This is a genomic window from Mycobacterium sp. pR1184, assembly GCF_041287235.1.
Lineage (GTDB): Bacteria > Actinomycetota > Actinomycetes > Mycobacteriales > Mycobacteriaceae > Mycobacterium.
In genome coordinates, this window is the sequence record NZ_JBGGKR010000011.1 from 171,429 (window position 1) to 228,334 (window position 56,906).

Here is a 56,906-nt window from a genome sequence, read left to right on the forward strand (position 1 = left end):
TCTCGGCCTTCTTGGCCAAGTCGTCGAGACCACCGATCAGGAAGAATGCCTGCTCGGGCACGTGGTCGAACTCACCCTTGGTCAGACGGTCGAACGACTCGATGGTCTCCTTCAGCGGGACGGTCGAACCCGGCTGACCGGTGAACTGCTCGGCCGCCATCATGTTCTGGGACAGGAACCGCTCGATGCGTCGCGCCCGCTGCACCAGCTGCTTGTCCTCCTCCGACAGCTCGTCGATACCGAGGATCGCGATGATGTCCTGAAGGTCCTTGTAGCGCTGCAGGATTCGGATGACTTCCTGCGCCACCCGGTAGTGCTCGTCACCGACGACACTGGGGTCGAGGATGGTCGAGCTCGACGCCAGCGGGTCCACCGCCGGGAAGATGCCCTTGGAGAACACCGAACGCGACAGCTCGGTGGTGGCGTCCAGGTGGGCGAACGTGGTGGCCGGCGCAGGGTCGGTGTAGTCGTCGGCGGGCACGTACACGGCCTGCATGGAGGTAATCGACTTACCACGCGTCGAGGTAATGCGCTCCTGCAGCTCACCCATCTCATCGGCCAGCGTGGGCTGGTAACCCACCGCGGACGGCATACGACCGAGCAGCGTCGAGACCTCGGAGCCCGCCTGGGTGAACCGGAAGATGTTGTCGATGAACAGCAGCACGTCCTGGCCTGCCTCGTCGCGGAACCACTCCGCCATCGTCAGCGCCGACAGCGCCACCCGCATACGGGTGCCGGGCGGCTCGTCCATCTGACCGAACACCAGCGCGGTGTCCTTGAGCACGTTGGCTTCCTGGAGCTCGACCCACAGGTCGTTGCCCTCACGGGTGCGCTCCCCCACGCCGGCGAACACCGAAGTACCACCGAAGTTGCGGGCAATACGGTTGATCATCTCCTGGATGAGCACCGTCTTGCCCACGCCGGCACCACCGAACAGTGCGATCTTGCCACCACGCACGTACGGGGTCAGCAGGTCGACGACCTTGAGGCCGGTCTCGAGCATCTCGGTACGGGGCTCGAGCTCTTCGAAGGGCGGCGGCTTGCGGTGAATCGACCAGTGCTCGAAGTCTTCTCCGTAGCCCGGCTCGTCCATGCAGCGCCCGAGTGCGTCGAACACATGGCCCTTGACCTCCTGGCCCACCGGCACCGAGATCGGGGATCCGGTGTCGGTGACCGCGACCCCGCGGACCAGTCCGTCGGTGGGCTGCAGCGAGATGGTGCGGACCAGGTTGTCACCGAGGTGCTGTGCGACCTCGAGGGTGAGCGTCTTCTTGAGCTCCTCGAAGGTGATCTCGGCGTGCAGCGCGTTGAACAACTCCGGGACGGAACCGCGCGGGAACTCGACGTCGACGACCGGCCCGGTGATCCGTACCACGCGGCCGTTGGTGTCGGAGCCAGTCGACTTCTTCTTTTCGGCAGTAGCGGTCATGTTTTCTTCGCTTCCTCGTGGTGCTATCGGGCTCGGGCGTCGGCCAGCGCGTTTGCGCCACCGACGATTTCACTGATTTCTTGGGTGATCTGGGCCTGCCGCTCGCGGTTCGCCATCAGCGTCAGGGCCTTGATCAGGTCGTCGGCGTTGTCAGTGGCCGACTTCATAGCCCGTTGGCGCGACGCCAGTTCCGACGCCGCGGATTCCAGGAGCGCGGTGTACACGCGGGTGGTTACATACCGCGGCAACAACGCGTCGAACAGTGTCGTCGCATCCGGCTCGAACGAATACAGGGTGTGCAGTGGCTCCGGTTCTTCGCTGTACTCGACGACCATCGGCGCCATCCGGTGGGCCACCGTCGACTGCGACAACATCGACTTGAATTCCGTGTAGACGATGTGCAACTCGTCGACACCCTCCACGTCGGAGTTCTCTTCACTGCCTTCGCTGCCGGGAATGAACGCATCAACCAGCGTCGAGGCAACCTCGGAGGCCTTTTCCACCGTGGGTTGTTCCGAGAAGCCGGTCCACGATTCGGTGATGTCCCAGTTGCGGAAACTGTAGTAGCCCAACGCTTTACGGCCGACCACGTACAGCACGGGAGTCTTGCCTTCCTCCCGCAGGAGCGAAAACAGCTCCTCTGCACGGCGGAAGACACCGGAGTTGTAGGCGCCACACAGACCGCGGTCCGAGGACACCACCAGCACGGCGGCCCGCTTGGGCTCGGGCCGTTCGACCAACAGCGGATGATCGAGCGCCGCCTCGCTGGACAGCGTGGTCAGCATCCTGGTGATCTCTTCGGTGTAGGGGCGAGCAGCTTGAAGCCGAGCCTGGGCCTTGCCGATACGCGATGTCGCGATCAGCTCCTGGGCTTTGGTGATCTTCTTGATCGCACCGGCGGAACGGATCCGTCCGCGCAACTCGCGAAGTGTGGCAGCCATCGAGTACTACTTCTTCTTCTCTTGCTTCTTCTTGTCTTCCGGCGCCGGCTTGTTGACCTTGACCGACTCCTTGGCCAAATCCTCTTCGTCAAGAGCCTCGACGTGCTCGTCCGGCACCACCGACCCGCCGCCCGTGGCGGCGAAGCCCTTCTTGAACTTCTTGATGATCTCCTCGAGCTGGCTCTCGGCCTCTTCGGAAAGCTTTCCGCTATCCCGGATTCCGGTCAGGAACTTCTCCTCGGAGGCCCGCATGTGGTCCAGCAGCTCGGTTTCGAAGCGGCCGACATCCTCGACCGGCACCGAGTCCAGGTGGCCGCCGGTGCCCAGGAAGATCGAAACCACTTGCTCCTCAACGGGCAACGGCTGGTACTGCGGCTGCTTGAGCAATTCCACCAGCCGGGCGCCGCGGTCCAGCTGCGCCTTGGAGGTGGCGTCCAGGTCGGAAGCGAACGCGGCGAACGCTTCCAGCTCGCGGTACTGCGACAGATCCAGACGCAGCGACCCGGCCACTTCCTTCATGGCCTTGATCTGCGCCGCGCCACCGACGCGAGACACCGACACACCGACGTTGATGGCCGGACGCACACCCTGGTTGAACAGGTCGGATTCCAGGAAGCACTGGCCGTCGGTGATCGAAATGACGTTGGTGGGAATGTAAGCCGAGATGTCGTTGGCCTTGGTCTCGATGATCGGCAGGCCGGTCAGCGAACCACCACCAAGCTCATCGGAGAGCTTGGCGCAGCGCTCCAGCAACCGCGAATGCAGGTAGAACACGTCACCGGGGTACGCCTCGCGTCCGGGCGGGCGGCGCAGCAGCAGCGAGATCGCGCGGTACGCCTCGGCCTGCTTGCTCAAGTCGTCGAAGACGATCAGCACGTGCTTGCCGTCGTACATCCAATGCTGTGCGATCGCCGAACCGGTATACGGCGCAAGCCATTTGAACCCGGCGGAGTCGGAGGCCGGCGCCGCGACGATGGTGGTGTAGTCCATCGCGCCGCCCTCTTCCAGCGCGCGACGCACCGACGCGATCGTGGTGCCCTTCTGGCCGATAGCGACGTAGACGCAGCGGACCTGCTTCTTCTCGTCGCCGCTCTCCCAGTTCTGCCGCTGGTTGAGGATGGTGTCGACGCAGACCGCGGTCTTGCCGGTCTTGCGGTCACCGATGATCAGCTGGCGCTGGCCGCGGCCGATCGGGGTCATCGCGTCGATGGCCTTGATGCCGGTTTGCAGCGGCTCGCTGACGCTTTGGCGCTGCACCACCGAGGGCGCCTGGATTTCCAGCGCGCGCCGGGTGTCGGTCTCGATGTCGCCCTGACCGTCGATCGGCTCACCCAACGGGTTGACCACGCGGCCGAGGAAGGCGTCCCCGACGGGCACCGAGAGGACTTCGCCGGTGCGCTTGACCTGCTGGCCTTCTTCGATCTTCTCGAAGTCACCCAGGATCACCGCACCGACGCTGTGCTCGTCGAGGTTGAGCGCGACGCCGAGGACGCCGCCGGCGAACTCAAGCAGCTCCTGAGTCATGACCGAAGGCAAACCGTCGACGTGCGCGATGCCGTCACCGGCGTCGACCACGGTGCCGACCTCCTCGCGAGAGGTGTCGGAGGTGAAGGAGCCTACGTACTCTTCGATCGCGCTCTGAATGTCATCAGCGGAGATTGTCAACTCGGCCATGGCTTTTCGTCTTCCTACTTGATTTCCGGCGTTCGCGGGGGTGGTGGTGGCTGGTTCGGGCTAGTCGGGTAGCTGGGCCTCGGCCGCGGCCAGGCGCGACGACAGCGACCCGTCTATCACCTCGTCGGCGACAGCGATGAGCAGTCCACCCAACAAATCGGCATCGATCTCGAGCTGCACCGTGACCGGATGCCCGTAGATACGGCCGAGAATTTCGGTCAGGCGAGTGCGCTGGCCGTCGCTGAGTTCGGCAGCAGCGCGGACCGCTGCGACGATCTCGCCGCGGCGAGCCACCGCAACCTCGGCGAGGAATTGCGCGGCCTCTTCGGCCTGCTGACCCCTGAGCAGCTCGACGGTCTGAGACAGCAGCGAAACCACGATCGGATTAACCGAACCGCTACTCGAGTCGAGGACCTTGCGCAGCAACTCCTGACGCTTTTCGGCCGGGGTGGAGTAGTCGCCCAACAGAATTCCAAGGCGTGGCTGCGCGTCCAGAATCCGGGAGAACCGGAACAGCTGGTCTTCGACCTCGTCGACCTTGCCGTCGCGCTCGGCCAATTCCAGCAGCGCCTGGCGCGACACGTGCTCGATCGCGTCGACCAGATCGGAGTTGGCCGACCACCGTTCCGAGACGGCAGCACGCAATACGTCGAGGGTGGCATCGCCGACCTTGCCGGAGACCAGCCGCTCGATCAGCCGGACCCGAGGCGCAGCGTCTTCGGCCGGCACCGTGAGGTACCGCGTGACGACGAGCTCTTGGTCCAGCAGGTGACCCACCGCAACAAGTTCGCTGGACAGCGTCGAAAGTCCGGAGTCGTCCAGGTCTTTGGCAATCGTGGTGAATCGGTCCGAGAGGTTGCGCAGCGCCTCGCGGCTCGACGAGCGCATCTTGGTCATCAGCGGGTAGGAGACCTCCGCTGAGGCCGGCGCCATCGCATCGAGTTCGTCCAGGAACCGATCCACGGTCCCCGACTGCTGCGCCGAATCGGCGACGTAGTTCTGCACCAATTCCTTTGCCTGGCGTACGGATTCGTGGCCAAGCTCCAGGCGAAGCTGACGGGTCAGTTGGGCCCTCAGCAGCTCTACCTGGCGAGCACCCTGTCCCGTGATGCGTTCGGCCTCGACTTCGGCCTGCGCGCGCAACTGCTCGGTGATGCGCTGGGCGTCGGACTTGGCTTCTTCGACGACGTGCTCAGCTTCCGACTTCGCGGACTCCACTGCCTTGCTATGGGCGGTAGTGGATTCCGTCAACCGGTCGGCGGCCTTGGCCGCGTCTTCCAATTGCTGGCGCACCGTGTTCTGGCGAGCGGCCATCAAATTGCGTACTGGCGGCACGACATAACGCACCACCAGGAAAACGATGGCGGCGAATCCGATCAGCTGCCCGATAAACGTCGACATTGATAGTTACCTTGTCGCGGCAGTGGTTGTGACGTCGACGCCGAGGATGCGACTGGCCAACGTTGCCGACGTGGTTGCCACGTTGGCACGCAGATCCAATTCCACAGCGTCCCTTTCGCGCTTCAGTTGCTCGGCTGCCGTCTGCACGGTCGAAGCGACCTTTTGCTCGGCTGCAGCGCGCGCGTCCTCGACGACCTTACGACCTTCCGCCCGGGCGTTGTCGCGCAACGACGACGCCTCGACCCGGGCTTCCCTCATGGCGTTCTCGTAATCCGCTTGGGCGGCCTCGAACTGCTCGTTCGCCTTCTTGTTGTCGGTGGCGGTCTTGGCGACCATCGCGTCGCGCTCGCGCAACACCTTCATGACCGGCGGCACCACGAACGTGCCGATGACGGCCAGCACGATCAAGAAGATCGCCAGCACGAAAAAGAAAGTGCCGTTGGGGACGAGGAAGTTGTTGCCTCCCTCGGCTACTAACTGGCTGGACGCCAGAACGCTGCGGCTCGCGTCACCCATCACTGCGAACTAGCCGACGGGGGTGGCGAAGACGAACAGCGCCATGAAGGCCAGGTTGATGAAGTACGCCGCCTCAACCAGACCGACGGTGATGAAGAACGGTGTGAACAACCGGCCTTGCGCCTCCGGCTGACGGGCGATACCCGCAACCAGCGCGTTACCGGCAATACCGTCACCGATACCGGCGCCAATTGCACCGCCGCCCATGATGATTCCACCGCCGATGAGTGCAGCGGCAGCGACTTGGGGGTCCAGGGCCATTCTTATCCTCCTTATAACTGGTAGTTGTCTACCAGGCTTCTGTAATCGTGTGTGGCTCAGGCCGATTCAAAGATGGTCTCAGTCATGGTGATCCTCGATCTCCATGGCTTGGCTGAAGTACAGGATGGTCAGGATCGAGAAGATGAACGCCTGGATCGCGCCGACGAACAGGTCGAACGCCTTCCAGATCGCATTGGGCGCCCACATGATGTAGGGCGGGAACAGCGCGATCAGCGCGACCAGGATGCCGCCGGCGAAGATGTTGCCGAAAAGTCGCAGCGACAACGAGATCGGCTTGGCGAGTTCCTCGACAAGGTTGATCGGCGCCAGGAACGCCACGTGGCCCTTGAGCACCGCAAGCGGATGCCCGACGATGCCGCGGCGCCAGATACCGGCCACGTGGTAACAGACGAATACGAAAAGAGCCAGTGCGAGTACGTAATTGATGTCCGCGGCCGCCGAGCTGAGCAACTCGGTGGTGCGCCCGGATTTGTCGGTGTACTGCAGCGGCAGCACCGAGAGCCAGTTGGAGATCAGAATGAACACGAAGATGGTGACCGCCAGCGGCAGGACGAAGGGCGCGATCCGCATCCCGACGGCCGCCTCGATCTGGTCGCGCATCTGGACGGTGATGGCCTCCCAGAACAACTGAACTCCGCTGGGCACCCCGGTCGAGGTGATCTTCGCGCGCAGATAGAAGGCGAGAGCCAAGACGATCAGAGCAGCGATCCCGGTCGACAGGATCGTGTCGGTGTTGACGGTCAGCCCGAGCCAGGTGGCGTGGGTGTGCTCGCCGACCTCGATTGCGCCCTCGGCCAGGGACCTCGTCTCACTCATCGCTGGTGTTCCCTCTTTCGGTACCTTCGGATGCCGGCTCCGCCCAGTCGCCGGCGCGCAGCTTCTTCCAGACCGGCAGGGCGGTCGAGAGCACCAACACCACCTGGAACAGGGCCAAGCCGAACACCACGCCTAAGCCGGCGGGCCGGAAAATGTAAGCAATGATCAAGCCGATGACGGTGATGATCGCCAGCCGCGTCGCCGAATTCAGCGCCATCGAGCTTTTCATCGGATGTTCTTTCGCCGTTATCGACGCAACCGAGCGACGCACCAGCAGCGCGTTGAGCAAACCCAGCAGCAGTCCGACGCCGAAGAACACTCCGACCATCAGATGCCCCGAGTAAGCGGCGCCAGCTACCGCCACCGCGGTGATCGCAGCGCAAACCACCAGGAGCCGAGACGGATTGAATGCAACAGACGGAAACACCAACGGCGCGTCCTGCGCTGGTGTCGTCACTGCAGCACCTCAATCCGGATTGGTGGAGCGGAAAACTTCCGACCGACTGATCGGTAGCCCGCCGAGCGTATCGCACGTCACAGGGGATTCACTCAAGGGGTATCTCCCTTAGTCGGTCGTCGATCGACACGGTCGGAAAACGATCCGGCGGGCCGACTGGCCGGCAACCCTCAACATTCTTTTTGGGGTTCTACCAGCACCGTACCACAAGGTCAGCGGCACTACTACTGCCCGTCGTAGTCCTCGTCTCGGTAATCGTCGCGGCGGCGCAAGAGCGGGATCACCGTCGCGACGCCGGCAACCACGATGGCGCCCAGCATCACCGCGCCGGTATCGCGCGGGTTGAAGAAGATCGTGCTGGCGGCACCGAACGCGACGATGCCGACCCACAAATAGATGAGCAGTACCACCCGGCGATGCGAATGGCCGATCTGCAGCAACCGATGGTGTAGATGCATCTTGTCGGGGCTGAAGGCGCTGCGGCCCGCGCGGGTGCGCCGCACGATGGCCAGCAGCAGGTCGAGCATCGGCACGAACATCACCGCGACCACCAGTAGGAACGGTGATAGCAGAGCAAAGACGTCTCGGGCGCCGTAGGCATTTTGCGAGATCGGCCCGGCCGCCGTGGTGGACGCGGCAGCAAGCATCAAGCCGATCAGCATCGAGCCGGAGTCGCCCATGAAGATCTTGGCTTTGTGGAAGTTGTGGGGCAGAAAGCCCAGGCAGGCCCCCGCCAGCACGACCGAGATGACGGCCGGCGGATAGAACAGGACGTCGCCGCCGTGGTCACGCAGCAGACCGACCGAGAACACGCAGATCGCCAGCGCGGTGATCAGTCCCAGCCCGGCCGCCAACCCGTCGAGCCCGTCGACGAAGTTCATCGCGTTGACAATCGACACCGTCAGCGCCAGCGTCAGCAGGATCGACGACGCCTGGTCCAGCACGATGGTGCCGACACCCCCGAACGGGATGTACAACACGCTCCATGCGACACCCATCGTCACCAGCACGCTGGCCGCGGTGATCTGGCCTGCGAATTTCGTCAGGGCATCCAGGCCCCAGCGGTCGTCGATGAGTCCGATGCCCATGATCACCGCGCCGGCCACCAGCACCGCTGGCATGCCGGTGGAATAGACGAAACCGCGGGTGAGCGCCGGGAGCTGGGATGCCAGGAACACCGCGGAGAGAACACCGACGAACATCGCCAGCCCGCCCATGCGTGGGGTCGGCGTGACGTGCACATCGCGTTCGCGTGGGTAGGCGACCGCGCCTAACCGAGTGGCCAGCACCCGCACCGGTCCGGTCACGAAGTAGGTGATGATCGCGGCCGTCAACCCGACCAACGCCAGCTCGCGCAGCGGGACCCCGGCGCCACGGTCGGACAGGGCGTGCAGACCGGCGGCAAGGCTGACGAGATTGCTGGCTGGGTCGCTGGCCACCACGAGACCGTACGCCACCTTCCTGAGACCTGAGGTCTCGCTTCATCACCGCCGCGCCGCTAGGCGATCAACCGTCCCGGGTCCATTCCAAGCACTTGCGCGATGCGCTCGACGCTTACCGGGCCGGCGCGCAGCAGGCGCGGAGTCTCGCCGGTGAGGTCAACGATCGTCGAGGCCGCCTGCTGCTGCGAGGGTCCCGCGTCGAGATAGACATCGACGAGATCGCCGAGTTGGTCACGCGCCTCGACGGCGTTCACCGCCGGTGGGCGACCCGAGACGTTGGCGCTGGATACCGCCATCGGCCCGACCTCGCGCAGCAGCTCGATCGCCACCGGGTGCAACGGCATCCTCAGCATCACCGTGCCACGGGCATCCCCGAGGTCCCACTGCAGCGACGGCGCCTGCGCCACAACCAGACTCAGCGCACCGGGCCAGAAGGCGCGGATCAGTTCGCGGGCCCCGTCCGGCATCGTGTAGACCAGGCCCTCGATGGTGTGCCACGAACCCACCAGCACGCCGACCGGCATGTCGCGCCCGCGGCCCTTCGCCGCCAGCAGCGCGGCCACCGCAGTGTTGTCGAAGGCGTCGGCACCGATGCCGTACACGGTGTCGGTCGGCATCACGACGAGTCGGCCACCCTTGAGCGCTCCGACAGCCGAGCTGATTCCAGCCGAACGTTGTTCGGGCTCAGCACAATTGAACACCTCAGCCACGGGCGCTCCTACAGGCGGTCACGAATCTTGGCCGGCCGGTGAGATCTTGCCGTGCCCGGACGTCTTCGAAAAGCCCTGTGCACTCCATCAATTCGACTGTCCGTGACGAGGTGGTGTCGTCGTGCTCGACGGCGAATACGCCGCCGGGACGCAGCCAGCGTCCGGCGAGACCCACCACCGCATCGATCACCGCCATGCCGTCCGGGCCACCGAACACGGCGTGCGCCGGATCATGCTGGGCGACTTCGGGATCCAACGCAACACCATCCGGTACGTACGGCGGGTTGGCCACGACCAGGTCGGCTCGTCCGTCCAGCTCGGGCAACAGGCCGTGCGTGGTGACGTCGGCGCGGACCAACTCGACCGCGGTGCCCTCGACGTTACGGCGGGCATAGTCCAGGGCCGCATCGGAATCGTCGATGGCGATCACCCGCGCCGCCGGCCGATGCCGGGCCAGTGCCACCGCCAACGCACCTGATCCCGTGCACAAATCGACGATCATCGGCGCTGGGCTGAGGCGTTGCGCGAGGGCCCACTCCAAGATGGCCTCGGTCTCCGGGCGCGGGATGAACACGCCGGGGCCGACGTGCAGCATGACCGGCCCGAACGCCGCGGTCCCGGTGAGATGCTGCAACGGCACCCGCCGCGAGCGGGCGGCGACGATGTCGTGGTATTGCACCAGAAAGTCGTCGTCGATCGACTCGATCAAGGTCAGCCGACCGCGCTCGGCACCTGCCACATGAGCGGCCAATTCCTCGGCATCCCAACGCGCAGAATCGATTCCGGCTTCGGCGAGCACCGCCGCAGCAGAGTCGATTGCGCGCCGCAGGCCGGTCATGCCTGTTGCAACCGGGCCTGTTTGTCGGCGGCGCTCAATGCGTCGAACAACGCATCAAGGTCACCGTCGAGAACCTGGTCGAGATTGTGTGACTTGAACCCGATTCGGTGATCGGTGATCCGGTTCTCCGGGTAGTTGTAGGTGCGAATCCGTTCGCTGCGATCCACGGTGCGGATCTGGCTGGCCCGGTCCGCCGACGCGTCGGCTTGGGCCTGCTCCTCGGCGAGTGCCTGCAACCGGGCTGCCAGCACCTGCATCGCCCGGATCTTGTTCTGCAGCTGCGATCGCTCGTTCTGGCAGGTGACGACAATTCCGGTGGGCAGGTGGGTGATTCGCACCGCCGAGTCGGTGGTGTTGACGCCCTGCCCGCCCTTGCCGGAGGACCGGTAGACGTCGATGCGCAGATCCGACTCATCGATCTGCACCGCGCCGACTTCCTCGGGCTCGGGGTAGATCAGCACGCCGGCCGCCGAAGTGTGCACGCGACCTTGGGATTCCGTCACGGGGACGCGTTGCACGCGATGCACCCCGCCCTCGAACTTCAGCCGCGACCACACCCCTTCGGCCGAGTCGCCCTTGCTGGCGATCGTCAGCGTCGCGTCCTTGTAGCCGCCCAGGTCGGAGGTGGTTTCGTCCAGCATCGTCACCGTCCAGCCGTGCCGTTCGGCGTAGCGGATGTACATCCGGGCCAGGTCGGCAGCGAACAGCGCCGATTCCTCGCCGCCTTCACCGGATTTGACCTCGAGCACGACGTCGTCGGCATCATGCGGATCGCGCGGCGCCAGCATGTCGGTGAGCTGGGTGTCCAGTTCGGCCACCCGCGCTTCCAGTTCGACGACCTCGTCGGCGAACGAATCGTCGTCGGCGGCCAGTTCGCGGGCGGTCTCCAGATCGTCGCGCGCCGACTCCAGCTTGCGATGCGTGGCGACGATCGGGGCCAGCCGGGCGAATCGACGGCCGGCCTTGCGTGCCTCGTCGGGATTGCTGTGCAACTCGGGGTCTGCCAGTCGCCGCTCCAGTTCGGCGTGCTCGGCTAGCAGCACGTCAATCGTCTGTACGGGCTGCGTCATCTCACACCTCCTCCCCCGGTACCAGCGAGCTTATTTGCCGCAAACGCGAACCGACGCCCGGCCTGCGCAGTTTCGTGCACAGTTCGGGCGTCGGTAAGGCAGCTATTTGTCGGCCGATTCGGCCTTGTCGGCTCCACCCTTGCGCTTTCCGTAGCGCTTTTCGAAGCGCGCCACGCGGCCACCGCTGTCCAGGATCTTCTGCTTGCCGGTGTAAAACGGGTGGCACTGCGAGCAAACCTCGACGGTGATGTGACCACCGTCTTTGGTGCTACGCGTCTGGAACGTGTTACCGCAACCGCAGAGCACGGTGGTCTCAGCGTAGGCGGGATGAATGTCAGCTTTCATGATGTCCTCTTCGATCGTTGTCGCCCCGGCGCGAACTCCTGCGACCTGAACTGGTCCTCGGGGGTAGTCGACCGTCGATTATGCCAGGTCAACCTACATCAGCCCAAACAGCGAGATACGCCCGCGCATTCCCGCCGGCTGTTACGCCGACACGGTAACCGCTAGTCGTTGTCCATGTTTCCCGGTGTCGTCTTGGACACCTGGACCAGGAATTCGTAGTTGGTCTTGGTCTTGCGCAGCTGCGACATCAGCAGGTCGATGGCCTGGTGCGAGTCCAGACCGGACAGCACGCGGCGCAGTTTGTGCACAATGCCGAACTCGTCGGGCGAGAGCAACAGCTCGTCCTTGCGTGTACCGGACGGGTTGACGTCGACCGCCGGGAACACCCGGCGCTCGGAGATCTTGCGGTCCAGCTTGAGCTCGGCGTTACCGGTGCCCTTGAACTCCTCGAAGATGACCGTGTCACCGGTGGACCCGGTCTCGACCATCGCGGTGGCGATGATGGTCAGCGATCCGCCTTCTTCGATGTTGCGCGCCGCGCCGAGGAAGCGTTTCGGCGGGTACAGCGCCGTGGAGTCGACACCACCGGACAGGATCCGGCCCGACGCCGGTGACGCGTTGTTGTACGCGCGGCCCAGGCGGGTGATCGAGTCCAGCAGCACCACGACGTCCTTGCCCTGCTCGACGAGCCGCTTGGCGCGTTCGATGGCCAGCTCGGCGACCGACGTGTGGTCTGACGGCGGCCGGTCGAAGGTCGAGGCGATGACCTCGCCCTTCACCGAGCGTGTCATGTCGGTGACCTCTTCAGGTCGCTCGTCGACGAGCACGACCATCAGGTGGCATTCCGGGTTGTTCTGGGTGATCGCGTTGGCGATGTCCTGCAGGATCGTGGTCTTACCGGCCTTGGGGGGCGACACGATCAGGGCACGCTGACCCTTACCGATCGGCATGATCAGATCGATGACCCGCGTGGTCAGCCGGTCGGGAGTGGTTTCCAGCCGCAGCCGCTGGTTGGGGTAGAGCGGCGTCAACTTCTGGAAATCGGGCCGCTTCCTGACGTCTTCGACCGGTCCACCGTTGACGCTGTCCAAGCGAACCAGCGGATTGAATTTCTGCCGCTGGTTGGGCTGTTCGCCCTCTTTGGGCACCCGCACCGCGCCGGTCACGGCGTCACCGCGGCGCAGGCCGTTCTTGCGCACCATATTCATCGACACGTAGACGTCGTGCGGGCCGGCCAGATATCCGGAAGTGCGCACGAAGGCGTAATTGTCGAGGACGTCAAGAATGCCGGCTACCGGTTGAACGACGTCGTCCTCGCGCAGCTCGGCCTCGCCGCCGCCCTCGCCGGTGCGCTCACCGCGACGCCGGCGGTCACGGAACCGGCGGCCGCGCCGGCCCCCACGGCCCTCGCCATCGTCGTCCTGCTGATTCGAGGCACCGCGGCCTTGTTGGCCACCCGAGCCTTGATCGGTGTTCTGGTCGCCCGAATCCGATCCGCGGTCGTCGTTCTTGGATTCCTTGTGGCCTTGGCCTTGGCCGCCGTCGCGCTTGTCGCCTTGGCCGCCGTCGCGCTTGGCGGCTTGGCCGCCGTCGCGCTTGTCGGCCTCGCGAGGAGCGGTGCCGTTGCGGCTCTCCGAGCCCTCACCGTCCGCCTCGTCGGCGGCGCGGGGGGCCGATCCCGCTTCGCGGGAGGCGCCGCGCCGTTCCCGGCGCTGGCTGCCTTCGTTCGCCGAATCCTTCTGTTCCCCTTGGGCAGTCGGTTCTTCGGCGGCAGTTTTCTCTTGGTTCTTGTCCTGTTCGGACTTGCCGGTGTCCTCGGACGGGGTGGCGGCGGATTTGCCGTTGGTCTGTCCCCTGATTTCCTTGATCGCGGCAATGAGTTCGTTCTTACGCATACCCGACGTGCCCTTGACGCCGGCCTGATTAGCCAGCGCACGCAGCTCGGGCAGCACCATGGTGGACAGGGAGCCGGCCGAAACGTTGGTTTTCACGTCCGGAGTGTCGGTGGTCACGGCGTTCGGCAGCTGATTGCTGTCCGTACTTTCGTCAGCCGTGAACAGGTCCGTATCAGTCACGGATTTCCTTTCTTTCCCTCGCTGATCACGTCATACGAGGGGTTCGTCGCATTCAGCCAAATTGCCGAGTGCACCCAATCATCGACTCTGCAACGGTGATCGCCTGGGATGGCGGAGAAAACGGCGAACCTCGTCCACGAGAAGAATTGGTGTTATCCCAGCGGCAAGGCAGTATGTATGCAGATGCAGATGCTGCGATTGCTGGACGATGCCGAGGATAACCCGCATCTGTGCTCGAAGCAAGCAAACCCTCCGGTGAGCCTGTGGATTAACCAGCGACTGTGACGCCCGGGCTCCAGCGAGCCCCTTCGCCGACCGTCATCTCGGTGATGGTGAATCCGTTGGCAACGCCGCAGTCCAACGCCTCGGCAGGCAACTCCGACTCGGTGGTCAATGCGATAACCGATGGACCCGCCCCAGAAAGCGTCGCCGACACTTTAAGACGCCGCAGCAGCCGCAGATATTCCGCCGACGCCGGCATGGCCGGGGCCCGTTGCGGCTGATGAAGGACGTCTTCGGTGGCCGCCATCAGCAGATCGGGGCGTTGGGTCAGCGCCACCACCAGCAACGCGGCACGGCTGACGTTGAAGCGCGCGTCCTCGTGGCTGACCTGGTTAGGGAGCAGGACCCGCGTCTCGGCGGTCGACGACCGCTCCTCCGGGATCGCGCAGAACAGGCGGATATCGGGGTGCAGTACCAGCGGGACAGCCGCGTAAGCCGGCGCGTCGTCGGCCCGCTCGGTCCACGAAACCACCGCGCCGCCCAGCACCGCGGCTGCGGCGTTGTCGGGGTGACCCTCGAACTCCGAGGACAGCTGGATCAGCTGAGCCTCGCTGAATGGGGTGGAATCAGTTTGCGCGACAAGGCCATTGACCGCGGCAAGACCACTGACCACAGCCGCTGCGGACGAACCGAGGCCGCGAGAATGCGGGATGGCGTTGCGACAGCGCACCACCAGGCCGGGCGCACGGACGCCGGCGGCCTGTAGCCCGCGCTCGATGGCGCGCACCACCAGGTGCTCGGGCCCCAGCGGCACCTGGCCGGCGCCCTCTCCCTCGACCTCGACGACCAAGCCGGAATCGGTTGTCTCCAGCACGATCTCGTCGTACAGACTCAAGGCGAGACCGATGCTGTCGAAACCCGGGCCGAGATTGGCGCTGGACGCCGACACCACGGCGCTGGCCACCAGCCCGGCGGGCAGCAGCTGATTCACGACTAGGCCAGCCCGAGCTTCTCGACGACGAGTACAGGATCCACCGGCAGCGGAGAAACGCTCGGCATATCCTTCAGCGCCGTGTCGGGGTCCTTCAGACCGTTGCCGGTGACCGTGCACACCACGGTCGACCCGCGGGGCACCCAGCCGTCTTCGACAGACTTGAGCAGGCCCGCGATGCTGGCCGCCGAGGCGGGCTCGACGAACACGCCCTCGGATTCGGCCACCAGGTGGTAGGCCGCCAGGATCTCCTCGTCGGTCGCTGCCAGGAAGCGTCCATTCGATTGCTCCTGAGCCGCAACGGCGGCCGTCCACGATGCCGGCGAACCGATCCGGATCGCGGTGGCGATGGTCTCGGGGTTCTTGACGGGTTTGCCGTGCACCAGCGGCGCCGCTCCGGCGGCCTGGGTGCCCAGCATGCGGGGCAGCTTCTCGAACACGCCGTCCTGGTGGTACTCGGTGTAGCCCTTCCAGTACGCGGTGATGTTCCCGGCGTTGCCGACGGGCAGTGAGTGGATGTCCGGCGCGGTGCCCAGCGCGTCCACGATCTCGAACGCCGCCGTCTTCTGACCCTCGATACGCACCGGGTTGACCGAGTTGACCAACGAGATTGTCGGGAAGTCGGCGGCCATCTTGCGGGCCAGCTCCAGGCAATCGTCGAAGTTGCCGTCGATCTGAATGATCTTGGCGCCGTGCATAACCGCCTGCGCGAGCTTGCCCATCGCGATCTTGCCCTGGGGTATCAGGACCGCGCAGGTGATGCCGGCGCGCGCCGCATATGCCGCCGCCGAGGCCGAGGTGTTTCCGGTCGATGCACACAACACGGCCTGCTGTCCGCGCGCCACGGCGTCGGTGACCGCCATCGTCATGCCCCGGTCCTTGAACGAGCCGGTGGGGTTGAGCCCCTCCACCTTCAAGTGGACCGTGCAACCGGTCTGCTGCGACAGCCGGGTGGCCGGGATCAACGGGGTGCCGCCCTCGAGCAGGGTGATCGCCGTCCAGTCCGCGCCGACCGGCAACCGGTCGCGGTAAGCGGCGATCAGGCCCGGCCACGGTTTGTGCACGGCGGTTCGAGGCGTGCTCATATGCTGGTTCCTTCCAGTCTCAGCACGCTTGCCACACTCTGCACGACGTCCAAATCGGCTAGCGCATCAACGGTTTCCGATAGTGCGGCATCGGTGGCACTGTGCGTGACCACCACGATGCGGGCTCCCACCCGTCGCCCACCCTCGTCCGCGACGCCTTCCTGACGGACCTCGGCGATGCTGACCTCGCGCTTGGCGAATTCGGCTGCCACCGAGGACAACACACCGGGCTTGTCCGCGACGTTCATGCTGACGTAGTAGCGCGTGGAGATGAAACCCATAGGTGCAACGGGCAATTGGGCGTATTTCGATTCTTTCGGCCCGCGACTGCCCAGCACCCGGTTGCGCGCGGCCATCACCAGGTCACCGGTCACCGCGGATGCGGTCGGCGCACCGCCGGCCCCCTGGCCGTAGAACATCAGCCGACCCGCCGCCTCGGCTTCCACCACCACCGCATTGAACGCGCCGTTGACGGTGGCCAGCGGATGCTCGAGCGGCACCAGCGCGGGATAGACGCGCGCCGAGACCCGTTGCTGGCCATCGTCGGTCGTGATGCGCTCGCAGATCGACAGCAGCTTGATCGTGCAACCCAGCGCATGCGCGGACGCGAAGTCAGCCGGAGTGATCTTGGTGATGCCTTCGCGATAGACGTCGTCGGCGGTCACCCGGGTGTGGAAGGCGATGGACGCCAGGATCGCGGCCTTGGCCGCCGCGTCGTAGCCTTCGACGTCCGCGGTGGGATCGGCTTCCGCATAGCCCAGCGCACTGGCGTCGGCCAACGCGCTGTCGTAGTCGGTTCCGGTGCTGTCCATCGCGGAAAGGATGTAGTTGGTGGTGCCGTTGACGATGCCGGCCACCCGGACCACCGTGTCACCGGCCAACGACTGGGTGAGCGGACGGATCACCGGGATCGCGCCCGCGACCGCCGCCTCGAAATACAAGTCGACATGCGCGTTTTCGGCTGCCTGTGCCAGTTCACCGGTCGAGGTGGCCAACAGTGCCTTGTTGGCAGTCACGACCGACTTGCCGTGCTCGAGCGCGGCCAGGATTGCCTTGCGCGACGGCTCGACCGGCCCCATCAACTCCACGACGATGTCGACGTCTTCCCGCGAGACCAGCTCTTCGATGTTGTCGGTGAGCAGTTCGACGGGCACACCGCGGTCGTCCGCGACGCGCCGTACCCCGATGCCGCGCAGCGCAAGAGGGGCACCGACCCGGGCCGCGAGATCGTCCGCGCTCTCCTCGATGATGCGGACCACTTCGCTGCCGACGTTGCCCAACCCGAGTACCGCTACGCCGACCGGCTTTGCATTACCCGACACAGTCACCTCACTTCCAGACTCAACAGATCGTCGACCGTCTCGCGGCGCAGGATCAGGCGGGCCCGCCCATCGCGAACCGCGACCACGGCAGGCCGGCAGATCATGTTGTAGCGGCTCGACAGCGAATAGCAGTAGGCGCCGGTCGCAGCCACCCCGAGCAGGTCCCCCGGCCCCAGGTCGCCGGGAACCCAGGCATCGCGCACCACGATATCGCCGCTCTCGCAGTGCTTTCCGACGATGCGGGCCAGCGTCGCCGGTGCGTCGCTGACTCTGGACACCAGCCGGGCGTCATACTGCGCGTCGTAAAGCGCGGTGCGGATGTTGTCGCTCATGCCGCCGTCGACGCTGACATAGCGCCGGATAGCCGTCGTGCTGACCTCGACGTCCTTGACGGTGCCGACCTCGTAGAGCGTGATGGTCCCCGGTCCGGCGATGGCCCGTCCTGGCTCGACCACCAGCCGGGGCGTGGGCAGACCCACGGCCGCGGCCTCGTTGCTGATGATCGCGCTCAGCTTGGCCGCGAGTTCGGACATCGGCGGCGGGTCGTCGGAGGCCAGGTACGAAATGCCCAGGCCGCCACCGAGATCAACGGTGGATATCTGCGCGGTCTTCTCGACCCCGAACGCGGCGACGACCTGCTGCAGCAGGCCGAGGACGCGGCGTGCGGCCAGCTCGAATCCTGCTACGTCGAAGATCTGCGAACCGATGTGGCTGTGCAGGCCGACCAGCCGCAGGTGATCGGTCGCGAACACCCGCTCCACCGCAGCCATCGCCGCGCCGCCGGCGACCGACAGGCCGAACTTCTGGTCCTCGTGCGCGGTGGAGATGAACTCGTGGGTGTGTGCCTCGACGCCGACCGTGAGTCGCACGAAGACGTCCTGAACGACGCCGGCCTCCCCCGCGATGGTTTCGAGGCGCTCGATTTCGGTCATCGAGTCCACGACGATGTGGCCCACACCGGCTTTGACCGCGGTCGACAACTCGGCGACGGATTTGTTGTTGCCGTGCAGGGTAATTCGCTCCGGCGGGAAGTCGGCGTGCAGCGCGACGGCCAGTTCCCCGCCGGTACACACGTCGAGGCAGAGGCCCTCTTCGTCGATCCAGCGCGCAATCTCGGTGCACAGGAACGCCTTCGCGGCGTAGTGGACATTGGCGCCGCCGCCGAACGCCGACGCGATCTCTGCGCAGCGGGAGCGGAAGTCGTCCTCGTCGATGACGAACAGCGGAGTTCCGTACTCCTGGGCCAGCTCGGTCACCGGGACTCCGGCGATGACGGCCACTCCGGCGTCGTTGCGAACCATGTTGTGCGGCCAGACATTCGGAGCCAATGCCAGCAGCTCCTCCGGAGACTGCGGCCGGGGCGGGCTGTCCGCGTGACGGACTTCTTCGGCATGCCGGGGACCGGCGGGATGAACGTTCACATTCTCTCCGGGGCGCTGACGCCGAGTATCGCCAGTCCATTGGCGATGACCTGTCGGGTGGCCTGGCACAGCGCCAGCCGGGCGATGTGCAGGTCCGTGGGTTGTTCGTCGCCCTGGGGCAATACCCGGCACGAGTCGTAGAAGCGATGGTAGTCACCGGCAAGGTCTTCCAGGTAACGGCAGATCCGGTGTGGTTCGCGCAGCGACGCCGCGGTGTTGAGCACTCGGGGAAACTCGCCGATGGTGCGCAGCAGCGCACCCTCCTTGTCGTGGCTGAGCAATTCGAGATGCCCGGTATCGGGAATCAGGCCGAGCTCGGCGGCGTTGCGGGCCAGCGCCGAGAGCCGGGCATGCGCGTATTGCACGTAATAGACCGGGTTTTCATTCGACGCCGAGGACCACAGCGCGAGATCGATGTCGATCGCGGTGTCCACCGAGGAGCGGATCAGGCTGTAGCGAGCGGCGTCGACGCCAAGCGCGTCCACCAGGTCGTCGAGCGTGATCACGGTGCCGGCCCGCTTGCTCATCCGCACCGGCTGGCCGTCGCGCACCAGGTTGACCATCTGCCCGATCAGCACCTCGACGGTAGCGGGGTCGTCACCGAACGCAGCCGCCGCGGCCTTGAGCCGCGCGATGTAGCCGTGGTGGTCGGCACCGAGCATGTAGATACACAAGTCGAAGCCGCGTTGGCGCTTGTCCAGGTAGTACGCGATGTCCCCGGCGATATAGGCGGGTTTGCCGTCGCTCTTGATTACGACGCGGTCCTTGTCGTCACCAAAAGCGCTGCTGCGCAACCAACTTGCGCCATCCTTGTCATAGATGTTGCCGGCCTCGCGCAGCCGGGCGATGGCCTCGTCGACGCGTCCGCTGGTGTGCATCGAGTCTTCGTGGGTGTACACATCGAAGTCGGTGCCGAATTCGTGCAGCGTCTCCTTGATGTGGGCGAACATCAGGTCGACGCCGATCGCGCGGAAGGTCTCGTGCATCTCGGCGTCGGGCAGGCTCAGCGCGTCAGGCGCCTTCTGCAGTACCTGCGCGGCGATGTCGTTGATGTAGCTGCCGGCGTAGCCGTCCTGCGGCGTGGGTTCGCCCTTGGCCGCGGCGATCAGCGAGTTGGCGAAGCGGTCGATCTGCGCGCCGTGGTCGTTGAAGTAGTACTCGCGCGTGACGTCGGCGCCCTGCGTGGACAGGAGCCGGCCCAGCGCATCGCCGACGGCCGCCCAGCGGGTGCCGCCGATGTGGATCGGTCCGGTCGGGTTGGCCGAGACGAACTCCAGATTGATCTTGGTGCCGGCCAGCGTGTCGGAGTAGCCGTAGCGGTCGCCGGCGTCGATCACGTCGTTGACGACCTTGGCCTGGGCCGACGCCTCGAGGCGCAGGTTGATGAAGCCCGGTCCGGCCACTTCCGCCGAGGAGACGCCGTCGGCGGCGGCCAGCGCCTCGGCCAGCCATCCGGCCAGTTCACGCGGGTTCGCACCGACCTTCTTGCCCAGCTGCATCGCCAGGTTGCTCGCGTAATCGCCGTGTTCCGGATTGCGTGGCCGCTCGACCGTGACCGTTGCCGGCAGCGCCGACACGTCAAGGCCATGCTCGGCGAGCACCGCGGACGCGGTGACTTTGAGCAGCTCAGCCAGGTCAGCGGGGGTCACGAGCGTCCATCCTATTGGTTAGCGTGCCTACGCCCCGAATCCATTGCGATGTCAGCTCGGCCACCCGGATGCGTTAGTCTGTCTGGGCCCATTGGCGCAGTATGTATCTCGTGCGCCCCCGTAGCTCAGGGGATAGAGCGTCTGCCTCCGGAGCAGAAGGCCGCAGGTTCGAATCCTGCCGGGGGCACTGCTGGAGAATTGAGAACTTGCAGGTCAGACAGTGTGTCGGTTAGTCAGCTCGGCTAATCAAATCGTCTTGGCTATGGGTAGATCCGCGGTGTGGTGGCCGCGTCGTGCACCGCGGCATGGACTCAGATGGTGCATTTCAGCCCGACGTGGGCGGCGTGGTACCCGAGCCGGCGATAGAACGCCAACGCCCTTTCGCGAGCCTCGTCCGTGGTCACCTGCGCCAGCTGCGCCCCGTGTGCTCGGCCGTAGTTGTGCGCCCACTCGACGAGTGCACTACCAAGGCCCTGTGCACGCTCGGCCTTGGCGACCCGTAAACCCTCGATCTGCAGCCGGGTGGCACCGCCGCGGGAAAGGCCGGGAATGACGGTCAATTGCACCGTCGCGACGACCATGTCGGAACTGTTCAGGACGACTCCGAGATAGTTGGATCGGTTGCGAACGACCATGTCGTAGGCCGCCTCGTAGCGTTCGAGTTCGGCGCCTTCGCGATCCTGACCGAATTCGTCGTCGGAGAGCAGCTGGGCGATCACCCCCACGTGTTCGCGCGCCGCGCGCTGCACACGGAATGTGCGGCCCGACACCCGCAGCAGTCCTCGAACCGACGATTGCGCCAGAGCCTGGAGGCGCGCCACCAACAGGTCCAACCACGCCCCCACGTTGGTTCGTGCCTCCGCGGTATCTGGATAGCGACATCGCAGGTGTAGCCCGGACTCGTCCTGGATGAACCAGAGCATCACGCCGTCGGTGTCAACGCTCGCGCTTACATACTGGGCGTCGAGCCCGACCGAGTCGATGCGCACCGGAAGTCTGCGTTGGTCCAGCCAGGAAATCGCGAACATGCCGGGCGCAACGGGCATTCCACCCCACGGAGCCAGTACGTCGGCCAGTGGCCAGGAACCCAGCTGCACCGCTTCTTTGACGGCGGCGGCCGCGGCGGACGGCTCGGCCGTCGCCGACTCCAAGACCGAATTGGTGATGAACCAGCCCACCGAGTCGTGCCATTTTTCTTCAAAGCGGCTGTGCACGGGGAACACCGCGCGCAGTGGAACCCCGGCCAACTCGCGGGTCACCGCAGTCATGGCGACCACCGCAAGCGCCAGCGTCGAGACACCGTCCTCGCGTGCCTGCTCGGCAAACGCGGCGCCGTCATCGACGTCGAACACGTCACGCACTTCAACGCGTTCCGGATGCGGCCCGAATTCGTCCAACGGCAGCGGAAACCGTGGCATGACCCCACCGCTGTCGTTAATGATTTGTGCCCATCGGGCGCGCACATGGTCCGGTGCCGCGGGACGGTCCAACAGTGCTTGCGTGTGCACGACGAATGCCGGCGGCGGCTGCAGCGACGGCGTACGGCCGATGCGCGCGTCAGCGAGCACCGACAACAGGTCCCGGGCAATCACCAGCATCGACCACATGTCCACGTGGGCGTGGTCGGCGGCGATCACCACCGTCAATCCGGCGGCAGTCTCCAACACACACAACCGATGCGAGGGCCGCGCATAGGGTGAGCACGCCGCATTGAGAACTACTCGCAGTGCGTCGTTGACCGCCTGGCCCGCAGCGATCTCATGCTCGACCCACCTGTCCGGGTGAATATCGATCTCATGCAGCTGCGGGTCGCCGTCCGGCCCGGGTGTGAATGCCGTTCGTAGCGTGCCGTGACGGGCGATCACCGCCAGCCACGCATCGGCCAACGACTGGCGGCTGACCCCCGCAGACAACCGAATGGACAGAGCCATCCAGGAACCGGGCCGTGGGCCCGCACCAACGTGTATGCGTTGGTCAAAGGACACCGGGAGCTGCCGGCCGAGGTCAGACACCGACACGTCGTAGCCCCAGAGTCGTCCGAAGGGTAGCCGCAGGTGCGCCACATTGGTCAGCCGCATGGCGGTACCCTAACGCCCCAGATAGCCTGAATGCTCGGTCAGCGCGGGGCGAGCCGTCGGGTCGTGAAAAGAGTTGCGTGATGTCCACTTTCGTGGTTCCTGGAGCAGAGCTTGCGGTTGAACTGAGCGACGAGGGTGGTCATCCGGTTGTTCAGCTGCACGGACTTACCTCCAGCCGCGCGCGTGACCGGGTACTCAATCTCGACCTCGGCAGGGGCCTCAGCGGGACCCGACTGCTGCGGTACGACGCACGCGGCCATGGCAAGTCGACTGGGCGCAAGGTCGACGAGGATTACCGATGGGAAAGCCTTGCCGAGGATCTTCTGCAGCTGCTCGACAAATGGTTTCCCAGCGAACGGGTGCACGGAGTCGGCCCGTCCATGGGTACCGGCACGCTGCTGCACGCGGCTGCCCGCGAGCCGGACCGCTTCGCCGGCCTCACGCTCATGGTCCCGGCCACCGCGTGGGAAACCCGGCCCGCGCAGGCGGCGATCTACCGGGCTGCGGCCGAATTTATCGAAACCGAGGGAGTCGGGGCGTTCATCGCGTCGGCGCGTGGGGCGACTCCGCCGCCAGCCACGGTCGGCGCACCCGAAACAGTTCCGGATGTGGCCGATGCGCTGCTGCCGTCACTGTTTCGAGGCGCGGCTCTCAGCGACCTGCCCGCTCGCGAAGCGGTCGCACGAATCGATGTACCGACGACGATTCTTGCCTGGGTCGGCGACCCGGCGCATCCGATGTCGACGGCGGAATCGCTTGCGACACTGATGCCGCGGTCAACGCTCACCGTGGCGCACGTCCCGGCCGATGTCGAGACCTGGCCCCAGATCCTGAGCCAAGACGTCGCCCGCAGAGGCTGACTCGTTCGGCAGAGGAATACCGCTGCGATTGAGCGCACTGCCCAACCACGACGTCGGTCCAACGCGGCGACGACGTATTCAGGTGATCAGATTGGGACCGGTTGTCGCACAACACATTTCATTTCGACCGCTGAGGAATCCGACATCCGACACGCACGCCTGCATTGTCCTTCGGGAGTGCGAGTATGTAGCTCAATTCCGGCAAGGCATCTATCCGCACTGCGGATTTCACGCGTAGGGCTGCAGCGGTCCGACCTGGCCGCCCGGATGTGTGCCATCGCCCTGCCGTAAAACGGTGAGGCCGCCGGGAATCCACGGAGTCTTCAGTTGGGTGGTCGAGTCCGGCGGAGTCACCACGATCGTGGTCGGCGGCCAGGCCGGCTCCATGCCGTCGGGACCTATCTTCGGCAGGAAGGCCACCAGGCTGGCGGCGGATGCTCCGGGCGCGAGCACAACGGGCCGCACGTCGCCGCTCTCTCTGGGCAGGCTGTAGGTCGGGCCCAACGGCGGATCGTCGGGGCCGACGAGGTCCACGCCGGGATAGCCCTGCAGGGTGCAGGTCTGCTGGGAGACGTTCGTCAGGATCACGTAAAAGTGAAGATAGATCTGTTCGCCGGGCGAAATCGGCGGACTGGCAGCCAGTTTCAGCGAATCGGCCCCGCACCATGGCGTGGCCGCCGCGGTCGTAGTCGCCGTCGGCAGGGCGAGTACCGACGCAAGGGCCATGGCGGCCGCACCGAGTCTCATCTATTTCGCCGCGTCGACCTGGTCCCGGCCGTATTCGATGACGGGTGGCGAATCGCCGTACACGTTGAGGGTGTGGATGAAGCGATGCAACCCCATGACGCCCGCACAGGTGAACCCGAGTTCGATGATCTGTGCAGCGGTGAAGTGCTCACCCAGCCGCTGATAGAACTCGTCGTCGATCGCGTGATGGTCGGCCGAGAGCAGATCGAGGAACTCGACCGCCATCTGCTCCTGCGGGGTGAGCGCGTCGTGGCCGGGCGCGAGCAGGCAGACGACGTCCTCGTCGGTGATCGAATCATGTTTGCGGGACTGGCTGCACGGCTCACATTCACCGAGTTGGGCGCTGCGGATGCGCAATAGCTCGAGAATGCGTCCGCCGAGCAGAGTGCCGGCACCGAGGTGGGTCCGCGCCATGTTCACCTGCTCGAGCTGCGCGCTGCGATAGGCGAAGATCTGCAACGGCACCGGCGTCGCGTAGAGCCCGGCTGCCACCCCGGCATCGACGATTTCGCGGGAGTGCGCGCTGAGTTCTTCCATCGGGATTGGTGCAATACGCGGCATTAATTCAGGCTATCTTTTCCATGCGGCACTGAAAAGGAGAAATCGATGTCCAGACTCGCCGGAAAGGTCGCAATAGTTACCGGAGGGGCCGGCGGGATTGGTGCGGCGACCGCGGCCGAATTGGCCCGCGAAGGCGCGGCGATTGCCGTCGTCGATATCGACGAGACCAGGGCCGACGAGGTCGCGGACGGAATTCGCCGCACCGGCGCGCAGGCAACCGCCCTCTGCGGCGATCTCGCCGAGGAAGACGTGGCGAGGTCCGTGGTGCGGGCAACGGTGGCAGAGTTCGGCCGGCTCGATGTCCTGCACAACAATGCGGCGCTGACGTCTAGCAGCTTCCTGTCTCGCGACACCACGGTCTGCGAGATGCCCCTCGAGGTCTGGCAGCGGTCCATGGACGTCAATCTGGGAAGTCAGCTGTTGATGTGCAAATACGCCATTCCCGAAATGCGCAGCGGCGGTGGCGGTTCGATCGTCAACATGTCGTCGGGCGCGGCGCTGTCGGGTGACCGCACCCGCCTGGCTTACGGCGTCTCCAAGGCGGGGGTGCACGCCCTGACGATGTATGTGGCAACCAGCGAAGGCAAGGCCGGCATCCGGGCGAACACGATCGTGCCCGGATTGATCCTGACCGATGCCGTGCGCGCGCACCTGTCCCCCGACATCCTCGACGGCCTGGGCCGAGCCACGCTGACGCCGTACGTCGGACAGCCACAAGACGTCGCAGAACTTGTTCTTTTTCTGACTTCCGAGCAGTCCCGCTACATCACTGGACAAATGATTTCCATCGACGGCGGGATGTCGGCACATGTCGCAATGAATACCGGCGATTGATTAATCGCAGCGATTATCGACACAACCGCCATTGCGATCGGCGGACGTGAATGAACGAATCCCTATTGCGTTGTCGGCCCGAGCGCGTATGCCCCGGTTTCCGGGTGGTGGTACCAGCCGCTGGCGGCATGGGTGCCGCCGTCGACGTGGATCGTTTGGCCGGTGATGTAGCTGGACATGTCGGATGCGAGAAACACTGCCGCCCCGGCCAGTTCGTCGACGTGACCCACGCGGCCCATCGGAACCGTGAACCCCATCCGCTGCTGGGATCCCGGCGGCGCGATCTGCTCGAGACCTTCGGTCCAGGTGATGTCGGGGGCCAGGGCGTTGACCCGGATGCCGTGCGGCGCGAGTTCGAGCGCGGCGGTCTTGGTGTAGTTGATGACGCCGGCCTTGGCGGCGGCGTAGGTCGCATAGCCGGGCGCGGCACGCACGCCCTCGATCGAGGTGACGCTGATGATGCTGCCGGGCAGCTGCTGGTCGACGAGGACGCGGGCCACCCGCTGCGTGCACAGGTAGACGTGCCGCAGATTCGACTTGTAGAGGGCATCCCAGCCGTTCTCGCTGGTGTCGAGGATTCCCGACCAGAAGACACCACCGGCATTGTTGACCAGAATTGACACCGTCCCGAGCTCGCCCACGGTCTGGGCCAGCGCGGCGTCGACCGCGGCACTGTCTCGGACATCGACCGGAATGCCCAGAGCACCGATCTCGTCGGCGGCGGCCGCGCAGGTATCCGGGTTCCGCTCCCAGATCGCCACCCGCGCACCGAATGCCGTCAGCCCGGCCGCGATGCCGCGCCCGATGCCCGCACCGCCGCCGGTGACGACCGCGACGCGATCGGTCAGCAGCACGCTGGAGGGGTCGAGTGCCATGGCGTCGACTATAGAACAATCCCACTTCACGGTTTACAGTTCTGACTAACGATGTTCGATATGTAATGCCCCCTAATCCAAGGGAGGCCGCGATGGCCAGCACGATCTTTGTCACCGGCGCGACCGGCCAAACCGGCGGGAACGTCTGCGAGCAGCTGATCGAGCGCGGCGACCACGTCCGCGCCCTGGTGCGCAATCCCGACGACGCCGCGGCGCTGGCCGAAATCGGCGTCGAATTGGTCAAGGGCGATATCAGCGACGCCGACGACGTGCTCAATGCGGCCAAGGGCGCCGAGGCCGCGATCCACTGCGCAGCGCTGCTGGGCGGTGCGAGTCAGAACCTCGACGACTTCACGGCGGTCAATGTCGTCGGCACGACGAACGTCCTCGACGCGGGCAAGGCGCACGGCATGCGCCGAGTCGTCGCCCTGAGCACCGCCACCTTCCTCGATCTGAGCACGGGCGTCGACTTCGAAGAGGCGCCAGTGCTCAAGAACCCGCCCAGCGATCCCTACACCGTCACCAAGCTCGCCGCGTTCGAGGAGGCCCACCGGCGCGCGGCCGCCGGCGATGACGTGCTGACGTGTCACCCGGGCGCCATCTTCGGGCCCGGTCTGGTGGTGGAGCGCGCGTTGCACCGGACCAGTTTCAATCGGGTGCTGTTGGCGGGCATGCGCGGAAAGATCAAGCGCTACTTGGCTTTTCCGGTGACCTGGGTGGCCGGGGCGGATGTCGCGAAGGGTTCGATCGCCGCGCTGGACAACGGGGTGGCCGGCGAGCGCTACCTGTTGGTCGGCCGGCCCGAGGACACCTTCAGCACGGCGGGCGGCATCAACCGAGCCTGTAAGCTCGCCGGAATCGAGCACCGCGTCCAGGATCTCGACTATCGCACCGATCCCGAGGCGCTGACCGCCGAATTCGGGCCCACGTTGATGGCCATCGCCGAAGCCGCGGCGCGCAGCCAGCGCAAGCCCCGAACCAACAACAACCTGACCGCCCGGCGACTCGGGTATGCGCCGATGTCTTTTGACGATGGGCTGCGGCTGTTGATCTCGTGGCTACGCAAACTCGGCAAGCTGTAGGGCCGCCACGGTGTCGACCGCCGAATCACGCAGACCCCGTTCAGATCACGGAGATCTGTCCGACCGAATCCTGGACGCGGCCGAGCAGCTGATCTTCCGGATCGGTGCCCGCAAGCTGTCACTGTCGGACGTGGCAACGCTGGCCGGAGTATCGCGGCCCACCATCTACCGCTACTTCGTGTCCAAAGAAGACCTCATCGACGCGATGGGCAAGCGGGAACGCCGACGGTTCAGTGCGGCGATGGACGACGCGATCTCGGGGGTCGTCGGTGTCGCACGATTGGAGGCCGCGATCGACGTCGTCGCAGGGTTCCTCGAGGCTCAGCCACCCGGGAGGCTGCTCGACCTCGAGCCGGGCTTCGCGCACGACCAGATGACCGCGGCACTACCGATGATCACCGAAGCGCTGGTAGGCGTCTTGCAGCGCTGCGCCCGGGAGGGGGCACTGGCCGCCGCGGTGGATCCCCGCGACCTGGCCGGCGCCATCGCGCGGACTGCCTTGAGCCACTACATATTTCCCGAGACTGATCGCGGCGCGGCTCGTCGACAGATCCGGGCCGCCGCCGGCCTCGGCGATCCCCGCCCATGATCGCCGAGCTTGTCAGAGCTCAACGGCTATCCCGACTTTCTTTGTTCTTCACACATTTGGCGCACACTGACTTCATGTCCACATCTGCCTGGCTGGTCAGAATTACCGCCCCCGCAATGATTAGTGCCGCCCTGGTTTCGAGCGCACCGATCGCGACTGCCGATCCCGTCACTGACGGATACCTTGCTCAACTGCGCGCCGCCGGCTTGTCCTGGCCACCGGGACACGAACCCGCCCTGATCGGGATGGCCCAGCTCATTTGCGACGATCTCGGCTGGGGCTGGACGGCCGACCAGATAGCCCGAGACGTGCACGCCAACTTGGATCCGAGAGGCATCGCGGTCGGTGACGTGGCATCAATGGTCGGCATCGCGCACGCGACCTATTGCCCCACCCAACGGTGCTGGGCGCCGCACTGCTGAATGCCGCGACACGTCAGCGATCCGGCACGCATGTCGATTTCATAGGAGATTTCGGCACAGCCGACCAATTTGTCTTTCAATTCGATATGCGTTCCGGCGCAACGGGATACATCGCATTAGTTTGCTGATACGTTCTCGTCGAGTGGCCCGCGCAGCGGTAAAACCACGACAAGAGGACGGAAACGATGAGGATAAGCCGATTCATCGCGGCAACTGCGGTCTTTGCTGGCGCGGCTACGTCGCCGGCACTACCAGCCTCGGCCGAGCCACTGGCCGCGGCGGACGAGACGAAATTGAACGGTGTCTACCACTACGCGGACGAGGACGGCGACACCGGAACGTGGACGATCACCACCACGTGCAAACAGGTCTGCGTCGCTCACGTGACGACCGCTCCGGGCCAGGGATTCAATGCGCCGTTCATCGACGGCCAGTACAGCGTGACGCGCACCATTCCTGAGGCCGCGATCTGTGCGAACGACAACAGCTTGCATCCGGTCACCGTGCACCAATCATGGGACCCGCTGACGCTCACCGGCCTTGCCATCTTCTTGGACAGCACCGCGCCCTGCGGCCTCACCGACTCGCACGACACCTTCACCTTGACGAAAATCGGCTAGCTGCAACATTTTTCGATCACACCTTGGAGCCCAGCCCCGCGATCAAATTGATCGTGACCGCCAGAACCACCGCGCCCAGCAGGTAAGACACCAGCGCCTGTCGCAACACCGCGGCGCGGATGGACGTCAGATTGATCTCGGTGTCTGACACCTGATACGTCATGCCGACGGTGAACGCGACATACGCGAAGTCCTGAAATCGCGGCGGCTCCGGATCATGGAAGTCGATGCCGCCGGGAACGCCGGAGTAGTAGAGCCGGGCATAGTGCACGGTGTAGAGCGTGTGGACGGCGAACCAGGACGCCGCCACGCTCAGAACGCCGACGATGGCCGCTTGGAGGGCCTCGGCGCCGGAGCGCGACCCCGCGGCCACCACATATCCGACGCCGCCCAGACTTGCGACACTTGCGGTCAGGATGATCGCGTCCGCGAGCCACCGGGTCGGGTCCTCTCGCGTGGCCCACGCGCGGGTTTGGTCAGCGTCCATTCCGCGCAGGATGAGCTGCGTCCACACCACGTACACCCCCGCGGCGGTGATCCAGCCGACCAGCGCATACCGCGAACCGAGGGCATGTCCCACCAGGAAAGCGACGACCACGCCGAGCACCACGACAACCGCCATCCGAACCGCGACGGTGTCGCGGAACAATTTCACCCAGGACGTCACATCCCGACCTAACCATCATCCGATAGCGACCCTCGGGAGAAACTCCGAAAAAGACATGATTGCCGACGTCCACTATTTCGTGGGTATTGGAAATTGGCGGATTTTCACGTCATAGCCTGCCCATTTGCTGCAGGTGATGACCAGACCGAACCCATTGCCATCCCCGCTTTGCTGTCGAATGGCCGCTCCGACGCCACGCCCAGCAACGTATCCGCTACAAACATGGCGTTCTCGAGCGCGCCGACCGGGCGGCAGCCCGGTGTTAGTCTTTGCCCGCTGCGTCAATTCGGCGCGCACAGCCGCATCAAGAATCGCATAATGATGCAGTTGCACCGCCCCCTCCCAAACAAGGAGCCGACCATGATTTCCGCTCGCAAACTGTGCTTATTGACGGTCCCCGCCATTGCTGCCGCCGCGTTGACCGTCGGCACCGGGATTGCGGTCGCCGACGACGACGCTTACCTCGCACAGATCAAGAAGATCGGCCTCACCGGAGACCCCACCGGGTTGATCCAGCTCGGGCACTTGATTTGTGCCGACCGCGCCAACGGCGAGACCCCAGACCAGCTGGCCCAGGTGGTGCAGAGCAAGAACCCGGGGATCAGCCTCAGCGACGCGACCGGCGTCGTCAGCGCCGCGGAATCCAACTACTGCCCCTAACGGCTGGAGCGGGCCGGGGCTATTGCGGGCCCGCTGAAAACGCCGCCACCGGCATCTCCACCGTCCCACGACAGGGGCCGCTGGAGATGTCGGTGTGCCAGGTGCCTCGCAGCGACCCGTCCGGTTGCGGCGCGTAGAACGCCCACGACTTCGCGGGTGTCCAGACTTTCGGAACCCCTTCGCCCATATAGCAATCCCACTGAAAATCGAAGTGCTCCACCCACCGGGCGCCGTCCCAGGCGTAGTGGGACGGTTGAGGCAACGTCGGGTTTTTCGGGGCAGGCCCGTTCGTCGCGGTCGCGACGCACCTGCCCGATGCACACGACGTCACGAAGACGTAGTCGGCGCTGAAGGTGGGTTCGGCTTGACCGGCCGCCACGCTGGTGCCGGTTTTGTTCACGGCGTATCTGACCAACGAGTACTTGCCATTCCAGACCGGCGTCGCGGCGTGCGCCGAAATCGTTGGCACGCCAAGGATCGCGACGATGCCGAGCACCGCGGCCAGGTAACGCGAGCACACCGTGCCCATGGTGCGGACCCGATGACGCGATGCGGTATCGGCACGGACACGATCGCGCGGTAATGCCCCGGTCCGCGCGAAACTGCGTGGCGCCGAACGGTTCCGACCGGCTGCCCGGAACTCATCGCCCGTGCAGCAGGAAGAGTCCGTAGGCCGCCACGGACTGCGCGTCGGCGATCACCCCCGAGCGGATCATCTCCTCGACGTCGTCGCGGGAAAACCATGCGCTGCGCATGTCCTGCTCCTCATGCTCGAGGGCTGCTTGCCCCTCGGAGATCCCCGTGGCCAGGAACACCCACCCGCGCTGACTGGTCATGCCGGGAGCGACGTCGAGCAGGCCGAGCGCCTCGAACGACGTCGCGCTCAACCCGGTTTCCTCGCGCAGCTCGCGCGCGGCCAGCTCGGCGGGCTCGGTGTCGGTCAGATCGGGTGCGGTGCCCTGCGGGAACTCCCAGCGGCGGGCGCCCACCGGATAGCGGAACTGCTCGACCAGCCGGAACCGGCGCCCGTCATACGGCATCACCAGCGCATACGTCGGCTTATCGATCACGGCGTAGATGCCGGGGCTGCCGTCGGGGCGGCGGATGTCGTCCTCCCGGAGGATCAGCCACGGATTCCGGTAGATCTCGCGCGACGCGAGGCGTTCGATGAAAGGCACGTCGCTAGTATCACCAACCCGACGCGACCGCCATGGCGAGCAGGTAGCGTCCGGAGCCATGCCTTCCCAAGAAGCCATCACCCACACCGTCAACAGCTATCTCGCGCACGTCGCCAGCGGCGCCACCGACGAGATCGTGAACCTCTACTCCGCCGACGCCACCATCGAGGATCCCGCCGGATCGGAAGTCCGCCGCGGCCAGGACGCGGTGCGCGAGTTCTACACCGCGTTCCAAGATGCCAAGAAAGACACCGAACTCGCCGAAATACGCGTCGGCGGCAACGAGGCGGCGTTCTACTGGCACCTGACGCTCGACGCCGGCGACACCCGCACCCGAATTTCCCCCATCTCGCTGATGACGTTCGACGACGACGCGAAGATCACGTCGATGCGGGCGTTCTGGGGGCCTTCCGACGTCCGTGTCCTGTAGCGCAAAACCATTACCGCCCAAGAAAATACGCGCCCAGCGCCGAGCTGGCCGTCGCCGTTGCGGGTGTTGCGCTGGCAGAAATCGGCGCAGTAGCCGATAGTCATAGCAATGTGACGTTCCGGGAGGCGGGTGAGCATGCACGGCCACATCATCGTCAGCGGTGAGGACGCGCTGGCGACGACGATCGCCGAGGAGCTGGAGAACGCCGGCGCCACGGTCGTCAAGCTCGTCGATGACACCGTTGCCGACACCAAGGACGACCTCGTCGAAGCCGGAATTGTGCGTGCGGCCGCCGTGGTCTGCGCGGGGGATGACGACGCGATCAACCTCGAAATCGCTTTATTGGCAAGGCAAGCCAACCCGAATGTGCGCGTGGTGGCACGGCTGGCCAACGATGTGCTGCGCGAAGCGGTGAGCGACGACAACGGCCCCGGCGCGATCCTCGATGTCGCCGAACTGGCGGCGCCGTCGGTCGTCGAGGCGTGCCTGGCACACACCGCACACCCCTTCGAGGCGGCGGGCATCGAGTTCCTCGTCTCGAACGGTCAGGCGCCCTACGACGCCACGCTGCGCGAGATCTATGCCGACCTGGCGCCGGTCGCGGTGATACACGGCAAGAACTCCCCCGCGCCGGGCTTGCTGGAGACCTGTCCGGGACGCGACCTCAAGGTCCGCTCCGGTGACTGGACCGCGATGATCGGCACCGTCGAGGAACTGGCCAGTCGCGGTATCAAGGCCCCGCGGCCGAACACGACACGCATCCGTCAGCGCCGTCTGCGTCGGGCCGTCGACGTGGCACGCGGGCTGCGCAACGACGTCAACCCGATGTTCATGCGTGCGGTGGCCGCGGTGCTGACCGTGCTGATCGGCTCGACGGTGTTGTTGCGCTACTGCTATCAACCCCAAGCGAAGATGACGTGGGTCGATGCGCTGTACTTCAGCACCGAGACGATCGCGACGGTGGGCTACGGCGACTTCAGCTTCCTCACCCAGCCCACCTGGTTGCGCCTGTTCAGCATCGGTTTGATGTTCGGCGGCTTGATGACCACCGCCGTCCTGGTCGCATTCATCGCCGACCTGCTGATCTCGCGGCGCTTCGCCCACACGGCCGGGCGCCGGCGGGCGCGTCACTTGCGCAATCATGTCGTCGTCGTCGGCCTGGGGTCGTTCGGCAGCCGGGTGGTCGCCGATCTGACCGCGGCCGGATACGAGGTCGCGGTGATCGAGATCGACGAGAACAACCGCTACCTGTCGGCCGCCGCCGAGGTGCCGGTGATCTTCGGGGATGCGACGCTGCGTCAGACGCTGGAGGCGGCCCGCGTCGACACCGCGCGGGCGATCGCGGTGCTGACCCACGACGACATGACCAATATCGAGACCGGGATCGTGCTGCGCGAGATGCTGGGTCCACGGGTGTTGCCGCACGTCATCCGGCCCGATGTGCCGATCGTGCTGCGAATCTACGACCGGGCGCTGGGCAACGCGGTGGCCGACCGGTTCGGCTTCAACACCGTGCGCTCGACCGTCGAACTGGCCGCGCCGTGGTTCATCGGCGCCGCGATGGGCCTGCAGGTGCTGGGGACGTTCTCGGTCGGTCAGCGCTACTTCATGATCGGCGGCATGCACGTGGCCGCGGGCAGCGAGCTCGACGGGATGGTCATGTTCGAACTGTCGACGCAGACCCGCGTCATCGCGATTACCCGCGACGACACCCCGGTGCAGCTGCACCCGCGGCGCGATGCCCGGCTGCGCGCCGGTGACACCGTGTATCTCGTCGGCCCCTACCGCGAGCTGGTCGCGACGCTGCAAAAAGGCCAACCCCCACAGCCGGAAGTCGGCCGCGAGCGCCTACCCGCCTAGAGCCGCGCGGCGACCTCGGCGGCGCGGCGCACCTGGTCGACATCGGAACTGGTCGGAATCAGCTGTACCTCGTCGGTGCCGATCTCCTCGAATTTGCGCAGCACCGCGAGCAGCTCGTCTTCGTCGCCGGCCCAGCCGGTCATCGGGGCCATCGCGTCCACGTACTCCGCCGGGATCCAGTTCATGTAGCGGCGCAGGTGCCGATGCACCTGGGCACGCGACTCCTCCGGCGTGCCGAAGGCGAACCAGAACGACGTCACCAGATGCGGTGTGGGTTTGCCGGCCCGCGCCCACGCTTCCCGCGTGACGTCGAAGAGCTCATCTTGCTTATCGACGTCCAGGTCCAGGGTGGTGCCGGCCAGCCCGTCGGCCCAGGCGGCCGCGCTGCGAATGGTCTTCGGCCCGATGCTGCCGACCAACAACGGCGGACCACCGGGCTGGACGGGTGCCGGCCCGACCGGGAGCACCGACTCGGTGATCTTTTCGCCGGCCCATACCCGCTTCATCACCGCGACCCGCTCGGCCATCTCGCGCATGGTCTGCGACGCCGGGTCGGCGCCCACCGCGTGATAGTCCTCGTGCCGGCCGCCCACGCCGATGCCAACGGTCAACCGTCCGCCGGACAGCATGTCGCCGGTTGCCAGGCCCTTCGCCAACATCACCGGATCGTGCAGCTGCGGCACGATCACCGTCGTCATCAGGCGCACCCGTTTCGTCCAGGCCGCGAGCGCACCGAGCAGCGTGAGGTTGTCCGGGTTTTCGAACGCGATGCGTTCACCCCAGCACAGCGACGAGAAGGGGCCCTCGTCGATCGCGCGCGCCCAGTTCTCGAGCACCCTGGCATCCAAATCCGGCTCCATCACCGGCATCGTCATTGCTATCCGCACGACGGCGATTCTGGCATGCCCTCTACATGTGGCCTCTCCAGTGGCAGCATGGGCTAAGTGCCCTTAGCCAGTACCTCCATCGCACATGTCCGACTGACCGTCACCGATGTCGAGCGATCGCGGCGGTTCTACGAGAGCGTGTTCGGTTGGCCGGTGTTGCTGGAAGTTCCCGACAATGCCGACGAGGCAACCCGCAACCAGTTCTCGTTCTTGTACGGCGGCGTCATCTACGACCTCGGCGGCACGCTGCTCGGGCTGCGGCCGGTCGCCTCGGATCGCTTTCACGAAGACCGTTGCGGTCTTGACCACATCGCTTTCCGGCTGGCCAACGCGGACGAATTAGACACCGCGGCAGCACATCTCGACGAACTGGGGATTGCGCACGAGCCGATCAAAGATATCGGGCCGTCCTACATCCTGGAATTTCGCGACCCGGACAACATCGCGCTGGAGCTGACCGCGCCCAAGTAGGTGGGAGAACTATGTCCATCAGTTTCAACCACACCATCGTCGCCGCACGCGACAAACACGAATCCGCGGAATTTCTCGCCGAGCTCTTCGGCCTGCCCGCCCCGCAGCCATTCGGCCACTTCATGGTCGTCGCACTCGAGCACGGGGTGAGCCTCGATTACGCGGACGCCCCCGCGGGCGAGGAGATCCGGCGCCAGCACTACGCCTTCCTGGTGTCCGAACCGGAGTTCGACACGATCTACGGCAAGATCCAATCGCGCGGCCTGCCGCATTGGGCCGATCCTCGGCAAAGCCGGCCCGGCGAGATCAACCACAGCGACGGCGGGCGCGGGGTCTACTTCCTGGATCCCTCCGGGCACGCCATGGAGATCTTGACTCGGCCCTACGGATCCGGCAGCTGAGCTAATCGGCGCGCGGAGCGCCATGCCGCAGACTCTCCTGGCCGCGATAGTCGTCGGCGAGCCTCGCCACGTGCTTGGGCAGCGCGCCCGACGCCACATCGGCCAGCGTCGTCTCCTCCAGGACCGAGCGCATGCTGGCGCGCAGCGCCCGCCACACGTCGGCCAGGGGTGCCGTCGGCCCCGAGTACGGCAGGTCACCGAGGCCGATGTCGCGGACACTGGCCAGCGGCCCGTCGATGCAGCGCAGCACGTCGGCAATGCTGATCTCGCTACCCGGACGGGCCAGCTCGTAGCCCCCGTCGCGGCCGCGGTGGCTGCGCACCAAGCGATCGGTACGCAGGTTGGTCAGGATGTCGACCAGAAACTGCGGCGGTATGCCCTGCGCCTGCGCCAAATCGTCGGTCTTGACCAGCGTGCCGCTGTCCGCGGTGGCGAGCTGAATCATCGCCCGCACCGCGTACTCCGCTTTTGCCGACATCCGCACGTTGAGGATTGTGCCACCATCGGCCCACTGCGATGCGGATGCTTGGGTCTGCGGGCTAGGCGCGCAACTCCAGCATGTCGATGACGCGCTGAGCCATTTCCTCGAGCGAACAGTCCGGGATCAACCGCAGGTCCGGATTCTTGGGCCGCTGATACGGACTGTCGATACCGGTGAAATGCGTGATTTCGCCCGCCCGGGCTTTGGCATACAGCCCCTTGGGATCACGCGCTTCACACTCCGAGAGCGGGGTATCGCAGAACACTTCGAAGAACTCAAATCCGGCATCGTCGTGCACTTTACGAGCCATCTCGCGATGCTCGGCCAGCGGACTGATCGCGGGCACCAACACGGTCTGGCCGGAATCGGCGAGCAGCGTCGCGACATGAGCCAGCCGCCGCAGGTTCTCCGCACGGTCGGCCATCGAAAAGCCCAGGTCGGCGTTCAGGCCGTGGCGTAGGTTGTCGCCGTCGAGAACATAAGCGGGCGTGCCCTTTTCGAGTAGCTTCTGCTCGACCAGCATCGCCACCGAGGATTTACCCGCACCCGACAGGCCGGTGAGCCATACCGTCCGGCCGCGAGCCGCCCGGTCTTCGGCGGTGACCAGCGACTTGTGCCGCACGGTGTTGGGGCTGGCCTTCTGCGCCGCGACGTCGCGCAACACCATGCCCGCCGCCACCGTGCCGTTGGTGTTCGGATCGATCAGGATGAACGAACCCGTGCTCGCGTTGCGGGTGTACTCGTCAAGCAGCAGCGGCACCTGCGTACGCAGCGAAATACGGCCGAGTTCGTTGAGCTTCAACGCCGTAGCGGTCTTGTCCCGATGCAGGGTGTTGACATCGAGCCGGTAGTCCAGCGCGGTGACCCGCGCCCGCGTGGTTCGGGTGGTGTGCTTGATGACGTAATCGCGGCCCGGCTCGAGTGACGCGCCGTCTGCCATCCAGCACACGGTCGCGTCGAATTCCTGGGCGACCCTCGGTTGGTTGTTGGTGCGGGCAATCATGTCGCCCCGCGAAATGTCGATGTCGTCGGCCAGGCTCACCGAGACGGCCATCGGCGGAAATGCTTCTCCCACAGGGCCATTCGGGCCTTCGATCTCGGTGATCCGGGTGGTCTTGCCGATCGGCAGCACCACCACCTCGTCACCGGGGCGCATCACACCGCTGGCCACCGTTCCGGCATAGCTGCGGTGGTCGCGATGCTCGTGGGTCTGCGGCCGGATCACGTACTGGACCGGGAAGCGCACGTCGACCAGATTGCGGTCACCGGCGACATACACCTCTTCCAGATGCGAGAGCAACGCGGGGCCCTCATACCAGGGCGTCTTGTCCGATTTGGTCACCACGTTGTCGCCGTGCAGCGCCGACATCGGGATGGTCGCCACGTCCTGCACGTCCAAACGTGCGGCGAAGGCGTGGAACTCGTCCTTGATCGCCTCGAATTTCTCTCTGTCCCAGTCGATCAGGTCCATCTTGTTGACGGCCAGCACGATGTGCTGGATGCCCAGCAGCGATGCCAGGAAGGCGTGCCGCCGGGACTGCTCGAGCAGGCCCTGGCGGGCGTCGACGAGCACGATCACCAAGGCGGCGGTCGACGCACCGGTGACCATGTTGCGGGTGTACTGGATGTGCCCCGGGGTGTCGGCGATGATGAATTTGCGCCGGGGAGTGGCGAAGTAGCGGTAGGCGACGTCGATCGTGATGCCCTGTTCCCGCTCGGCCCGCAGCCCGTCGGTGACCAGCGCCAGATCCGTGTAGTCGTGGCCGCGCTCTTTCGAGGTCTTTTCGACCGCGGCCCACTGGTCTTCCATCACGGCCTTGGAGTCATACAGCAGCCGCCCGATCAGGGTGGACTTGCCGTCGTCGACCGAGCCGGCCGTTGCGATGCGGAGCAGTGTCGTCGGTGCAGCCATCAGAAGTAACCCTGCCGTTTCCGGTCTTCCATTCCAGCCTCTGAGATGCGGTCGTCCGCCCTGGTGGCGCCGCGCTCGGTCAGTCGGGACACCGCGGTCTCGGCGATGACCTCCGAAACCGTGGCGGCCTGCGATTCGACGCACCCGGTGCAGGTGACATCGCCGACCGTGCGGAACCGCACCGTCTTCTCCATCACCGGCTCGTCGGCACGCGGTTGCATGTGGCGGTGCACGGCCAGCAGCATCCCGTCGCGCTCGAACACCTTGCGCCGGTGGGCGTAATAGATGGACGGCAGCTTCACCTTCTCGGCGCCGATATAGGACCAGATGTCGAACTCGGTCCAGTTCGACAGCGGGAAGACGCGGATGTGCTCGCCCTTGTGGTGCCGGCCGTTGTAGAGGTTCCACAACTCGGGGCGCTGCGCCTTGGGGTCCCACTGGCCGAATTCGTCGCGGAAGCTGAACACCCGCTCCTTGGCGCGGGCCTTCTCCTCGTCGCGCCGGGCGCCGCCGAACGCGGCGTCGAACTTGTTCTCACGGATGGCACGCAGCAGCGTCACGGTCTGAATCGGGTTGCGCGACGGGATGGCCTCGACGACCCGCCCGGCGTCGATGTCTTCTTGTACCGACGCCACCACCAGGCGCACCCCGAACTCGTCGACGAGTTCGTCACGGGTCGAGATCACTTCGTCGAAGTTGTGGCCGGTGTCGACATGCATGACCGGGAACGGCAGCCGCCCGGGGCGGAACGCCTTGAGCGCCAGGTAGAGCATCACGATGGAGTCCTTGCCGCCGGAGAACAGCAACACCGGCCGCTCGAACTCCGCGGCCACCTCACGGATGATGTGGATGGCCTCCGCCTCCAACGAGCGCAGATGGCTCAATTCGTACTGACCGGCCGCGGGGCCCGTCGTCACACCACTGGTCATGGCTTCCTTGTCCAAACCGCTTATCCGGATAATCTTGGTAGAACTGACCATGTTTACGGTCATTGACGTTCATAGAACCAGCCCGGCCCGGCCGTGTCAATGGCGCTGGTTAGCGGCGGCCGACGCACACTTCGGAGGACATCACGATTTGCCCGCCTCCGAGCGACAATCAGAGCGCCAACCGGCGTGAAATTCGGTTGTCGCTCGGAGGCGGGCAAATGTTCATGCACTCCAGCGCGCCCGTGTCGGCGCAGGAGGCTGCAGTGCTAGAGGGTTATCTCTTCGAGCTTGCCGGTGGCGACGTCGAAGACGAAGCCACGCAGCGACACATGCTTGGTGACGAACGGGCTGTTTTCGATGCGGCGCAACGACTGCCGCACGTCCTCGGCGAGGTCGCCGAACGCCTCGGCCGCCCACGGCGGCTTGACCCCCGTCTCGTCTTGGATGGCGCGCTTGAATTCGTCGTCGGTGAAGGTGAGCATCCCGCAGTCGGTGTGGTGGATCAGGATGACCTCCCGAGTCCCCAGCAGTCGCTGGCTGATGGCCAGTGACCGAATGACGTCGTCGGTGACGACGCCGCCGGCATTGCGGATGACGTGGGCCTCGCCCTCGTTCAGGCCGAGGACGCGGTAGACATCGAGCCGGGCATCCATGCACGCCACGACCGCGACGTGTTTGCTCGGGGGCAGCGGCAGTGGACCATTGAAGGCGCTCGCGTATCCGGCGTTGTTTGCCAAGTAATCATCGGTAACCGTCACGCAAGCCTCCTCGGATGGAAATTGCCAGGCAATCGGTGCCGCAGCTTATCTCCTGGAATTGGCGCAGGGTCTAGTTTTGCTCAGCGACTTCGGAATCTCTAGCGGCGGCCAGTGGCGAGTCCGGGCTCGCCTCGGCTACAGGTCGTTGCCCGCGTAGGACTGGTTGAAGCTCTTGTTGGCCAACGGGAAGTCGGGGACGATCGTGTCGGCCATCGCCACCGGCAGCGCGGGCCAGTTGAACCAGGACGGGTCGACGATTTTGGAGCGGGTGATGCGGTTGGTCGCGTCGATTTCGACGCGGTGCACGATGGTGCCACGCCAACCCTCGACTATGCCGACACCGCTGCTGGGCGTGCCCGCCTCGATGCTGACACCGTATTCGATTGGGCCGCTGTGTGACTCGACGATGTGCCGGACGAGGGCAGCGGCTGCGGCGAACTCGTCGCGCCGCACGGTGTAGCGGGCCAGGACATCGCCCGCCGTCGCGGCAATTTCCACGACGGGCAGATCGACGGTGGGGTGCTCGAGCCGGGCGTCCGTGCGAAGGCCGCTGGCACGAGCGACGTACCCCAGACAGCCCAGGGCACGAGCGTCTTCGCAGCGAAGAATCGCGGTACCCGCGAATCGGTCGTAGGCAACCGCGTTCGTCAGCGTCAGCGACGCCACCTCGGCCAGATCCGCGGCGAGCCGTTGAAGTTCCTCGGTATCGGGAAGACCTTGCAGCACAACGCCGCCCGGGCGAATGGCACCGCGCAACAGCCGGTGGCCGGTGACGCAGGCGTTGAGCCGCAGCAGTCGTTCCCGGATGCGTTGGGCATGTGCGTTGGCGATGGAGTAGCCGATGTCGTTGGCCAGGGCGCCGAGATCGGCGGCATGGTTGTAGAGCCGCTCGAGTTCGACGATCAGCGCACGCAGCCGGTGCACGTCGTCGGGCAGCTCGATGCCGAGGGCGTCTTCGACGGCGAGGCTGTGGGCCAAGGCGTGCGCAGCCGACGTATCGCCGCTGATGCGTTCGGCGAGATCGACGGCCCCATCGGCGGTACGGCCGTGGAACAGCTTCTCGATGCCCCGGTGGACGAACCACAGCCGGGCTTTCAGCCGCACGACGGTCTCACCCGCGACCGAAAAGCGAAAGTGACCCGGTTCGATCAGGCCGGCGTGGACCGGACCGACCGGGATCTCGTACACCCCGGGCCCTTCGACGTTGAGGAACGGGAACGCGCCGGTGTCGGCGAATTCGGGCGCGGGCCCCGGATCGGTGCGCATCGGATGCCAGTCGGGCCAGTGCGCGTGACTGACCAGGCGGCGAAGTTTGGGGTGGCCGACGGGTCGAATGCCGTAGAGGTCGGCCATCTCGCGCTCGAATCGACTCGCCGGAAACGATACATAGGCCAACGACTGCAGCGTTGGATTGTGCACGGGCACAATGCATTCAAGCTCGACACGGCGATCGGGGCGGCCGGCCAGGAACAGGTAGACGACACGCAGGCTGTCTGAATCGTCGTGTGCGGCGACCAAGGCCAGCCTGAAGGAATCGTCCAGCAGTTGTTCGGCCTTTTCGGTGAGCTCGCGCTGAGAAACTCTGTGCCGCAACCAGCTTCGTTTCATCGCGAGGATCCGATGTTGGCGGCGACGGTGAACAGGTGGGTGAGCGGGCCGGCCGTGATGCCGAGGGTGGCGGAGGCGGCGATGCCCAGGATCAAGACCGTTGCGGCGGTGGCCGGCACGACAAGCGATGGTGCACCCGGTGCCGGCGCACCGAGCAGTACTCGCCCGCCGTTGCGGGCCAAAGCGGCGAAGGCGATCGCGATCAGCAGGATCGCGACGCCCAGCACCCAGGCCAGCCGCGCGCCGGCCAGCGAGCGCGCGATCGCCAGTTCGCTGGCGAACATCGCGAAAGGTGGCATGCCCAGCAGCGCTATCAGGCCCGCGGCGAACGCTACGCCGATCAGCCGCGACCGGTGCATGACACCGGTGATATCGGCGATCGCCGTCGATTCGTGCGCGGCCTGCAAGTGGCCGCCCGCCAGGAACAGCACCGTCTTGGCGATCCCGTGGGCGAGCACATGCAGCAGCAGTGCGGAGACCGCCAGCGTGGTGCCGGCGGCCGCCGCGATCGCGATCAGCCCCATGTTCTCCATCGAGGAGTACGCCAGCATTCGCTTGATATCGCCGGTGACGGTCAGCATCAGCGCGGCGACCAGCAGCGTCGCCAACCCGACCACCAGCAGTCCGCCGCGCAGAAAAGCCGGCCCGGTGGCAGCGTCGATGATCGGTCGCAGCCGGATGATCACCGAGAACGCGACCGACAACAGCACGCCACTCATCAGCGCCGACACCGGCGCGGGAGCTTGGCTGTGGGCGTCGGCCAGCCAGGTGTGGAACGGGAAAAGCCCGGCCTTGGCGCCGTAACCGATCAGCAACAGTCCGCCGGCCAACCGCGCGACAGCGGGATTCAGGCCGCTCGCGTGCGCGGCAAGCACATCGAGGTTCAACGCGTGGGCGGCGGGCAACCCGGCGTAGCGTGCGGCGAAGTACAGCAGCACGGTTCCCAGGAACGCGACGGCGATACCGACCGAGCAGATCACCACGTACTTCCAGGTCGCTTCCAGCGCCGTGCGCGTGCGCCGATGCCCCACCAGGAAGGCAGTGATTACGGTGGTGGCCTCGATCGCCACCCACACCACGCCAATATTGTTGGCGCACACCGCGAGAACCATCGCCGCCAAGAACGCCGGCGTCAGTACACCGAACAGGCGCGCACCCCGCTCATCGGTGTGGGCGCGGGCCAGCTCGCCGTCGATGTAAGAAACGCTCGCCCAGGTGGCCAGCGTGCCGACGATCCCGATGACGATGAGCATCGTCACCGTGAGCGCGTCGGCACGCAGCAGCCCGCCGAGCGCGAACCGGGTACCGGAGACGACCCGAAATCCCAGCGCGACACCACACACCAGCACGGTGACCGCGGACAGGACGGTCAGTGCCGCGGTCGCGCGCCGCCATCCGCCGACCAGGGTGGCGATGGACGCGGCAAGTGGCGCAAGGATCGCGGTAAGGAGCAAAGTGGTCATCAGTCGTGCAGTTCCTGCAGCTTGTCCAGGTCGGCGTCGCCGAAGGTGTTTCGCAGCCGGCCGGTGAGCACGCCGATCACGATGACGGCCAAGAGCACATCCAGTGAGGCTCCGAGTTCGACGATCAACGGCACTCCCGCCGTCAGCAGGAAAGCCGTCGCGGCAATCCCGTTGTCTAGCATCAGGAATCCGACGGCTTGTGAGATCGCGTGCAGCCGCGTGGTCAACACGAAGAGCGCGATCAGCACCACCGCGAACGCTGCGGGCACGGCGTTGGTGCTAGGGCCGGGTGCCAGCTCCACCACCGGTTGGGTGATCGCAAATGCGGCGACGGTCAACCCGCCGGTAATCAACAGCGAACTGGTGGTGTTGATCAGCGGCGTGGCCTCGCGTCGCGAAGTGGTTTCGGCACTCACCACGCGGGCGAGCAGCCACGGCAACACCACCACGCGCAGCGCCAGTACGACGACGGCGACCGCGATCAGTGCGACATCGTGGTCGTGGACGCCGCGCAACGCAGGGATCGCGGTCAGTGCCAGGCCCTGCCAGGCCAGCAGATGCACGATGGCGGGCAAGTCGCGGCGCCAGACGATCAAGACCGCGGCCAGCACCAGCCCGCCCGCGGCGAAGTCGACCAAGGTCGAGAAGTTCGCGTCGCTCATGTGCGCACCGTGAAGAAGTTGGCGGCCGTGACAGCGAGCAAGGCCAGCAGGAACGAACCCGCCAACAGTTCGGGCACCCGGAACAATCGGAGTTTGGCGATGAACACCTCGAATGTCGCAAGTAACGCGGCCAGCACCGCCACCTTGATCACGATCGCCGCAACAGCCGCCAGCACCTCAAGCGCGGTGGGCGCGGCGCCGGCAATCCCCCACGGCAAGAACAGGTTTGCCAGCAGCGCCAGCAGAACCGTGAGTCGCATCCCCGACGCCCACTCGACGAGCGCCAACCGGGGTCCGGCATATTCGAGGACCATCGCCTCATGCACCATCGTCAATTCCAGGTGAGTCGCGGGATTGTCGACCGGCAGCCGCCCGGTCTCGGCGACGATGACGATCGCCAGCGCGACAAAGGCGAGCACAGCGGTCAAGGACATGACATGGTCGGGGTGCGCGATCGTATTTGTCACCAGCGCACCAAGATTGGACGATCCGGCCGGGATGGACAGCGCGAACACCGCCAGCAGGATCGTCGGCTCGACCAAGGCTGCGATGGTGATCTCGCGGCTCGCGCCCATACCGCCGAAAGAGGTGCCGGTGTCTATGCCGGCAAGAGCGAGCGCCACGGTGCCCAGAAAAAGCAAGCCGACCACCGCGAACAAATCGGCGCTGGAGTCCAAGGGTGACCCCGTGGCGACGATCGGTGCGATCGCCGCGATCAACAGTGTCGTCCCGGCGATGATCGCGGGCGCGGCAATAACCACGATCGTCGTTCCCGCCGGGGTGATTTGTTGCTTACCAAGCTGTTTGAGTAGATCTCGCCATGGCTGCAACAATCCGCCGCCTGCTCGGCCCTCCCAGCGGGCCCGCACTTGACGCGTCACGCCTACCACCAGCGGCGCACCGAGGGTGACCAGGCCGAGCTGAGCCGCCCCCGCGACGTAGGACATCGCGTTCACTTGGCGGCCACCAGCACGATCAGTACCCCCAGCGCACCGTAGGCCAGGTAGAGGTGCACGCTGCCGGTGTGGGCCCGGCGCATCAGACCGGCCGCGGCGGCGACCGCCGCGACTATCGGGGCGTACAGACGCTGTTCGACCGCGTCGGTGATCGCGGTCCGGTAGGTGATCCTGTCGGCAATGAACCGTGACTCGGCCGTCTGGGTGACCTCGATGTCGGTGTCGGGGCGCAGCACCTCGCCGAAGACTCGCTGCAGGGGCTCGGCGAAGGACGTTGCCGTGTATTGCATGCGCTCGGTGAGATCGTCTGCACCACAGGCCCATAACGGCAGTACGGCGGGCGCGGGGCGGTGCCTGGAACGCAACCGGGCCAGCCCGGACGCCACCAGCGCGGTGGCGAGCACACTGGCGGCTATCACACCGGGTGCGATCGAACCGGGCACCCCGGGCAGTCGAACCACGATGCCGAAGTCGGCGAACCCGACGGCGTGGGCGAACGGCAGTGTCGCGACGATCCGCCGCACGATCGGGGCGACGAGCCCCGGCGCGACCGCGAGGATCAGGCAGGCGCCCGCCGCGGCCGCCATGCCGGTGCGCATGCTGGCCGGTGCCTCACCCGCGCCGGCGGCCCGGCTCGAGCGGGGACGGGCCAAGAACCCGATCCCGAACGCTTTGACCATCGCGGCCACACTCAGACCGGTAGCCAGGGCGACCACGCCGACCGCCAACGGAGTGGTCAGGGCCACCGTCGGATCGTGTCCGGGGGCAGCGTGGATCAGGGACTGGACCAGCAGCCACTCACCGACAAAACCGGCACCGAGCGGCAGCCCGCACGCGCCCAGGGCGGCCAATCCGAAGAACACCGTGGTGACCGGCATCCGGCGGGCCAGCCCGCCGAGCAGGTCGAGATCGCGCACACCCGTGGCGACCAGCACCGATCCGGCCGACAAGAACCCGAGGCTCTTGAATGCCGCGTGCGCCATCAGATGCACTACCGCGGCGGCTGCGGCAATTGTCGCCGGACCGTAGGCACCGGTGTCCACGAACAGCTCGGCTGCACCGAGCGCCAACGTGACCAGGCCCATGTTCTCCGTCGTCGAATACGCCAACAGCCGTTTGATGTCGGTCGCCACCGAGGCCTGCAGCACACCGTAGAGCGCCGATACGGCACCAACCGCCATCAGCGCCAGACCCCACCACCGAGGGCCCGGCCCGAGCAACTGCAGGTCGAAGCGAACGATGCCGTAGATGCCAAGATTGACCATCGCCGCACTCATCAACGCCGACACCGGGCTGGGCGCCTCGGGATGGGCGCGCGGTAACCAGGCGTGCAGCGGCACCAACCCCGCCTTCGATCCGAAGCCGACGACGGTCAGCACGAACACCACCGCGCGGACCCCGCCGGACACCCCCGTGAGGTCGGCGAGCCGGTCGGATGCGCCGGCTGCCGACAACACCATCAGCCCGACCAGGATCGCGGCGAACCCGAGCTGGGTCATCACCGCGTACGACAGACCCGCGGCGCGCACCTGGGCACGGGTGTCGTCGGACAGCACCAGCATCAGCGACGTGATCGCCATCAACTCCCACGCCAGCAGAAAGGTCGTCACCGAGCCCGCGGCCGGCACCAGCACCATCGTCGCGACGAAAATCGGCAGCATCGCGACTGTGGCCCTACTCAGCCGCTCATGCCGCGCGTATCCGATCGCATAACAACCCACCGGCACCGCTACCGCGCCAGTGAGCGCCATGAAGAATCCGCCCAGCGGGTCAAGCTCGATGCGTACGCCGGACAGCGGAAGAAGCCAATCGATATCGATCGCCCGTACCGACCCGAACATGGCTTGCAAGCCCAGCCATATCCCGGCGATGCCCACGCCCGACGTGGTAATCCCACCGACTGCCGGACCAAAACCCTTTCGTGACAGTGCCGTTGGCGTCGCTACCGAACCAAGAGTCGACGTGGCCGTCATTTCCCGGTCACCGACCGCAGGGCCGCAACGATTGCGGCTGGTGTCGGCGGGCATCCCGCGATCTCGATATCGACTTCCACCACGTCACTGACCGCACCCGCAACGGCATAGGCATCCCTGAACACCCCTGCGTTCAAGGCACAATCTCCGCACGCGATCACCACCCGCGGGCGTGGCGTCGCCTCCAGGGTGTTGCGCAGCGGGTCGGCCATGTTGCGCGTCACCACCCCGGTCACCAGCAACGCGTCGGCGTGTCGGGGCGAGGCGACCAGCCGTGCCCCGAACCGCTCGGCGTCGTACACCGGCCCGAACGCGCCCGATATCTCCACCTCGCATCCGTTGCACGAACCCGCGTCGACATGCCGGATCTGCAGCGAACCGCGCACTCCCGCCGGGGGTTCTATTGCCGACGGCGGTGGCGCGTCCGCGGGCTCGACGACCCGGCCCACGTGAAGGATTTTGGTGAACCAACCCATGGCGCTAATTCGCCGAGCGGTCGGCGCGCAGATCCTCCAGCACCGCGACCCGGTCGGTCAGCACCCGGGTGAGTACCTTGCGGGCAACAGCGAGTAACTCGGCGATATCGGGCGAGGCGATCGAATAGGTCACGACGTTGCCGTCGCGGTCGGCGGCGACAACTCCGGCCCGACGCAACACCGCCAGCTGCTGGGACAGGTTCGACGCCTCCAGTCCGACGTCGGACACCAACAACTCCCCCACGGAGCGGTCCCGCTCCACCAGGAGCTCAAGAATCCTGATGCGCGCGGGGTGCCCAAGCGTCTTGAAAAAATCGGCTTTGAGCTTGTAGAGGGGCTTTGCTTCCACCCGTACTCCCTGAAGGCTTTGCCAATGATGCGGTCCATCAATTGAAGAATTCATCATACGCACAAGTGCAGACACTGTTGTACGGCGCTCATCGCGCGGGACGAGCGCCCAGGCGATCCCGTTCGGCGTGGCCGGCGGCGGCCGATCCAAGCCGGGTCGCGCTTATCTCGCTACCCTGTCCCAATGCGATGCAGGCAGGCCCGCCGGGCATGATCCGGTACCTCGCCCGGCGTTTCCTCAACTACGTCGTCCTGCTGGTGCTCGCGTCCTTCCTGACCTTCCTGCTGACCTCGCAGACGTTTCATCCGCTCGACAGTTTTATGCAGCGCCACCCGACGCCACCGCCGGAGGCGATTCACGCCAAGGCCGTCGCGCTGGGCTTGGACAAACCGGTGGCCATCCGCTACGCGAAATGGGTTAGCGGTGTGGTCCACGGTGACTTCGGGGTGACGGTGAGCGGTCACCCGGTCTCCCAGGAACTGTGGCGCCGGGTGGGAGTGAGCCTGCGACTCGTGGTGACCGGTTCGGTGCTGGGCACGCTGATCGGCGTCATCGTGGGCGCCTGGGGCGCGGTGCGCCAGTACCGGCTCAGCGATCGGGTGATCACCGTGCTGTCGCTGATCGTCTTGAGCATCCCGTCGTTCGTGCTGGCAAGCCTGCTGATTCTGGGCGCACTGCGGATCAACATGTTCGCCGGCGTGGGAATCTTTCAGTACACCGGGGAGACCTCGCCGCTGGCGCCCACCGGAACCGTCGACGCCGTCATCGAACGGTTGCAGCACATCGTGCTGCCCACCCTGACGCTGGCCCTGGGCGCCATCGCGGGTTTCAGCCGCTACCAACGGAATGCGATGCTCGACGTGCTCGGCGAGGACTTCATCCGGACCGCGCGAGCAAAGGGTCTGACCCGTCGGCGGGCGCTGTTCAAACACGGCCTGCGCACCGCACTCATTCCGATGGCGACCCTGTTCGCCTACGGAGTGAGCGGGCTCGTCGTCGGCGCGGTGTTCGTCGAGAAGATCTTCGGCTGGCACGGCATGGGCGAATGGGTGGTGTCCGGAATCGCGACCCAGGACGCCAACGTCGTCGCGGCGATCACGCTTTTCTCCGGCGCGGCCGTTCTGCTGGCGGGGCTGTTGTCCGACGTCATCTATGCGGCACTCGATCCCAGGGTGCGGGTTTCATGACCCAAGAGACCGACCGAGGGGCACCGGGGCGCACCGGCGTCCACCCGGTAGCAACCTTTACCTCACGCCGAAACCTGTTGGTGCGACGCTTTTTTCGCAACACGCCTGCGGCAGTGGCGCTGATTCTGCTGGCGCTGGCATTCGTCGGATGCTATGCATTGCCACCGCTATTGCCGTACAGCTATACCGATCTGGATCTGCACTCACTGCTGCAGCCGCCGTCGCTGCGACACTGGTTGGGCACCAACGCGCTGGGCCAGGACCTGCTGGCCCGCACGCTTACCGGCATGCAGAAGTCGCTGCTGATCGGTGTTTGCGTGGCGGTGATCTCGACCACCATCGCCGCCACCGTCGGATCGGTCGCCGGCTATTTCGGCGGCTGGCGCGATCGGGCACTGATGTGGCTGGTGGACCTGCTGTTGGTGGTGCCCAGCTTCCTGCTCATTGCCATCGTCACGCCGCGCACCAAACATTCGAACAGCGTGCTGTGGCTCATTGTGCTGCTCGCGGCCTTCGGCTGGATGGTCAGCTCGCGGATGGTGCGCGGCCTGACCATGAGCCTGCGGGAACGCGAATTCGTCCGTGCGGCAAGGTATATGGGAGTGTCGAGCCGACGGGTGATTGTGCATCACATCGTGCCGAACGTCGCCTCGATCCTGATCATCGACGCAACGCTCAACGTGGGTTTCGCGATCCTGGCCGAAACCGGGTTGAGCTTCCTGGGATTCGGTGTTCAACCACCGGACGTATCGCTGGGCACGCTGATTGCCGAAGGCACTCCGTCGGCGACCACCTTCCCCTGGGTCTTCCTGGTCCCGGGCTCGGCGTTGATATTGATTGTGTTGTGCGCGAACCTCGCCGGCGACGGTCTGCGCGACGCGATCGATCCGGGCGCGAAGCCGTCCCGCCGCAGGAAGCGCAAGCCAATCGGGCGCCCGCAATGACGGCACTGCTGGAGGTGACCGATCTCAGCGTTACCTTCGACACCGGGGATGCGCGGGTGCCCGCGGTACGCGGGGCGACCTACCACATCGATCCGGGCGAAGTGCTCGCGATCGTCGGGGAATCGGGCTCGGGCAAAAGCACCGCCGCCATGGCAGTCGTGGGGCTGCTGCCCGAATACGCCGAGATTTCGGGTTCGGTTCGGCTGCACGGCCAGGAGTTGCTCGGCCTGCCCGACCAGGCGATGTCACGCATCCGCGGCAAGACGATCGGCACGGTGTTCCAAGACCCGATGTCGGCCCTGACTCCCGTCTACACCGTCGGGGACCAGATCGCCGAAGCCATCCAGGTTCACCACCGTGACGTCAACCGCGCAACCGCCCGGGCCCGGGCCGTGGAGCTGCTCGAGCTGGTCGGTATCGCGCAGCCGGATCGGCGGGCAAAAGCGTTCCCGCACGAGCTATCCGGCGGCGAGCGCCAGCGGGTGGTAATCGCGATCGCGATCGCCAACGATCCGGACCTGCTTATCTGCGATGAGCCCACCACCGCGCTGGACGTCACCGTGCAGGCTCAAATCCTCGATGTGCTGCGGACCGCGCGCGATGTCACCGGCGCGGCAGTGTTGATCATCACCCACGACCTGGGGGTGGTATCGGAGTTCGCCGACCGGGCCATGGTCATGTACGCCGGACGTGAGGTAGAGATCGCCGCCGTCGACGATCTCTACCGGGACCGCCGCATGCCCTACACGGTCGGATTGCTCGGGTCGGTGCCGCGGCTGGACGCCCCGCAGGGCACCCGGCTGGTTCCGATTCCGGGAGCGCCGCCGAACCTGGCCACGCTTGTCCCCGACGCCTGTACGTTCACCGCCCGCTGTCCGCTGGCCATCGACGAATGTCGTTCGGCCGAGCCAGCTCTGGTGATGGTTTCCGAAGGCCACCGGGCGGCCTGCATCCGCACCGACGACGTCGCCGGTCGCAGCGCCTCCGAGATCTTCGGCGTGACAACCGCGCCGCCGACCGTGGATACCGCGGCAGACCAGGACGCAACCGTGCTGCGGGTGACCGACCTCAGCAAGACCTACCCGCTCACCAAGGGTGTGGTATTTCGCCGGCGGGTCGGAGAGGTGCGAGCGGTAGCCGGCGTCAGCTTCACCCTGCAGCAGGGCCGTACGCTGGCGATCGTGGGCGAGTCCGGTTCGGGCAAATCGACTATTCTGCAACAGATCTTGGAATTGAATACGCCGCAATCGGGTTCGATTGAGGTTCTCGGCGCCGACGTCGCCGGACTGAATCCGGAGAGCCGACGCGCGCTGCGGCACGACATTCAGGTGGTGTTCCAGGATCCGGTGGCGTCACTGGACCCCCGTCTCCCTGTTTCCGAAATCATCGCCGAACCTTTGCAGGCCAATGGATTCCGGAAGGCTGACGCCGATGCACGCGTAGCCGAACTGCTCGACACCGTCGGTCTACGTTACGCCGACGCCGCTCGCTATCCGGCCGAGTTCTCCGGTGGACAAAAGCAGCGCATCGGTATCGCCCGAGCGCTGGCGTTGCAGCCGAAGATATTGGCGCTCGACGAGCCGGTGTCGGCGCTGGACGTCTCGATCCAAGCCGGGATCATCAACCTGTTGCTCGACCTGCAGGCACGCTTCGGTCTCTCGTATCTGTTTGTCTCGCATGATCTTTCCGTCGTCAAGCACCTGGCGCACCAGGTGGTGGTGTTGTACCGGGGCGCCATCGTCGAGCAGGGCGATGGCGATGAGGTGTTCACCAACCCGCAGCACGAGTACACCCGGCGACTGCTGGCCGCCGTTCCGCGGGCGCATCCCGATGCCGCAGCCGGTTAGCATCGTGCGCGTGACACACCTACCGAGAGCCCGCACGCTCGCGGCGCTGGCGCTGGCGTTCGTGGTGATGGTCACCGGCTGCTCCAGTGGCTACGAGGACCTGCCGGAGACCCGAGCGGCTCAGGTCGGCGCGACCAGCGACATGAATCCGCAAGACCCGGCGACGCTGCAAGACGGTGGCAACCTGCGACTACCGCTGACGGCGTTCCCGGACAACTTCAATTCGTTGAACATCGACGGCAATACCTCTGACACCAACGCGGTGCTGGCGGCCACGCTGCCGGGCGCGTTCATGACTCAGGCCGACGGCAGGCTGCAGCTCAACACCGACTACTTCACCGGTGCCGAGCTGACCGGGACCAACCCCCAAACCGTCACGTACACAATCAATCCCAAAGCAACGTGGAGCGACGGCACGCCGATCACCTGGGAAGATCTCAGGTCGGAGGTCAATGCGTCCAACGGTCGCGACAAGAGGTACTTGATCGCCAGCCGGGCGGGATTCGAACGGGTGAAATCGGTGACCAGGGGTGTGAACGACCGGCAGGCAGTGGTCACCTTCTCCGAACCGTACGCCGAATGGCGGGGAATGTTCGCCAGCGACATCCAACCGCGCAGCATGACGGCCAACCCGGAGATCTTCAACAAGGGCCAGCTCGAAGCTCCGGGCCCGTCGGCCGGCCCGTTCATCGTGTCCACGATCGACCGGACCGCGCAGCGCATCGTGCTGACGCGCAACCCTCGCTGGTGGGGCCGCAAGCCACGGCTGGATTCGATCACCTTCCTGGTGCTCGACGTCTCCGCCATCATTCCCGCGTTACAGAACAAGGCAATTGACACTGCCGGCATCACGACGCTCGACGATATGGTGACCGCCCAGCGCACACCCGGCATCGTGATCCGCCGCGCGCCGGCTCCCACCTGGTTCCACTTCACGTTCAATGGCGCCGAGGGTTCGATCATGGCCGACGAGCGGCTGCGTCTCGCGATCTGCCAGGGTATCGATCGCCAAGCGATCGTCAATGTCGTCCAACACGGGCTGAGCACCCATCCCGTGCCGCTGAACAACCACGTCTATGTGGCCGGGCAACTTGGCTACCAAGACAACAGCGCGCCAGGCGCTTACAACCCGGATAAGGCCCGAAGAGACCTCGATGCCATGGGGTGGAAACTCAACGGTGCGGTGCGGGAGAAGGACGGCAGGCAGCTCGTCGTTCGCGATGTGCTGTTCGACGCGCCGTCCAATCGGCAGATTGCCATGGTCGCGCAGAACAGCCTGGCGCAGATCGGGGTGAAGCTGGTACTCGACCTCAAGGCCGGCAACGGTTTCTTCAGCCAGTACGTCGGCGTCGGCGATTTCGATATCGCCCAATTCGGTTGGGAGGGAAACGCTTTCCCGTTGTCCGCGCTGGCGCAGATTTACACCTCGGACGGTGATAGCAACTTCGGCAGGATTGGAAACGCCGCGATCGATGCGAAGATCGCCGAGACGTTGTCGGAGCTGGACGTCACCAAAGCCCGTGCTCTCGCCAACCAGGTTGACCAGATGATCTGGCAGGAGGGCTTCAACCTGCCGCTGTTCCAGTGGCCCGGGAACCGGGCGGTACGAAGGGATTTGGCCAATTTCGGCGCGGCCGGACTGGCCGATGTGGACTACACCGCGGTCGGGTTCATGCGGACCTGAGCCGCCGCCACAGCGGTGTCACCACCGGCAGCGCACCCTCCGCAATCGCGGCCACCTCGACGGCCTTCCACAGCAGGCGCATCGCCGGACGGGCCGGCAGCGCGTCCAGCGCCGTTCCCCGACCGGCAAGCTGGTCGACTTCGCCGCGGCACACCGCTTCGGCGATGATCAGTGCCGCGGGCTCACGAAAGTCCACGGCGCTGTGCGCCATCGTCGGCAACGCCAGTAGCAGAGCATTCGGCACCAGCGATGCCACCTGCTCTGCCACCGCCCGCGGTGTCACCAGGTCACGCCCGCCGGAGACCACGACCGTGGGCCAGGTGAACTTCGGCATCTCGGCGACCAGATCGTACGGCTCGGCCTCGAAAGCGTCTGTCCCACTGATGATTTCACGCAACGCCACGGCCGGATCGAGCGGCAGGCCGTCGGGCTGGGCCCCGTAGTCGAGTTCACGGAACGCGATGCGACTCACCAGGTCGATTTCGTGACGGTACGCGACATTCATACTCACGACTGCGGAGAACCGAGACAGCATCCGCCACACCGTCATTCGGCCGCTGAGCAACAAGTCGAGTTCGCGATCCAGCAGCGGTGCCCCGCCGTAGGCGTAGATGGTGGCGGCAATCTCTCCCGCCGTCCCGGCCATCACCCCGGTGTCGATCAGCTTGCGGACCTTGGGAGCCAACGCGGCGGTTTCCGGAGTATCGCCATCGAAGAGCAGGCCGCGGACGGCGCGGCGAACGAGCGCGATGTCGTGGCGTGAGAGCAACGGCGAATCCAGAATCATCGCGTGCACCCGGCTGGGGTGACGTACGCCGAAGCCGGCCGAGATATAGCTGCCGTACGAAGTGCCGTAGATGACGGCGGAGTCCACATGGGCGTCGTCGAGCACCGCCGCGATGTCATCGACTACCTGATCGACGGTGATCGCCTCCGGCGGCAGGTCCGCGCCGGAGTCGTCGTGTCGCGACATGCCGATCCCCCGGTGCTCGATCATGATGATGTCCAGACCGGCGAGGGCGGCGCGACGCCGTAATCCCTTGTAGACCTGCACCGACGCCACCCCCGGCCCGCCCGGGATGATGACCAGCGGGTGGGCGGACTTGCGACCGGTGCGCACGTAGTACAGATCGAACTCTTCGGCGCTGCCTGGGGCTATCGGCCTGCGCACCGGTCGTACGCCGGGCATTCCCGCAAGCCTTTCATGCACTCGGCGCCGTTTCGCGTTCATGGTCATCGCCGCCCATTCTGCCGGGGTCAGCTGCGGTCAGCAGCGCGGCGGGTGCTACGCATTGAGATCGATGCGGTGCGCACCTTTCACGCTGTCGTAACGATCGGGGCTACAGGTCAATACGATTACCTGCCCCTGTGCGCCGACGGTGTCGAACACCTCGCCCATCTTGGCCAACCGATCCGGGTCGGTGAACCCGAGCGCGTCATCGACGACGACCGGCACGGCGTCCTCCTTGGCGACCAGCGCGGCGCCGGCCAACCGCGCCAGGATCCCGAGTTGCTCCTTGGCCCCGCCGGATAGGGAGTCATACGGCACCGTGACCCCATCGAGTGTTCGGCTACGGATACACAAATCGGTGTCGACGTCGACCTCGAAGCTCGGCCCGAAAACCGGACGGCCGAGTCGCTGCAATTCGGTGCGGTAGGGCTCGACATAGCCCAGCCGGGTGGTGTCGCGATGGCGGGCCATCACGGAACGCAACAGCTGTGCGGCGCGGGCCCGGGCCCCGATCCGGTTGTGCTGATTGGCGGCGTGCTCACGCTCGATCTCCGCGGCGTCGAGCTTGCCCTGGCGCCCCTCGCTGCCGAATACCGAGAGTTCGATCGTGAGTTCGCGCAGCGAGCGGGCCGCGTCTTCGTAGCTCGCCCCGAGCGACGCGGCGGCCTCGTTGGCCGCGGCCAATTCGGCGGTCACCGCATCGGGCGCCGCAGCGGCCAATTCTTCGGCTAGTTCGGCGGCCTGACGCTCGGCGGTTGCCGCGGCCTGCCGTCCGGCCTGCGCCGACGAAGCCAGGTCCTCATCGGCCACCGAGGTACGCTCGGCCGCCAGCTGTTCGGTCGCCCTGGCGAGCTCGGCTCGCTGCGTCGCCAATTCGTTGAGCAAAAGTGTTGCCCGGGTCGAGGTTTCGACCAGCTTCGCTTCGGCGGCCGCAGCGGCCCGACGAGTGGTCTCGAATGCGGTTTCCGCGGCCAGGCGGGCGGCCTGCGCGGCGTCGAGTTCGGCGTGGGCAGAGGCGATATCGGTGGCGAACAGATCGGGCTCGGCCGGCTGGCCGGCGCGCAGCCGCGTCAGCCGATCCCGGAGCACATCGATGTCGTCGTCGCCGCACAGTCCGGCCAGCGTCGCGCTCAATTGGTCGCGGATGCTCTGCAATTCGCGGCGGTGCTGGTCGGCCCGTCTCGCCGCGGCGAGGTCCGTGACGTCACCTTCGGCTAGCGCTTCGGCTAGTTCTTGTTGTGCCGCAGCATATTTTGCCTGTATATCGAGCGCCGTCGCACCGGGAGTGATCCGCGCGGTGAGGACACCGGGAACCTCAACTTCGGTCGGACCGGTGGCCGTCGTCGACCACGTGTGGCCCGCTGACAACGAGACGTGTTCTGTGCCGACCGTGAGTTGGATGTCGGCCACGGCGGTGAACTCGACGGCCGCCGAGATCAACGTCAGCTGGTCGCCAGCGCGATCGACCGCCGCTGAGGCGCTTTCGATTCGGCGCAGCAACTCCTCGGTGAGCACGATCTCGGAGAGCTCCTTGGTGAGCTCGTCACGGTCGCTTTTTGTGGTGTCGATTTTGGCCAGCCGGGCGCTCAACCGGTCGATCTCCTCGCGCTCGGCGAGCTGATCGACGGCGCGGCGGCCCGATTCGACGCGGGTCTGCAGCTCGGCCAGAACTCGTGCGGCTTCCCCCAACGCGGTACCGGCCGCCTCGGCGTCGACCTGCGCGGCCGCCAGCGCATCGGCGGCGTGCTGGGCTTCCACCTCGACAGCCGCGACGGCCGCAGTGCGCGTTTCGATTTCGGTGACCAGGCGCAACCGGCCGTTGTGGGCGGCGTCGGCCGCGGCGCTGGTCGCCGCGGCCGCTGCCGCGACCAGCTTGGCCTCCCGCGCTTGGCGGGTGAGTTCCGCGGCCTTGTCCGCGGCGGCCTGCGCGACGGCCAACCGCGGACCGGCCGCAAGCCGCAGTTGCGACAGTTCGGCCACCTGCTCGGTCAGCACGGCGTGGCGACGCACCCGGTCATCGACCTCCGCGACCGCCGCCGTGCACTCGGCAACCGCAGCGTCGGCGTCGGCCAGCCGGGCAATGGCCATGGCCCACTCGCCGGTGGGACGTCCGGTGGGGGTGAAATAGCGCGCATACTCGGCGTCGATCCGCTCGATCAGCAGCGGCTCGTTGCCGGACAGGGCGGCCTGGTCACCGGCCGCGACATCGAGTGCACGCGAAAGGGCATCGCAACCGGAAAGATCCACCGCGGCCGTCGATGTGGACTGCAGCACGCGCTGGGCGTGCCACAGGTCGTTGTCCACCGTCTCGGCGAGCATGCCGCGAACCCGTTCGTGGGCTTCGTCGCCGGTCAGCTGCTCGCGACGCGGCTCCAGCACCGTCAACTCCGTTTCACACTTCTTGTGGAAGCGCTTGCGATAGACGAAACGGTAAGTGCCGCTGCTGATTTCGGCGGTCACCTCAGAGCCGACGTCGCTGTTGGTGGGTTTGACCTGCTTGACTTCCTTCTTCGTCGAACGGTCCCTGGACTCGAGCAG

55 protein-coding genes and 1 tRNA gene (2 of these 56 cut by a window edge) are annotated in these 56,906 nt (G+C 65.9%); 16 read left to right on the plus strand and 40 right to left on the minus strand.

Features of this window, described 5'->3' with window-relative positions; genetic code table 11:
• The 19 genes from atpD to argS all read right to left on the minus strand — a co-directional run.
• On the minus strand, window positions 1-1,429 hold the 5' portion of the coding sequence (atpD, locus tag ACAG21_RS19935) for a F0F1 ATP synthase subunit beta (RefSeq protein ID WP_370497977.1). Its footprint begins 20 nt before the window's first position; 1,429 of the gene's 1,449 nt are visible here — the first part of the coding sequence; the start codon lies at window positions 1,427-1,429; its stop codon lies off the left edge, out of view.
• Window positions 1,430-1,452: 23 nt separating this feature from the next.
• Complete coding sequence (locus ACAG21_RS19940) at window positions 1,453-2,370, minus strand: F0F1 ATP synthase subunit gamma (protein ID WP_370497978.1); 918 nt, start codon at window positions 2,368-2,370, stop codon at window positions 1,453-1,455.
• Between the two features lie 6 nt (window positions 2,371-2,376).
• Window positions 2,377-4,044 carry a F0F1 ATP synthase subunit alpha gene (gene atpA, locus ACAG21_RS19945; protein WP_370497979.1) on the minus strand — a complete coding sequence of 556 codons (1,668 nt, stop codon included), beginning with the start codon at window positions 4,042-4,044 and terminating at the stop codon, window positions 2,377-2,379.
• A gap of 60 nt (window positions 4,045-4,104) precedes the next feature.
• Window positions 4,105-5,445: a F0F1 ATP synthase subunit B/delta gene (locus ACAG21_RS19950; RefSeq protein ID WP_370497980.1), complete on the minus strand. Its 1,341-nt coding sequence runs from the start codon at window positions 5,443-5,445 to the stop codon at window positions 4,105-4,107.
• 6 nt (window positions 5,446-5,451) lie between these two features.
• Entirely contained in the window at window positions 5,452-5,961 is a 510-nt protein-coding gene (locus tag ACAG21_RS19955; RefSeq protein WP_370497981.1) for a F0F1 ATP synthase subunit B, read from the minus strand.
• Window positions 5,962-5,970: 9 nt separating this feature from the next.
• Entirely contained in the window at window positions 5,971-6,216 is a 246-nt protein-coding gene (locus ACAG21_RS19960) for a F0F1 ATP synthase subunit C (RefSeq protein WP_090609504.1), read from the minus strand.
• A gap of 84 nt (window positions 6,217-6,300) precedes the next feature.
• Entirely contained in the window at window positions 6,301-7,059 is a 759-nt protein-coding gene (gene atpB, locus ACAG21_RS19965) for a F0F1 ATP synthase subunit A (RefSeq protein ID WP_370497982.1), read from the minus strand.
• Window positions 7,052-7,516 (minus strand): ATP synthase subunit I, encoded by a 465-nt coding sequence (locus tag ACAG21_RS19970; RefSeq protein WP_370497983.1) that lies wholly within the window; start codon window positions 7,514-7,516, stop codon window positions 7,052-7,054. Before ACAG21_RS19970 ends, atpB begins: the two co-directional genes overlap by 8 nt.
• A gap of 224 nt (window positions 7,517-7,740) precedes the next feature.
• Window positions 7,741-8,973, minus strand: coding sequence for a glycosyltransferase family 4 protein (locus ACAG21_RS19975; RefSeq protein ID WP_370497984.1), 1,233 nt, complete (start codon window positions 8,971-8,973; stop codon window positions 7,741-7,743).
• 41 nt (window positions 8,974-9,014) lie between these two features.
• Window positions 9,015-9,668, minus strand: a complete 654-nt coding sequence (locus ACAG21_RS19980) for an L-threonylcarbamoyladenylate synthase (RefSeq protein WP_370497986.1) — start codon at window positions 9,666-9,668, stop codon at window positions 9,015-9,017.
• Entirely contained in the window at window positions 9,661-10,506 is an 846-nt protein-coding gene (prmC, locus tag ACAG21_RS19985; RefSeq protein ID WP_370497987.1) for a peptide chain release factor N(5)-glutamine methyltransferase, read from the minus strand. The genes ACAG21_RS19980 and prmC overlap by 8 nt, the downstream gene beginning before the upstream one ends.
• On the minus strand, window positions 10,503-11,576 hold the full coding sequence (prfA, locus tag ACAG21_RS19990) for a peptide chain release factor 1 (RefSeq protein ID WP_370497988.1): 1,074 nt from the start codon (window positions 11,574-11,576) through the stop codon (window positions 10,503-10,505). The genes prmC and prfA overlap by 4 nt, the downstream gene beginning before the upstream one ends.
• 102 nt (window positions 11,577-11,678) lie before the next feature.
• Window positions 11,679-11,921: a 50S ribosomal protein L31 gene (rpmE, locus tag ACAG21_RS19995; protein ID WP_370497989.1), complete on the minus strand. Its 243-nt coding sequence runs from the start codon at window positions 11,919-11,921 to the stop codon at window positions 11,679-11,681.
• 161 nt (window positions 11,922-12,082) lie between these two features.
• Window positions 12,083-13,996 (minus strand): transcription termination factor Rho, encoded by a 1,914-nt coding sequence (gene rho, locus ACAG21_RS20000; protein ID WP_370497990.1) that lies wholly within the window; start codon window positions 13,994-13,996, stop codon window positions 12,083-12,085.
• Between the two features lie 268 nt (window positions 13,997-14,264).
• The gene (thrB, locus tag ACAG21_RS20005) at window positions 14,265-15,200 is read right to left on the minus strand and encodes a homoserine kinase (protein ID WP_370498035.1); all 936 of its coding nucleotides are present in this window, start codon (window positions 15,198-15,200) and stop codon (window positions 14,265-14,267) included.
• An 11-nt stretch (window positions 15,201-15,211) separates the two neighbouring features.
• Complete coding sequence (gene thrC, locus ACAG21_RS20010; protein WP_370497991.1) at window positions 15,212-16,294, minus strand: threonine synthase; 1,083 nt, start codon at window positions 16,292-16,294, stop codon at window positions 15,212-15,214.
• Complete coding sequence (locus ACAG21_RS20015; RefSeq protein ID WP_096289574.1) at window positions 16,291-17,616, minus strand: homoserine dehydrogenase; 1,326 nt, start codon at window positions 17,614-17,616, stop codon at window positions 16,291-16,293. Before ACAG21_RS20015 ends, thrC begins: the two co-directional genes overlap by 4 nt.
• A gap of 2 nt (window positions 17,617-17,618) precedes the next feature.
• The gene (gene lysA, locus ACAG21_RS20020) at window positions 17,619-19,037 is read right to left on the minus strand and encodes a diaminopimelate decarboxylase (RefSeq protein WP_370497992.1); all 1,419 of its coding nucleotides are present in this window, start codon (window positions 19,035-19,037) and stop codon (window positions 17,619-17,621) included.
• On the minus strand, window positions 19,034-20,686 hold the full coding sequence (gene argS / locus ACAG21_RS20025; RefSeq protein WP_370497993.1) for an arginine--tRNA ligase: 1,653 nt from the start codon (window positions 20,684-20,686) through the stop codon (window positions 19,034-19,036). The genes lysA and argS overlap by 4 nt, the downstream gene beginning before the upstream one ends.
• 114 nt (window positions 20,687-20,800) lie before the next feature.
• Between argS and ACAG21_RS20030 the strand changes: the two genes are divergently transcribed.
• Window positions 20,801-20,873 (plus strand) — tRNA-Arg (locus tag ACAG21_RS20030).
• 124 nt (window positions 20,874-20,997) lie between these two features.
• On the opposite strand, the gene ACAG21_RS20035 is transcribed toward ACAG21_RS20030, so the two are convergent.
• Window positions 20,998-22,764, minus strand: a complete 1,767-nt coding sequence (locus ACAG21_RS20035) for a GNAT family N-acetyltransferase (protein ID WP_370497994.1) — start codon at window positions 22,762-22,764, stop codon at window positions 20,998-21,000.
• 80 nt (window positions 22,765-22,844) lie between these two features.
• Here ACAG21_RS20035 and ACAG21_RS20040 point away from each other — a divergent pair, with 80 nt between their 5' ends.
• Window positions 22,845-23,624, plus strand: coding sequence for an alpha/beta fold hydrolase (locus tag ACAG21_RS20040; RefSeq protein ID WP_370497995.1), 780 nt, complete (start codon window positions 22,845-22,847; stop codon window positions 23,622-23,624).
• 228 nt (window positions 23,625-23,852) lie between these two features.
• Here ACAG21_RS20040 and ACAG21_RS20045 read toward each other — a convergent pair whose 3' ends face one another.
• Window positions 23,853-24,371 carry a DUF4232 domain-containing protein gene (locus tag ACAG21_RS20045; protein WP_370497996.1) on the minus strand — a complete coding sequence of 173 codons (519 nt, stop codon included), beginning with the start codon at window positions 24,369-24,371 and terminating at the stop codon, window positions 23,853-23,855.
• Window positions 24,372-24,932, minus strand: coding sequence for a carboxymuconolactone decarboxylase family protein (locus tag ACAG21_RS20050; RefSeq protein ID WP_370497997.1), 561 nt, complete (start codon window positions 24,930-24,932; stop codon window positions 24,372-24,374). It lies immediately after the preceding gene.
• Between the two features lie 45 nt (window positions 24,933-24,977).
• Between ACAG21_RS20050 and ACAG21_RS20055 the strand changes: the two genes are divergently transcribed.
• A complete protein-coding gene (locus ACAG21_RS20055; RefSeq protein WP_370497998.1) occupies window positions 24,978-25,766 on the plus strand; it encodes an SDR family NAD(P)-dependent oxidoreductase in 789 nt (262 codons plus the stop codon).
• A gap of 62 nt (window positions 25,767-25,828) precedes the next feature.
• Here ACAG21_RS20055 and ACAG21_RS20060 read toward each other — a convergent pair whose 3' ends face one another.
• Complete coding sequence (locus ACAG21_RS20060; RefSeq protein ID WP_370497999.1) at window positions 25,829-26,641, minus strand: SDR family NAD(P)-dependent oxidoreductase; 813 nt, start codon at window positions 26,639-26,641, stop codon at window positions 25,829-25,831.
• Between the two features lie 92 nt (window positions 26,642-26,733).
• On the opposite strand from ACAG21_RS20060, the gene ACAG21_RS20065 reads away from it, so the two are divergent.
• The 4 genes from ACAG21_RS20065 to ACAG21_RS20080 all read left to right on the plus strand — a co-directional run bounded on the left by ACAG21_RS20065 (window position 26,734) and on the right by ACAG21_RS20080 (window position 29,354).
• Complete coding sequence (locus ACAG21_RS20065; protein ID WP_370498000.1) at window positions 26,734-27,723, plus strand: NAD-dependent epimerase/dehydratase family protein; 990 nt, start codon at window positions 26,734-26,736, stop codon at window positions 27,721-27,723.
• A 10-nt stretch (window positions 27,724-27,733) separates the two neighbouring features.
• On the plus strand, window positions 27,734-28,312 hold the full coding sequence (locus ACAG21_RS20070; protein WP_370498001.1) for a TetR/AcrR family transcriptional regulator: 579 nt from the start codon (window positions 27,734-27,736) through the stop codon (window positions 28,310-28,312).
• Between the two features lie 74 nt (window positions 28,313-28,386).
• Complete coding sequence (locus tag ACAG21_RS20075) at window positions 28,387-28,734, plus strand: DUF732 domain-containing protein (RefSeq protein ID WP_370498002.1); 348 nt, start codon at window positions 28,387-28,389, stop codon at window positions 28,732-28,734.
• Window positions 28,735-28,919: 185 nt separating this feature from the next.
• Window positions 28,920-29,354 (plus strand): hypothetical protein, encoded by a 435-nt coding sequence (locus ACAG21_RS20080; protein ID WP_370498003.1) that lies wholly within the window; start codon window positions 28,920-28,922, stop codon window positions 29,352-29,354.
• Window positions 29,355-29,370: 16 nt separating this feature from the next.
• Here the strand turns inward: ACAG21_RS20080 and ACAG21_RS20085 are convergent, their stop codons facing one another.
• Entirely contained in the window at window positions 29,371-29,976 is a 606-nt protein-coding gene (locus ACAG21_RS20085; RefSeq protein ID WP_370498036.1) for a DUF1345 domain-containing protein, read from the minus strand.
• 405 nt (window positions 29,977-30,381) lie between these two features.
• Here ACAG21_RS20085 and ACAG21_RS20090 point away from each other — a divergent pair, with 405 nt between their 5' ends.
• Complete coding sequence (locus ACAG21_RS20090) at window positions 30,382-30,681, plus strand: DUF732 domain-containing protein (RefSeq protein WP_370498004.1); 300 nt, start codon at window positions 30,382-30,384, stop codon at window positions 30,679-30,681.
• Between the two features lie 19 nt (window positions 30,682-30,700).
• On the opposite strand, the gene ACAG21_RS20095 is transcribed toward ACAG21_RS20090, so the two are convergent.
• On the minus strand, window positions 30,701-31,210 hold the full coding sequence (locus tag ACAG21_RS20095) for a hypothetical protein (protein WP_370498005.1): 510 nt from the start codon (window positions 31,208-31,210) through the stop codon (window positions 30,701-30,703).
• Window positions 31,211-31,322: 112 nt separating this feature from the next.
• Window positions 31,323-31,919, minus strand: a complete 597-nt coding sequence (locus ACAG21_RS20100; protein ID WP_370498037.1) for an NUDIX domain-containing protein — start codon at window positions 31,917-31,919, stop codon at window positions 31,323-31,325.
• On the opposite strand from ACAG21_RS20100, the gene ACAG21_RS20105 reads away from it, so the two are divergent.
• Both ACAG21_RS20105 and ACAG21_RS20110 read left to right on the plus strand, forming a co-directional pair.
• Complete coding sequence (locus ACAG21_RS20105; RefSeq protein WP_370498006.1) at window positions 31,918-32,289, plus strand: nuclear transport factor 2 family protein; 372 nt, start codon at window positions 31,918-31,920, stop codon at window positions 32,287-32,289. The two genes, ACAG21_RS20100 and ACAG21_RS20105, sit on opposite strands and share 2 nt — an antisense overlap.
• 135 nt (window positions 32,290-32,424) lie before the next feature.
• Window positions 32,425-34,149: an NAD-binding protein gene (locus ACAG21_RS20110; protein WP_370498038.1), complete on the plus strand. Its 1,725-nt coding sequence runs from the start codon at window positions 32,425-32,427 to the stop codon at window positions 34,147-34,149.
• Here the strand turns inward: ACAG21_RS20110 and ACAG21_RS20115 are convergent.
• Window positions 34,146-35,024 carry an LLM class flavin-dependent oxidoreductase gene (locus tag ACAG21_RS20115; RefSeq protein ID WP_370498039.1) on the minus strand — a complete coding sequence of 293 codons (879 nt, stop codon included), beginning with the start codon at window positions 35,022-35,024 and terminating at the stop codon, window positions 34,146-34,148. The genes ACAG21_RS20110 and ACAG21_RS20115 overlap by 4 nt on opposite strands.
• A 69-nt stretch (window positions 35,025-35,093) precedes the next feature.
• On the opposite strand from ACAG21_RS20115, the gene ACAG21_RS20120 reads away from it, so the two are divergent.
• The gene (locus tag ACAG21_RS20120) at window positions 35,094-35,507 is read left to right on the plus strand and encodes a VOC family protein (protein WP_370498007.1); all 414 of its coding nucleotides are present in this window, start codon (window positions 35,094-35,096) and stop codon (window positions 35,505-35,507) included.
• A gap of 11 nt (window positions 35,508-35,518) precedes the next feature.
• Entirely contained in the window at window positions 35,519-35,908 is a 390-nt protein-coding gene (locus tag ACAG21_RS20125) for a VOC family protein (RefSeq protein WP_370498008.1), read from the plus strand.
• A 1-nt stretch (window position 35,909) separates the two neighbouring features.
• On the opposite strand, the gene ACAG21_RS20130 is transcribed toward ACAG21_RS20125, so the two are convergent.
• The 11 genes from ACAG21_RS20130 to ACAG21_RS20180 all read right to left on the minus strand — a co-directional run bounded on the left by ACAG21_RS20130 (window position 35,910) and on the right by ACAG21_RS20180 (window position 47,475).
• A complete protein-coding gene (locus tag ACAG21_RS20130) occupies window positions 35,910-36,392 on the minus strand; it encodes an RrF2 family transcriptional regulator (protein ID WP_370498009.1) in 483 nt (160 codons plus the stop codon).
• 55 nt (window positions 36,393-36,447) lie between these two features.
• Window positions 36,448-38,301, minus strand: coding sequence for an adenylyl-sulfate kinase (cysC, locus tag ACAG21_RS20135; protein ID WP_370498010.1), 1,854 nt, complete (start codon window positions 38,299-38,301; stop codon window positions 36,448-36,450).
• A complete protein-coding gene (cysD, locus tag ACAG21_RS20140; RefSeq protein WP_370498011.1) occupies window positions 38,301-39,281 on the minus strand; it encodes a sulfate adenylyltransferase subunit CysD in 981 nt (326 codons plus the stop codon). Before cysD ends, cysC begins: the two co-directional genes overlap by 1 nt.
• 215 nt (window positions 39,282-39,496) lie before the next feature.
• The gene (locus ACAG21_RS20145) at window positions 39,497-39,988 is read right to left on the minus strand and encodes a beta-class carbonic anhydrase (protein WP_370498012.1); all 492 of its coding nucleotides are present in this window, start codon (window positions 39,986-39,988) and stop codon (window positions 39,497-39,499) included.
• Window positions 39,989-40,123: 135 nt separating this feature from the next.
• Entirely contained in the window at window positions 40,124-41,596 is a 1,473-nt protein-coding gene (locus ACAG21_RS20150) for an NADH-quinone oxidoreductase subunit C (RefSeq protein ID WP_370498013.1), read from the minus strand.
• A complete protein-coding gene (locus tag ACAG21_RS20155) occupies window positions 41,593-43,059 on the minus strand; it encodes a proton-conducting transporter membrane subunit (protein ID WP_370498014.1) in 1,467 nt (488 codons plus the stop codon). The genes ACAG21_RS20150 and ACAG21_RS20155 overlap by 4 nt, the downstream gene beginning before the upstream one ends.
• Complete coding sequence (locus ACAG21_RS20160; protein ID WP_370498015.1) at window positions 43,059-43,721, minus strand: hypothetical protein; 663 nt, start codon at window positions 43,719-43,721, stop codon at window positions 43,059-43,061. Before ACAG21_RS20160 ends, ACAG21_RS20155 begins: the two co-directional genes overlap by 1 nt.
• Window positions 43,718-44,668: a respiratory chain complex I subunit 1 family protein gene (locus ACAG21_RS20165; protein ID WP_370498041.1), complete on the minus strand. Its 951-nt coding sequence runs from the start codon at window positions 44,666-44,668 to the stop codon at window positions 43,718-43,720. The genes ACAG21_RS20160 and ACAG21_RS20165 overlap by 4 nt, the downstream gene beginning before the upstream one ends.
• A gap of 5 nt (window positions 44,669-44,673) precedes the next feature.
• Window positions 44,674-46,650 carry a proton-conducting transporter membrane subunit gene (locus tag ACAG21_RS20170; RefSeq protein WP_370498016.1) on the minus strand — a complete coding sequence of 659 codons (1,977 nt, stop codon included), beginning with the start codon at window positions 46,648-46,650 and terminating at the stop codon, window positions 44,674-44,676.
• Window positions 46,647-47,126, minus strand: a complete 480-nt coding sequence (locus ACAG21_RS20175; protein WP_370498017.1) for an NADH-quinone oxidoreductase subunit B family protein — start codon at window positions 47,124-47,126, stop codon at window positions 46,647-46,649. The genes ACAG21_RS20170 and ACAG21_RS20175 overlap by 4 nt, the downstream gene beginning before the upstream one ends.
• A gap of 4 nt (window positions 47,127-47,130) precedes the next feature.
• On the minus strand, window positions 47,131-47,475 hold the full coding sequence (locus ACAG21_RS20180) for a lsr2/espR transcriptional regulator (protein WP_370498018.1): 345 nt from the start codon (window positions 47,473-47,475) through the stop codon (window positions 47,131-47,133).
• Window positions 47,476-47,684: 209 nt separating this feature from the next.
• On the opposite strand from ACAG21_RS20180, the gene ACAG21_RS20185 reads away from it, so the two are divergent.
• The 4 genes from ACAG21_RS20185 to ACAG21_RS20200 all read left to right on the plus strand — a co-directional run bounded on the left by ACAG21_RS20185 (window position 47,685) and on the right by ACAG21_RS20200 (window position 53,137).
• Complete coding sequence (locus ACAG21_RS20185; RefSeq protein ID WP_370498042.1) at window positions 47,685-48,662, plus strand: ABC transporter permease; 978 nt, start codon at window positions 47,685-47,687, stop codon at window positions 48,660-48,662.
• Window positions 48,659-49,606 (plus strand): ABC transporter permease, encoded by a 948-nt coding sequence (locus tag ACAG21_RS20190; protein WP_370498019.1) that lies wholly within the window; start codon window positions 48,659-48,661, stop codon window positions 49,604-49,606. Before ACAG21_RS20185 ends, ACAG21_RS20190 begins: the two co-directional genes overlap by 4 nt.
• Window positions 49,603-51,453, plus strand: a complete 1,851-nt coding sequence (locus ACAG21_RS20195) for a dipeptide ABC transporter ATP-binding protein (RefSeq protein ID WP_370498020.1) — start codon at window positions 49,603-49,605, stop codon at window positions 51,451-51,453. Before ACAG21_RS20190 ends, ACAG21_RS20195 begins: the two co-directional genes overlap by 4 nt.
• A gap of 67 nt (window positions 51,454-51,520) precedes the next feature.
• Window positions 51,521-53,137 carry an ABC transporter family substrate-binding protein gene (locus ACAG21_RS20200; RefSeq protein WP_370498043.1) on the plus strand — a complete coding sequence of 539 codons (1,617 nt, stop codon included), beginning with the start codon at window positions 51,521-51,523 and terminating at the stop codon, window positions 53,135-53,137.
• Here ACAG21_RS20200 and ACAG21_RS20205 read toward each other — a convergent pair.
• Window positions 53,124-54,374, minus strand: coding sequence for an alpha/beta fold hydrolase (locus ACAG21_RS20205; RefSeq protein ID WP_370498021.1), 1,251 nt, complete (start codon window positions 54,372-54,374; stop codon window positions 53,124-53,126). The two genes, ACAG21_RS20200 and ACAG21_RS20205, sit on opposite strands and share 14 nt — an antisense overlap.
• A gap of 48 nt (window positions 54,375-54,422) precedes the next feature.
• On the minus strand, window positions 54,423-56,906 hold the 3' portion of the coding sequence (locus ACAG21_RS20210) for an AAA family ATPase (RefSeq protein ID WP_370498022.1). The gene runs 138 nt beyond the window's last position; the window shows 2,484 of its 2,622 coding nt (coding positions 139-2,622); its start codon lies off the right edge, out of view — the gene reads right to left on this strand; its stop codon occupies window positions 54,423-54,425.

What these genes read in the sequence shown, in the direction of transcription:
- ACAG21_RS20045 (WP_370497996.1), bottom strand. Translation starts at nt 24,371, where the DNA reads ATGAGACTCGGTGCGGCCGCCATGGCCCTTGCGTCGGTACTCGCCCTG.
- ACAG21_RS20165 (WP_370498041.1), bottom strand. Translation starts at nt 44,668, where the DNA reads ATGTCCTACGTCGCGGGGGCGGCTCAGCTCGGCCTGGTCACCCTCGGT.
- ACAG21_RS20040 (WP_370497995.1), top strand. Translation starts at nt 22,845, where the DNA reads ATGTCCACTTTCGTGGTTCCTGGAGCAGAGCTTGCGGTTGAACTGAGC.
- ACAG21_RS20190 (WP_370498019.1), top strand. Translation starts at nt 48,659, where the DNA reads ATGACCCAAGAGACCGACCGAGGGGCACCGGGGCGCACCGGCGTCCAC.
- ACAG21_RS20060 (WP_370497999.1), bottom strand. Translation starts at nt 26,641, where the DNA reads ATGGCACTCGACCCCTCCAGCGTGCTGCTGACCGATCGCGTCGCGGTC.
- ACAG21_RS19955 (WP_370497981.1), bottom strand. Translation starts at nt 5,961, where the DNA reads ATGGGTGACGCGAGCCGCAGCGTTCTGGCGTCCAGCCAGTTAGTAGCC.
- ACAG21_RS20205 (WP_370498021.1), bottom strand. Translation starts at nt 54,374, where the DNA reads ATGACCATGAACGCGAAACGGCGCCGAGTGCATGAAAGGCTTGCGGGA.
- ACAG21_RS20160 (WP_370498015.1), bottom strand. Translation starts at nt 43,721, where the DNA reads ATGAGCGACGCGAACTTCTCGACCTTGGTCGACTTCGCCGCGGGCGGG.
- ACAG21_RS20175 (WP_370498017.1), bottom strand. Translation starts at nt 47,126, where the DNA reads ATGGGTTGGTTCACCAAAATCCTTCACGTGGGCCGGGTCGTCGAGCCC.
- ACAG21_RS20080 (WP_370498003.1), top strand. Translation starts at nt 28,920, where the DNA reads ATGAGGATAAGCCGATTCATCGCGGCAACTGCGGTCTTTGCTGGCGCG.
- ACAG21_RS20090 (WP_370498004.1), top strand. Translation starts at nt 30,382, where the DNA reads ATGATTTCCGCTCGCAAACTGTGCTTATTGACGGTCCCCGCCATTGCT.
- ACAG21_RS20065 (WP_370498000.1), top strand. Translation starts at nt 26,734, where the DNA reads ATGGCCAGCACGATCTTTGTCACCGGCGCGACCGGCCAAACCGGCGGG.
- ACAG21_RS20105 (WP_370498006.1), top strand. Translation starts at nt 31,918, where the DNA reads ATGCCTTCCCAAGAAGCCATCACCCACACCGTCAACAGCTATCTCGCG.
- ACAG21_RS20035 (WP_370497994.1), bottom strand. Translation starts at nt 22,764, where the DNA reads ATGCGGCTGACCAATGTGGCGCACCTGCGGCTACCCTTCGGACGACTC.
- ACAG21_RS20095 (WP_370498005.1), bottom strand. Translation starts at nt 31,210, where the DNA reads ATGGGCACGGTGTGCTCGCGTTACCTGGCCGCGGTGCTCGGCATCGTC.
- ACAG21_RS20125 (WP_370498008.1), top strand. Translation starts at nt 35,519, where the DNA reads ATGTCCATCAGTTTCAACCACACCATCGTCGCCGCACGCGACAAACAC.
- ACAG21_RS20200 (WP_370498043.1), top strand. Translation starts at nt 51,521, where the DNA reads ATGGTCACCGGCTGCTCCAGTGGCTACGAGGACCTGCCGGAGACCCGA.
- cysD (WP_370498011.1), bottom strand. Translation starts at nt 39,281, where the DNA reads ATGGTCAGTTCTACCAAGATTATCCGGATAAGCGGTTTGGACAAGGAA.
- atpA (WP_370497979.1), bottom strand. Translation starts at nt 4,044, where the DNA reads ATGGCCGAGTTGACAATCTCCGCTGATGACATTCAGAGCGCGATCGAA.
- rpmE (WP_370497989.1), bottom strand. Translation starts at nt 11,921, where the DNA reads ATGAAAGCTGACATTCATCCCGCCTACGCTGAGACCACCGTGCTCTGC.
- ACAG21_RS20075 (WP_370498002.1), top strand. Translation starts at nt 28,387, where the DNA reads ATGTCCACATCTGCCTGGCTGGTCAGAATTACCGCCCCCGCAATGATT.
- prfA (WP_370497988.1), bottom strand. Translation starts at nt 11,576, where the DNA reads ATGACGCAGCCCGTACAGACGATTGACGTGCTGCTAGCCGAGCACGCC.
- ACAG21_RS20185 (WP_370498042.1), top strand. Translation starts at nt 47,685, where the DNA reads ATGATCCGGTACCTCGCCCGGCGTTTCCTCAACTACGTCGTCCTGCTG.
- ACAG21_RS20155 (WP_370498014.1), bottom strand. Translation starts at nt 43,059, where the DNA reads ATGACCACTTTGCTCCTTACCGCGATCCTTGCGCCACTTGCCGCGTCC.
- ACAG21_RS20150 (WP_370498013.1), bottom strand. Translation starts at nt 41,596, where the DNA reads ATGAAACGAAGCTGGTTGCGGCACAGAGTTTCTCAGCGCGAGCTCACC.
- ACAG21_RS20195 (WP_370498020.1), top strand. Translation starts at nt 49,603, where the DNA reads ATGACGGCACTGCTGGAGGTGACCGATCTCAGCGTTACCTTCGACACC.
- ACAG21_RS20170 (WP_370498016.1), bottom strand. Translation starts at nt 46,650, where the DNA reads ATGACGGCCACGTCGACTCTTGGTTCGGTAGCGACGCCAACGGCACTG.
- ACAG21_RS20055 (WP_370497998.1), top strand. Translation starts at nt 24,978, where the DNA reads ATGTCCAGACTCGCCGGAAAGGTCGCAATAGTTACCGGAGGGGCCGGC.
- ACAG21_RS19940 (WP_370497978.1), bottom strand. Translation starts at nt 2,370, where the DNA reads ATGGCTGCCACACTTCGCGAGTTGCGCGGACGGATCCGTTCCGCCGGT.
- atpB (WP_370497982.1), bottom strand. Translation starts at nt 7,059, where the DNA reads ATGAGTGAGACGAGGTCCCTGGCCGAGGGCGCAATCGAGGTCGGCGAG.
- cysC (WP_370498010.1), bottom strand. Translation starts at nt 38,301, where the DNA reads ATGGCTGCACCGACGACACTGCTCCGCATCGCAACGGCCGGCTCGGTC.
- prmC (WP_370497987.1), bottom strand. Translation starts at nt 10,506, where the DNA reads ATGACCGGCCTGCGGCGCGCAATCGACTCTGCTGCGGCGGTGCTCGCC.
- ACAG21_RS20085 (WP_370498036.1), bottom strand. Translation starts at nt 29,976, where the DNA reads ATGGCGGTTGTCGTGGTGCTCGGCGTGGTCGTCGCTTTCCTGGTGGGA.
- thrC (WP_370497991.1), bottom strand. Translation starts at nt 16,294, where the DNA reads ATGAGCACGCCTCGAACCGCCGTGCACAAACCGTGGCCGGGCCTGATC.
- ACAG21_RS19950 (WP_370497980.1), bottom strand. Translation starts at nt 5,445, where the DNA reads ATGTCGACGTTTATCGGGCAGCTGATCGGATTCGCCGCCATCGTTTTC.
- ACAG21_RS20100 (WP_370498037.1), bottom strand. Translation starts at nt 31,919, where the DNA reads ATGGCTCCGGACGCTACCTGCTCGCCATGGCGGTCGCGTCGGGTTGGT.
- ACAG21_RS20110 (WP_370498038.1), top strand. Translation starts at nt 32,425, where the DNA reads ATGCACGGCCACATCATCGTCAGCGGTGAGGACGCGCTGGCGACGACG.
- ACAG21_RS20115 (WP_370498039.1), bottom strand. Translation starts at nt 35,024, where the DNA reads ATGACGATGCCGGTGATGGAGCCGGATTTGGATGCCAGGGTGCTCGAG.
- ACAG21_RS20050 (WP_370497997.1), bottom strand. Translation starts at nt 24,932, where the DNA reads ATGCCGCGTATTGCACCAATCCCGATGGAAGAACTCAGCGCGCACTCC.